40 protein-coding genes and 1 pseudogene (1 of these 41 running past the window's edge) are annotated in these 57,671 nt (G+C 59.2%); 16 read left to right on the plus strand and 25 right to left on the minus strand.

Annotation, left to right across the window (positions count from 1 at the left end; translation table 11 throughout):
- Together Q5H92_RS19020 and uxuA are read right to left on the minus strand one after the other, a co-directional pair.
- On the minus strand, window positions 1–1,599 hold a 1,599-nt coding region (locus Q5H92_RS19020), incomplete at its 3' end, for an alpha-glucuronidase family glycosyl hydrolase (protein ID WP_305013144.1).
- Window positions 1,600–1,624: 25 nt separating this feature from the next.
- A complete protein-coding gene (uxuA, locus tag Q5H92_RS19025; RefSeq protein WP_305013145.1) occupies window positions 1,625–2,872 on the minus strand; it encodes a mannonate dehydratase in 1,248 nt (415 codons plus the stop codon).
- Between the two features lie 323 nt (window positions 2,873–3,195).
- Here uxuA and Q5H92_RS19030 point away from each other — a divergent pair, with 323 nt between their 5' ends.
- Together Q5H92_RS19030 and Q5H92_RS26780 are read left to right on the plus strand one after the other, a co-directional pair.
- On the plus strand, window positions 3,196–4,374 hold the full coding sequence (locus Q5H92_RS19030) for a LacI family DNA-binding transcriptional regulator (RefSeq protein ID WP_305013146.1): 1,179 nt from the start codon (window positions 3,196–3,198) through the stop codon (window positions 4,372–4,374).
- A gap of 15 nt (window positions 4,375–4,389) precedes the next feature.
- Window positions 4,390–5,209 (plus strand): annotated as a pseudogene (locus Q5H92_RS26780) (IS982 family transposase).
- 42 nt (window positions 5,210–5,251) lie between these two features.
- On the opposite strand, the gene Q5H92_RS19045 reads toward Q5H92_RS26780, so the two are convergent.
- Together Q5H92_RS19045 and Q5H92_RS19050 are read right to left on the minus strand one after the other, a co-directional pair.
- Window positions 5,252–6,190, minus strand: a complete 939-nt coding sequence (locus Q5H92_RS19045) for a family 43 glycosylhydrolase (protein ID WP_305013149.1) — start codon at window positions 6,188–6,190, stop codon at window positions 5,252–5,254.
- Window positions 6,191–6,722: 532 nt separating this feature from the next.
- Window positions 6,723–9,917 carry an RICIN domain-containing protein gene (locus Q5H92_RS19050; RefSeq protein WP_305013150.1) on the minus strand — a complete coding sequence of 1,065 codons (3,195 nt, stop codon included), beginning with the start codon at window positions 9,915–9,917 and terminating at the stop codon, window positions 6,723–6,725.
- A gap of 103 nt (window positions 9,918–10,020) precedes the next feature.
- On the opposite strand from Q5H92_RS19050, the gene Q5H92_RS19055 reads away from it, so the two are divergent.
- On the plus strand, window positions 10,021–10,299 hold the full coding sequence (locus tag Q5H92_RS19055) for a hypothetical protein (RefSeq protein ID WP_305013151.1): 279 nt from the start codon (window positions 10,021–10,023) through the stop codon (window positions 10,297–10,299).
- Here the strand turns inward: Q5H92_RS19055 and Q5H92_RS26695 are convergent.
- From Q5H92_RS26695 to Q5H92_RS19105, 11 genes are all read right to left on the minus strand, one after another.
- The gene (locus Q5H92_RS26695; protein WP_369811167.1) at window positions 10,258–10,743 is read right to left on the minus strand and encodes a LacI family DNA-binding transcriptional regulator; all 486 of its coding nucleotides are present in this window, start codon (window positions 10,741–10,743) and stop codon (window positions 10,258–10,260) included. The two genes, Q5H92_RS19055 and Q5H92_RS26695, sit on opposite strands and share 42 nt — an antisense overlap.
- Window positions 10,629–11,321 carry a LacI family DNA-binding transcriptional regulator gene (locus Q5H92_RS19060; protein ID WP_305013152.1) on the minus strand — a complete coding sequence of 231 codons (693 nt, stop codon included), beginning with the start codon at window positions 11,319–11,321 and terminating at the stop codon, window positions 10,629–10,631. Before Q5H92_RS19060 ends, Q5H92_RS26695 begins: the two co-directional genes overlap by 115 nt.
- 189 nt (window positions 11,322–11,510) lie before the next feature.
- Window positions 11,511–13,007 (minus strand): glycoside hydrolase family 30 protein, encoded by a 1,497-nt coding sequence (locus Q5H92_RS19065; RefSeq protein WP_305013153.1) that lies wholly within the window; start codon window positions 13,005–13,007, stop codon window positions 11,511–11,513.
- A 2-nt stretch (window positions 13,008–13,009) separates the two neighbouring features.
- Window positions 13,010–14,713, minus strand: a complete 1,704-nt coding sequence (locus Q5H92_RS19070) for a sodium:solute symporter family transporter (protein WP_305013154.1) — start codon at window positions 14,711–14,713, stop codon at window positions 13,010–13,012.
- 477 nt (window positions 14,714–15,190) lie between these two features.
- On the minus strand, window positions 15,191–16,537 hold the full coding sequence (locus Q5H92_RS19075) for a vanadium-dependent haloperoxidase (RefSeq protein WP_305013155.1): 1,347 nt from the start codon (window positions 16,535–16,537) through the stop codon (window positions 15,191–15,193).
- Between the two features lie 35 nt (window positions 16,538–16,572).
- Window positions 16,573–18,621: a glycoside hydrolase family 127 protein gene (locus Q5H92_RS19080; RefSeq protein WP_305013156.1), complete on the minus strand. Its 2,049-nt coding sequence runs from the start codon at window positions 18,619–18,621 to the stop codon at window positions 16,573–16,575.
- A gap of 113 nt (window positions 18,622–18,734) precedes the next feature.
- A complete protein-coding gene (locus Q5H92_RS19085; protein WP_305013157.1) occupies window positions 18,735–22,082 on the minus strand; it encodes a VCBS repeat-containing protein in 3,348 nt (1,115 codons plus the stop codon).
- A gap of 102 nt (window positions 22,083–22,184) precedes the next feature.
- Window positions 22,185–23,813, minus strand: coding sequence for a RagB/SusD family nutrient uptake outer membrane protein (locus Q5H92_RS19090; RefSeq protein ID WP_305013158.1), 1,629 nt, complete (start codon window positions 23,811–23,813; stop codon window positions 22,185–22,187).
- A gap of 21 nt (window positions 23,814–23,834) precedes the next feature.
- Entirely contained in the window at window positions 23,835–26,846 is a 3,012-nt protein-coding gene (locus Q5H92_RS19095; protein ID WP_305013159.1) for a SusC/RagA family TonB-linked outer membrane protein, read from the minus strand.
- Window positions 26,847–27,435: 589 nt separating this feature from the next.
- On the minus strand, window positions 27,436–28,425 hold the full coding sequence (locus tag Q5H92_RS19100; RefSeq protein ID WP_305013160.1) for a glycoside hydrolase family 43 protein: 990 nt from the start codon (window positions 28,423–28,425) through the stop codon (window positions 27,436–27,438).
- Between the two features lie 188 nt (window positions 28,426–28,613).
- A complete protein-coding gene (locus tag Q5H92_RS19105; RefSeq protein ID WP_305013161.1) occupies window positions 28,614–30,491 on the minus strand; it encodes a glycoside hydrolase family 35 protein in 1,878 nt (625 codons plus the stop codon).
- Between the two features lie 283 nt (window positions 30,492–30,774).
- On the opposite strand from Q5H92_RS19105, the gene Q5H92_RS19110 reads away from it, so the two are divergent.
- Complete coding sequence (locus Q5H92_RS19110) at window positions 30,775–34,953, plus strand: hybrid sensor histidine kinase/response regulator transcription factor (RefSeq protein WP_305013162.1); 4,179 nt, start codon at window positions 30,775–30,777, stop codon at window positions 34,951–34,953.
- A gap of 254 nt (window positions 34,954–35,207) precedes the next feature.
- Here the strand turns inward: Q5H92_RS19110 and Q5H92_RS19115 are convergent, their stop codons facing one another.
- A complete protein-coding gene (locus Q5H92_RS19115; protein WP_305013163.1) occupies window positions 35,208–36,182 on the minus strand; it encodes a replication initiation protein in 975 nt (324 codons plus the stop codon).
- Window positions 36,183–37,378: 1,196 nt separating this feature from the next.
- Between Q5H92_RS19115 and Q5H92_RS19120 the strand changes: the two genes are divergently transcribed.
- The 11 genes from Q5H92_RS19120 (at window position 37,379) to Q5H92_RS19170 (ending at window position 46,354) form a co-directional block, all read left to right on the plus strand.
- Window positions 37,379–37,723, plus strand: coding sequence for a hypothetical protein (locus Q5H92_RS19120; RefSeq protein WP_305013164.1), 345 nt, complete (start codon window positions 37,379–37,381; stop codon window positions 37,721–37,723).
- A gap of 10 nt (window positions 37,724–37,733) precedes the next feature.
- Complete coding sequence (locus tag Q5H92_RS19125; protein WP_305013165.1) at window positions 37,734–38,024, plus strand: hypothetical protein; 291 nt, start codon at window positions 37,734–37,736, stop codon at window positions 38,022–38,024.
- Window positions 38,025–38,034: 10 nt separating this feature from the next.
- Window positions 38,035–38,370, plus strand: a complete 336-nt coding sequence (locus tag Q5H92_RS19130) for a hypothetical protein (RefSeq protein WP_305013166.1) — start codon at window positions 38,035–38,037, stop codon at window positions 38,368–38,370.
- 28 nt (window positions 38,371–38,398) lie between these two features.
- The gene (locus Q5H92_RS19135) at window positions 38,399–38,734 is read left to right on the plus strand and encodes a hypothetical protein (RefSeq protein ID WP_305013167.1); all 336 of its coding nucleotides are present in this window, start codon (window positions 38,399–38,401) and stop codon (window positions 38,732–38,734) included.
- A 72-nt stretch (window positions 38,735–38,806) separates the two neighbouring features.
- On the plus strand, window positions 38,807–39,301 hold the full coding sequence (locus Q5H92_RS19140; protein ID WP_305013168.1) for a hypothetical protein: 495 nt from the start codon (window positions 38,807–38,809) through the stop codon (window positions 39,299–39,301).
- 56 nt (window positions 39,302–39,357) lie between these two features.
- Window positions 39,358–39,672, plus strand: a complete 315-nt coding sequence (locus tag Q5H92_RS19145; RefSeq protein ID WP_169533877.1) for a hypothetical protein — start codon at window positions 39,358–39,360, stop codon at window positions 39,670–39,672.
- Window positions 39,673–39,725: 53 nt separating this feature from the next.
- A complete protein-coding gene (locus tag Q5H92_RS19150) occupies window positions 39,726–40,235 on the plus strand; it encodes a GNAT family N-acetyltransferase (RefSeq protein ID WP_305013169.1) in 510 nt (169 codons plus the stop codon).
- A 155-nt stretch (window positions 40,236–40,390) separates the two neighbouring features.
- Window positions 40,391–42,592, plus strand: coding sequence for a type I DNA topoisomerase (topA, locus tag Q5H92_RS19155; RefSeq protein ID WP_305013170.1), 2,202 nt, complete (start codon window positions 40,391–40,393; stop codon window positions 42,590–42,592).
- An 88-nt stretch (window positions 42,593–42,680) separates the two neighbouring features.
- Window positions 42,681–43,043: a hypothetical protein gene (locus Q5H92_RS19160; RefSeq protein ID WP_305013171.1), complete on the plus strand. Its 363-nt coding sequence runs from the start codon at window positions 42,681–42,683 to the stop codon at window positions 43,041–43,043.
- A gap of 177 nt (window positions 43,044–43,220) precedes the next feature.
- Window positions 43,221–45,467: a Piwi domain-containing protein gene (locus Q5H92_RS19165; protein WP_305013172.1), complete on the plus strand. Its 2,247-nt coding sequence runs from the start codon at window positions 43,221–43,223 to the stop codon at window positions 45,465–45,467.
- Window positions 45,455–46,354 carry a hypothetical protein gene (locus Q5H92_RS19170; RefSeq protein WP_305013174.1) on the plus strand — a complete coding sequence of 300 codons (900 nt, stop codon included), beginning with the start codon at window positions 45,455–45,457 and terminating at the stop codon, window positions 46,352–46,354. The genes Q5H92_RS19165 and Q5H92_RS19170 overlap by 13 nt, the downstream gene beginning before the upstream one ends.
- A 159-nt stretch (window positions 46,355–46,513) precedes the next feature.
- Here Q5H92_RS19170 and Q5H92_RS19175 read toward each other — a convergent pair whose 3' ends face one another.
- From Q5H92_RS19175 to Q5H92_RS19190, 4 genes are all read right to left on the minus strand, one after another.
- Window positions 46,514–49,174: a DEAD/DEAH box helicase gene (locus Q5H92_RS19175; protein WP_305013175.1), complete on the minus strand. Its 2,661-nt coding sequence runs from the start codon at window positions 49,172–49,174 to the stop codon at window positions 46,514–46,516.
- A gap of 12 nt (window positions 49,175–49,186) precedes the next feature.
- Window positions 49,187–50,251: a site-specific DNA-methyltransferase gene (locus tag Q5H92_RS19180; RefSeq protein ID WP_305013176.1), complete on the minus strand. Its 1,065-nt coding sequence runs from the start codon at window positions 50,249–50,251 to the stop codon at window positions 49,187–49,189.
- A gap of 52 nt (window positions 50,252–50,303) precedes the next feature.
- The gene (locus Q5H92_RS19185; RefSeq protein ID WP_305013177.1) at window positions 50,304–50,789 is read right to left on the minus strand and encodes a DNA methyltransferase; all 486 of its coding nucleotides are present in this window, start codon (window positions 50,787–50,789) and stop codon (window positions 50,304–50,306) included.
- Window positions 50,790–50,906: 117 nt separating this feature from the next.
- The gene (locus Q5H92_RS19190; protein ID WP_305013178.1) at window positions 50,907–52,736 is read right to left on the minus strand and encodes an ATP-binding protein; all 1,830 of its coding nucleotides are present in this window, start codon (window positions 52,734–52,736) and stop codon (window positions 50,907–50,909) included.
- 213 nt (window positions 52,737–52,949) lie between these two features.
- Between Q5H92_RS19190 and Q5H92_RS19195 the strand changes: the two genes are divergently transcribed.
- Window positions 52,950–54,950 carry an Aq_aa27 family P-loop NTPase gene (locus tag Q5H92_RS19195; protein ID WP_305013179.1) on the plus strand — a complete coding sequence of 667 codons (2,001 nt, stop codon included), beginning with the start codon at window positions 52,950–52,952 and terminating at the stop codon, window positions 54,948–54,950.
- A 275-nt stretch (window positions 54,951–55,225) separates the two neighbouring features.
- On the opposite strand, the gene Q5H92_RS19200 is transcribed toward Q5H92_RS19195, so the two are convergent.
- The 5 genes from Q5H92_RS19200 to Q5H92_RS19220 form a co-directional block, all read right to left on the minus strand.
- Window positions 55,226–55,600, minus strand: a complete 375-nt coding sequence (locus Q5H92_RS19200; protein WP_305013180.1) for a hypothetical protein — start codon at window positions 55,598–55,600, stop codon at window positions 55,226–55,228.
- Between the two features lie 19 nt (window positions 55,601–55,619).
- Window positions 55,620–56,483 carry a hypothetical protein gene (locus tag Q5H92_RS19205; protein ID WP_305013181.1) on the minus strand — a complete coding sequence of 288 codons (864 nt, stop codon included), beginning with the start codon at window positions 56,481–56,483 and terminating at the stop codon, window positions 55,620–55,622.
- 107 nt (window positions 56,484–56,590) lie between these two features.
- Window positions 56,591–56,920: a hypothetical protein gene (locus tag Q5H92_RS19210; protein ID WP_305013182.1), complete on the minus strand. Its 330-nt coding sequence runs from the start codon at window positions 56,918–56,920 to the stop codon at window positions 56,591–56,593.
- Complete coding sequence (locus Q5H92_RS19215; RefSeq protein ID WP_305013183.1) at window positions 56,920–57,192, minus strand: hypothetical protein; 273 nt, start codon at window positions 57,190–57,192, stop codon at window positions 56,920–56,922. Before Q5H92_RS19215 ends, Q5H92_RS19210 begins: the two co-directional genes overlap by 1 nt.
- Before the next feature lie 100 nt (window positions 57,193–57,292).
- Window positions 57,293–57,671 carry the end of a Y-family DNA polymerase gene (locus tag Q5H92_RS19220; protein WP_305013184.1) on the minus strand. It continues 920 nt past the right edge of the window, so the window shows 379 of its 1,299 coding nt (coding positions 921–1,299); its start codon lies beyond the right edge, outside the window — the gene reads right to left on this strand; the stop codon is at window positions 57,293–57,295.

A 57,671-nucleotide genomic window follows, 5' to 3' on the forward strand; every position in this document is an offset into this window, starting at 1 on the left:
AATGTTCTGGCCCATGATGTGGTGCAGGCCCAGCGGCGTGGTGTAGCGCACGTAGATGTCGCGCGACTTGTCCATCATGCCCACGATGGTGGCCACGGCCTGGGGCTCGCGGGTCAGCGTCATCCGGGTCCACTCCGTGGCAATGGCTTTGGACGTCAGCGTGTAATCCCAGGCCAGGCGGCCGAAGGCGTACCAGTTGGCCTGGCCCATAGGGTGGCCGGTCCAGTTGCGGTCGGAGCCGATGTTGGCCACGCCCGCGATGCCGCTGATGCGGTGCTGGTCGAGGCTGCCGTCCACTACTTTCGCCACCGTCGAGCCCGGGCCTTTCACCTGCGTATCGGCATCGAGGCACTCCTTGAAAAGCGGTGCCAGGTACACGAGGTGCGAGGCAAAGCCGAGGTACTCCTGCGTAATCTGCACTTCCAGCACCAGCGGCGTCTTGGGCATAGCCCCGAACAGCGGGTGGAAAGGCTCGCGGGCCTGAAAATCAATCGGCCCGTTTTTCACTTGCACCAATACTTTGGGAGCGAACGTGCCATCGAGCGGCTTAAACTCCTCATAAGCCTGCTTGAACCGGTCGCTGCTGCCGGCCTTGTACACGAAGGCGCGCCACATCACAATGCCGTCGTGCGAACCCAACGCGGTGGCCAGCATGTTGGCGCCGTCGGTGTGGCTGCGGCCGTAGTCCTGCGGGCCGGGCTCGCCTTCGGAGTTGGCCTTCACCAGAAAGCCGCCGAAGTCGGGAATCTCCTTGTACAGCTCGTCGGCCTTGGCCGTCCACCACTGCTTCACCTGCGCATCAAGCGGGTCGGAGGTTTTCAGGCCCCCTATCACTTTTGGCGCCGCCCAGAACACCGACAGATACACCCGAATGCCGTAGGGCCGCATCACGCCCGCCAGCGCCTTTACTTTCTGGATGTACTCGGCCGTGAGGTAGCGCGCGCTGGCGTTTACATTGTTGATGGCCACGCCATTGATGCCGATGGAGGCGTTGGCGCGGGCGTAATCGGTGTAGCGCGGGTCGAGGTGTTGCGGCAGCTCGTACCATTTCCAGATGCTGGAGCCTGCGTAGCCGCGCTCCACGGTGCCATTCGGGTTGTCCCAATGGTTGAGCAGGCGGTACTGAATGCGCGGGCTGCTGCTCACGTTCAGCCCAGCAAGCGACTGCCCGGTTTGCAGCTGGCGTAGCAGCGCAAACACGCCGTAGAGCACCCCGGCCCCGCTCCTACCCGTCACGAGCAAGTTGCGCCCCTGGGCAGAAATATGATAACCGTCTCTGCTATCGGAACTACCGGAAACGTTTGCAGATGGGTCAACAACGAGTAGAATTCCGCGTTTGGTGCTCTCTGCTTTTGCCACCATTGGCACCGGCTGGCCCAGTAGGCCCTGCAGGCCGCGCTGCAACTCCGTGGCAGCCGTCTTCAGTACCGCATCAGCGCCGTTGCTGGCAATGAACTGCGCGGCGGCGCGGTACTGGGCGCGCTGGGTGGCGTCGGCCACCAAGTCATACTTCAGCCACAGGCGGTAGCCGTCGTCGGCCCGGCAGAGGGGCGCGGCGCCAACGAGAACCAACAAAAGCAGCAGTGACCGGAGCAGCATAGGGTGGGATTTGGGAGCGGAGGTCTTAAGCAAGGGCGGCGGTTTCGGCGAGGTGAGCCGCAGGCGGCCCTACTTCGGTTTCTAAGCTGCGCCGGATACCGTACTCCAGCCCGCGCAGCTCGGCCAGGCCGCGCAGGCGGCCGATAGCCGAATAGCCGGGGTAGGTTTTCTTCTTTAAGTCGTCGAGCATCTGGTGGCCGTGGTCGGGGCGCATGGGAATGGCGATGACGCCCGCGCCGCTGGCGGCTCGCCGCTCTTCCTCCAGCACCAGCTCGCGCACCACGGCGTACATGTCCACGTCGCCGGTGAGGTGGTCGGCTTCGTGGAAGTTGCGCGGGTTTTCCTCCCGCTTGGTAGCGCGCAGGTGAATGAAGTGAATGCGCGAAGCAAAGCGCCGGGCAATGGCTGGCAAGTCGTTGTCGGCCCGCACGCCCAGCGAGCCGGTGCAGAAGGTCAGGCCATTGGCCGGCACGTCGCAGGCGGCAAATAGCTGCGCCAGGTCGTCGGCGGTGCTCACCACGCGGGGCAGGCCCAGCAGCGGGTACGGCGGGTCGTCGGGGTGAATGCACAGGCCGATGCCCAGTTCTTGGGCCACCGGCGCCACTTGCTGAATGAAGTAGTGCAGGTTTTCGCGCAGCTTCCCGGCATCAATGGCCGCATATTCATCCAGCAGCTGCTGGAAGTTGCTAAGCTCAAATGCCTCTTCCGAGCCGGGCAGGCCCAGCAGCACGGTGTTGGTGAGGGAGGCCACTTCTTCGGCGCTCATGGTAGCGAATTGCTGCCGGGCGGCCTCGGCCACGGCGAGCTCGTAGGCCGCCGCCGCGTCGGGGCGCTGCAGGATGCACAGGTCGAACACCGCGAAGTCCTGCCACACAAACCGCAGGGCCCGCGAGCCGTCCGGCATTTCGTAGTTCAGGTTGGTGCGCGACCAGTCCAGCATCGGCATGAAGTTGTAGCACACCGTGCGGATGCCGCAGGCGGCCAGGTTACGCAGCGACTCCTGATAGTTCGCTATATACAGTTCGCGCGCAGGCAAGCCTTTTTTAATGGCCTCGTGCACCGGCAGGCTTTCCACCACGGCCCAGTGCAGGGGCGTGTGCGTGGCATTGTCGGCGGAAATGAGCTGCTGCCGGGCTTGAATCTCGCTCACCGGCCATACCGCCCCCACGGGTAATTGGTGCAGCGCAGTCACCACCCCCGCGCACCCTGCCTGTCGGATGTCGAAAAGCGAAACCGGGTCGTGAGGCCCGAACCAACGCATGGTGTGCAGCATATAGTATTTCAGGTAAAATACAATTTTGACAAATTGCAGAACCACTCTCGCTTCTATCGCATGTATATGCGGTTTTGCAGCGATTTGGCTCTGTTTCTATCGAAGATAGCTAAAACCCCGGGCGATACAAGCGCAAAAAATGGCCTCAAATCGATAAAATTAACTTTTTTCTATCGGCATCGTTTCCGGAAACGATGCCGATAGAAAAAAGTGTTCTCCTCTGCGTAATATTTTTTTTAAACTGCTACATTTGAGTGAGCACTCACATTAGCGGTTACAAGAGGCGATATTCTGCCTGCTGTCTTATTTAAATTCAATCCAATATGGTCACTTGCCTCAAGTGTAATCTTTCCGAGCCAGTGTTGAAAGCAGGGTTTGTCCGCGGCAAGCAACGCTACTTATGCAAGGCCTGTGAATACCATTTCGTACAACCGAGTGCTGGTCCTATTCAGGACCGTCGTCGTCTGCAAACCACCATCGGCGACGTCGCAAAGTCCGTGGGCGTGGCTCCATCTACGGTATCCCGCGCCCTAAATGGCCATACCGACATCAGTCCCGCTACTCGGCAGGCAATCATCGAAGCGGCTCACTTACTGGACTATCGGCCCAATGTGATGGCCCAGAGCCTGAAAAGCCGCGAAACGCACACCATTGGCGTGCTCATCCCGGACCTGGAGCGCCCCTTTTTTGCCACGGCAGTGAGTGGTATTCAGGCGGTGGCTACCGAGGCCGGGTATCGGGTAATGATTTGCCAGTCCAAAGAGTCGTACGAAACCGAGGTGAGCAATGTCCGGGCGTTAGTGGCCAGCCAAGTGGATGGACTGCTCATCTGTCATTCGCGGGAAACGCGGAATTTTGACCACGTAAAGCCAAAAGCCTGCCGAGGTATTCCGGTCGTTCATTTCGACCGGGTGAGCAACGAAGTGGACAGCGCCAAGGTCATCCTTGACGATTGGAACGGGGCTTTTAGTATTACGGAACACCTCATCCAACAGGGTGCGCAGCGCATTGCCATCCTGGCCGGACCCGAGTCGCTGCTTATCAGCCGCAACCGTATGGCCGGCTATCAGCATGCCTTGAAAAGCTATGATTTGCCCCTCCGTCCGGAGTACGAGGTGCACATTGAGTTTAAGGTGGAAGAAGTCGTTGCGGCACTCGATGCTTGGCTGGCGCTGCCGGAGCCGCCCGATGCCATTTTTGCAATTAACTACGTCAATGCCTTTGACCTGCTGGTAGCCTTAAAAAAGCGCGGGGTACGCGTCCCCCAGGACGTCGCCGTGGTGGGCTTCGGTGACGACGTGATGGCCGCCATGATTGAGCCCGGCCTTACCACCGTCGACTTACATCCCTACCGCATTGGCCAGCAGGCGGCCCGCCTTTTCTTGGAGCAGATACAGCAAAAAGAGCTGTTTCAACCACACACATTTGTAATTTCTGGGGAGTTAATTATACGTCAGTCATCGCTGAAGGGCACTGGCGATTCGTTTCGGCTCAGTATATAGGGATAACTCGCAGATATACCCCTACACTCTAAGACAGAACAGACGGTAGCACTGGACTGTTTCATCGACGATTTTCTGCGACTGCCCCGCCCGCAAGCCCCGCACCAGCGTCACCTATCTGACACCCTTGCTGGGACCCGTTGTTTTGGTGGCAAAATGGCGGCCGCCCGGCGCTATATGCAGCAGCACTGGGGGATGTAAGCGCTTAATAAAAGCAGTTTTACGCGCCAAATGTACAAATTACCCGCCATGCTTAAGGCCTTGTTCCTAGACCTGGGCCACCTCCTCAATGACCTGAACACCGCCGCCCGCTACGTCATCGATTCGTTCCCCGTGGCCGTGTGCGGGAACGTACGCAGCGGCCGCAGCCGTCTGGTGCACGGGGCGGCTTACCGGGGCTATCAGGCCAGCAAGCGAAGGTATTTTTACGGCGTCAAGGTGCAACTGCTCATAACCCACGATGGCTTGTTGGTCGAGCGCTACATCCATGTCGGCAGCGAAGCCGACATTCGTGGCCTCGAGGCCCTGGGACTGCAACTGCCGGCCGGCAGTACGCTCTATGCCAACGCGGCCTACACCGATTACGATTGGAAAGACGCTTGGCGCGAAGTAGAGCATGTCGACCTAAAAGCCGACCGCCGCAGGGGGCAGCAAACGGCGGCACAAACCGTGGCAATCTTTTCTGATTCACCACTTTCGCAAAGGTGTGAAAACCGCCATTAGCCACATCACCCAGCGCTTCCACAAGCCCATTCATACCGTGACGGCGCAAGGATTTGCCCTTAAAATTCTGCTCTTCTTTTTCACCCACGCCCTCGCGGGACCAAGCATATAAGACGCAACTTGGGTTGATTAGGTACTTGCGCCCAACTGGACTCTAACGGCCGGCCGTAGCCGGGGCTAACTGTGGCCAGCCCTCGGCACTCCAGACCAATGGCTCTAAGCGTAGTTTGGACTGGCCCTGGTCATGGGCATCGTAGGCGTGAAAAATCAGGTAATCGGTGCCATCGAAGCGGGCCACGGCATTATGAACCATGCCATACCAGTTGGCATCACCGGCCAGTACCGGCGTGCCGCCGCCTTCGGCCATGGGTTTGCCAGTGGTATCGAGGTAGGGGCCGGTAAGCGCAGGGGCCCGGCCTACCATAATTTTGTAAGTACTCTCAGGCCCTTGGCAGCAGTAGTCAAACGACACAAAAAGGTAGTAGTACCCTCCATGCCAATACACAAATGGGGCTTCGATAGCCCCATTGTCGGGGCGGCTGGCCAGTGTATGCCACTGTTGCGGCTCAAGGGGGGCCGTCAGGTCGGGCCGCAGCTGCACCACTTTAATACCACCCCCGAACGAACCGAATACCAGCCAGGGTAGCCCGGCTTCATCGCGCACTAGATTGGGGTCGATGGCATTCCAATTGTCGCGGCCAGGGATTGAAGCCACCACCGGCCCATGGTCCAGCCACTTAAATTCGGGCGATTTCGCGTCCAGTGTCTTGTTGGTAGCCAATCCGATTACCGAACGGTTTTTGCCAAACGTGGAAATGCTGTAAAATAGGCTGTACTGTCCGTCGGCAAAGGAAATGTTCGGAGCCCAAATATATTCCTTAAACCCTGGCACGGCCGCCCCGGCCCAGGCGGGTGGGGTGGTAAAAACGGGAGGGGCCGCCGTCCAGGTGCGGCGGTTATGGGAAGTCCACACCGCCACCCCGTTGCCGGTAGCAAACAGGTAATAAGTGTTATCCTGCTTAATCAGCACCGGGTCGTGCACCCGGGTGCCAGCACCTGGTGCCTGAGCCCATCCTACTAAGTTATTAAGCAAAGCTAGTACCAGTCCCCATCGTTCTGTCACGTTATTGTCAGTTAAGAATTATCGGTTATAAAAATTTAGATTATCGGTTGTAAAAAAATATCGTTGAACATCTCGTTTTTTTTGAGTTTCCACCTACTTCTGAGCCGAAAGCAACCTTCCGCTCGTTCGCCTGGCACCTAGCTGGAATGGTGCTGACTGACAATGGCCAAACCAGCAAAAAAGTGTACAAGGCGAGTCTGACACTTATCTATGTCCAAGCTTTCGCAGCCGGTCCGCCCGGCTCTGTCCCAATGCCGCAGGCCAAAAGGTTGAGGCATGTTGATGCACAAAGCCTGCTCGTTCAGCTAATCGCTAATGATGCACGTGGCGCGCATCATTAGCGGCATCGCCTAGCATAATCAAATATGCGTGCACATTTAGAGTGCCGCCTAAATGTCAGACTGCTCAATGTGCTTCCCAGACTTATCATCTGCTAGTATAGGAAGCAGCCCCATTGAGCAGTCTGACATGCACACTTTTCAGGCCCGTTTTTTCGGTTTTACTACGGCTTTAAGAATCTTAAGCGAGTAGTTTCTGCAGGCGTAGTCACTTCAACCAGGTATAGGCCGGCGGATAGATTGGCTACCGGCAGTTTCGTTTCAGGGCCTGTGAGTGCCACCGTGCGGAGCACCTGGCCGGTTACGTTCAGGATGCGGGCCTGAGCAGTAATAGTGCCTTGTGTCAGGCGAATATGTAGTATATCGCTGACCGGATTGGGGTAGAGTTGTACCGGCTCAGGCTTGGTAGCCCCCTGGGTAGCCAGGGCGGTGCGGGCGGCGGAAGGGATACCAAAACTCCATTGCGCGTTTGGATGGGTGGTATTGGCATACTGGGCTACATCCGAGCCGTCGGTGGTGCGGCCTACGCCATCGAGGTACAGGTTGGTGGTACGGTTACGAAGCCGGTAATAATCACCATCGAACTGCTCGACAGCCCATTGCGCATTGGTGTTGTTCGTGCTGGCCCATTGCCCGCAAACCGAGCCGTCGGTAGTCCGGCCCATTCCATCGAGGAACATGCCCGTGTTGCGGTTCTGGAGCTGGTAGTACCCCCCGTTCATCTCGCGCAGGGCCCAGAAGGAGTTGGGATGCGTCGTGTTGGCGTATTGGCTTGCGTTGTCGCCGTTGGTGGTGCGGCCCACCCCGTCCAGGTAGAGGCCGGTATTACGGTTACGCACCTGGAGGTAGCTCCCCGGAGCGGCGAGGGTGGCCACTTCTACCGGGGCCAGGGCATAGTTATAAATCCGGAACTCATCGAGCCGGCCGTTGAGCAGCGGGTCTGGATACTGGCTGCGGCCCAAGTAGTTGAGCACTGGCTTAAAGTCGAGCGGACGGATGGTGACGGCCGTGGACTCGGCCACCTTCAGTCCGTTAACAAACAAGCGTGCTCCGGTGCTGCCCAGCGTGATGGCTACGTGCGTCCAGGTGCCGATGGCCAGGGCCGGGGCATCCAAGGTTTGCTCCGCTCCACCGTTTTTGATGGCGAAGCGCAGGCTGCCCGACCCGTTGTTCGGCGTCAGAAACATGTACTGCGACTGGTCGTTGCCAAGGTCGAAGATGCGCTGCCAGGCCCCGCCGCCGTTGAAGTACACCCACCCAGCCACGGTGATTTCCGGTTGGTTGGCCAGCGTGGCGGGCAGTTGTACGAAAGCATCCGAGCCATTAAAGGCCAGGGCGCTGCTCCCTATTCTGCCCGCCGCATACGCTGTGCCGCCGTAAGCAGCGCTGTGATTCAGGTTTTGAGAATTGTCGAGGGTGCTGTTTTCAAAGGTGAGTTGCGCTACCAGGTCCTTGATGCCGGTGGTGGTGGCCGTTACTTGGGCGGAGTACGCCGACCGATTCAGCGACTTATCCACGGCTTTGATTTTGTAGTAGTATTGCCCGCTGATGGTAACCGAATTGTCCACGAATGAGGTGCCCGGCACGTTGCGCGCAATAGTGGAGAAAGGGCCGTTGGCGGCTTCCGCCCGGAAGATGGTATAGCCGGCCAAGTCGGTATCAGGACTGGCCGTCCAGCTTAGGCGCACCGATTCGGGATTGGCCGTAGCCACAAGATTAGTTGGCGCCGCCGGGGCAACAAACTCAATGGCGGCCCCCATGGGCAGCAAGCGCCACTGCTGGCTTAGGCTGGTGGCGTTTTTGTCCTGCTGCACCACGTTCACCCCGTTCGAAGCAATGTCAAGGCACTTGGCGCTGTGACGGCTCCGGATGCGGAACCAGCCATCCTCCGCGTATTCCAGGTACCGTTGCTGGTTAACGGTCTTGTTGTCGGTGTATTGGTTGATGGTGCCGCCATTGGCCAGCGTATAGCCCAGGTCATCGATTGCCTTGCCGCTGTGCACGGCGTCAATAGAAAAATAGCTGAAATCACCTCCTACGCGCGTGTCAACCGGGGTTACGGCCCACTGTTGCGAAGTTGCGCTGGTATAGGTGCCTTGCTCAATGAGCGCGCCGTCGGCCGTCGAAGCACCCGCCACTTGCATCACCTTGCCGCTTGCCCGGTTTACCAGCACGTAGCGCCCGTTGATGGCCGGCTGAATGTCTTCGCCCCAGGTAATGTTGAGGACCCGCTCGGCATTGGGCTGGTTCTGAAAATAGCCCGTGCCGCCGGGCAGCATCAGCGAGTACTCACGTTGTGGCCCTACACCGTCGTAGTAAACGTCGCGTTCTTTGGACAGGAAGTTGTAGCGCGTAGCAACAGCTTGCCGCTCTGAGGCGCCGGCAAAAGCCTGCACCCGTCCATCGGCAGTGCGGTACACCGAAGCGGCCGTCCAGTTCGGCCGATGCTCGCTGTAGGCCAACCGAACACCGTCGCTGGCCTTGGCAAACTCGCCGCGCGCCAGCTCGGCCGTGCCCCACCAGATGCCTGCCTGCACCCCGTATTCCACGCCCACCATGGCTTCCACCACGTTGTGCATCTCATCATCGGTGGCGTAGTGGCCGTTGGCCCGCACCGTCTGGTAAAAGTTGGCAAAGCTGTCGAAGCTGCCCGCCAATTCGTGCGTGTTGCCGTCGTTTACCTTCGTTTTCAAAAAATTATACCACGGCAAAGCTGCGTCGGTGCTCAGCGTATTTCCGCCGGAGATGCGGATGTTGTTGAAGCGCGTGTTGTTGCGCAGCGCCGTAGCAATGTTGAGAAAGTCCTGCTGAGTGCCCTGCTGGGTGGAGTAGTCCGGTTCGTTGAATGGGGCCACGGACACCACCGTGCGGCCCGTGGCCTGAATGCGGCGCACGGTGGCGTCCATCAGCGCGGCCCAGTTGGTGGCGTTGCCATAATAAGAAGCATCGACGGAAGGGGCGTCGCAGTTCATGGTTACCTGCGTGCTGGCCCCGTTGAAGTTGAGCAGGCGCATGCGGTTGTTGAGGTCGTCAATCTGGGGTTGCTGCAGGTCGCCGTTTACCAGCGGGTAGGTGGGCTGGAAGGAAAGGCGCACCAGATTTATCTTGCTGGGCCCCATGAAGGCAATGCCCCGCAGCATGTTGTTGTCATCGGGCCAGGCCGTATCCAGGCCCCACAGCATGGGCTTGGCGGTGCCGGCGGCCGAGAGGCTGAAGGGCACCGTGCGGTCGGGAATCGGCTGGGCCACCAGGTTGCTACTGGTACTGGTGGTCTGGGCCTGTGCCTGCGCAACGGCCAGAACACAGCCCAGCAGGAGCGCCGGCCCGCAGCTGAAAAGCGAAGTACTGCCTCGTTTCATAGGGTAAGGTGTTTGAGTGGGAGATAGTGCGTAGCGCACGAACGAAATGCTCAAAGTATTGGCGCCTGGGAAGCCAATGGTCATCCGTCATTCCCGAGAAGCCATGAGGCAAATCTATCGCTCACCCACAGGGGGCATGCAGGATATTTTCGCAGAAGATGCAGGAAAAATTCGGTTAGAAGTCCACAGCGTGTTCTTTGCCGAATTTGTCGGCCCGCTTCGCCCACCGCCCCTGATTTTTTTCAATTCATCTGCTGTGATGCCGCTAGGCAGGCGGCCGGCAAGTTGTTTGTTTGCCTGGTTGGCCGCGATTAAAAATGCTTTCTCTGTCACGCGTTACCTAAGCAGTTTGGTCCCTCACAAGCCCTTGCCGCTGCGATGACTCCCGGACATACAAACGGGGTCGCAGCACTACTTGCCGACTTACGAAAACCCTGTCGGTGGTGCGCACCATCTCCAGAAACAACCGAACGGCTGCTGCCCCCATCTCCTCGCAACACTGGTCGACGGAGGTAAGCGGAGGGTCGACAATAGTGGTAAAGCCCTCATTGCTAAAACCGGCCAGCGCAACGTCTTGCGGCACGCGCAATCCTCGTTGCTTTAGCACCTGCAGAGCCCCTAGCACGACGGAATCGCCGGCCCCGAATACTGCATCTGGTGGGGTGGCAAGGGCCAGCAGCTGCTGCATAACCTGTGTACCAGCCGCGACCGTCATGTCGGAATAAGTGAGTAATTCCGGCAGCTCAGCCACTCCCTTTGTGGCAAGGGCATCGATATACCCCTGACGGCGCTGCGCGTAAATGCGTAGGTGCTGCGGCCCGGCCAGATGCGCAATGCGGTGACAGCCCTGCTCCAGCAGGTGGCAGGTAGCTTGGAAAGCCCCTCGTAGTCGTTGAGCACCACCGAGTTGACTGCTTCGGCTATGGGCGCGCGGTCGAAAAAAACCAGCGGAATACCACGCTTGCGCACGCGCTCGAAGTGGTGAAAATCCTGCGTGTTGCGCGCCAGCGACACTAGCACGCCAGCTACTTGCGCGTGCAGCAAGGTTTCTACGTTGCGGCGCTCAGCGTCGACGTTTTCGTGCGACTGGCACACAATGACGCTGAAACCCGCTTTGCTGGCCGCCTGCTCGATGCCCTGGATTACGGAAGGCAAGAACTGTCCTTCAATGTAGGGCACCACTACCCCCAGCAGGCGGCTATGCCCCTTGCGCAGCGCCGAGGCCAGATGGTTGGGCTGATAATTGAGTTTTTTCGCTAACTGCAGCACCCGCTGCTTAGTGGCGGCTCCAATGCTATGGTGGTTGCTCAGTGCCCGCGAGACGGTCGTCATCGACACGCCCAATGTACGCGCCAGGTCAGCCATTGCCACGGCATTGGTGGGTTGCTTTTTCCGGGTATCCATGACCGATTAGTACCTGCCAAGAAAGTTGGTTTTGACTATTTTAACTTCTGGTTCGACCAAGGCCAGCGTTGGTGCAACGGCTTGCCTGCCGCCGCCATGGCACGGTTGGCCCGTGATGCGCAGGCAAACAAGCCGGCGGCCTTCTACCCGGGTTTGCGGCTGAGCGGTTGCGCCTTTTAGGTTCCGCGCTTATTTCAATTGAAAGGTGTTGAATGAATGCGCCGGCAGCGTGGCGTTCAGGTAGCGCCCGCCGAGCTTCACGGCCACGCTCTTGCTGCCATCGTTGAAGTTACCGGCCATCACCAGCAGCTTGCCCTGGGGGGGGGCGGCCACCAGCACCGGCAGGTGGTCGTCTTTGCCCTGGCGGTAGGCCACGATGGTGGTGCCCGCGCCGATGAAATGGCTGAAGTGCCTGACAGCGTAGTATTCCGGGGTTAGGGTCGCCGTCTTGGTTTGCGAGTTCACGCGAATCAGGGCATTCTGCTTCCAGCCCCAGGGGCTAACGCCGCCATCGGCCAGAATGGCGTTCCAGAACGTGTATTCCTCGCAGCCGTTGCCGAGGTAGTGGGTCATCAGGTCGAAGGTGTGCTCCGCTGCTTTCCAATCGAAAGAGCCCCAGCCGCACTCGCTTTCCGATTGCATGTAGCGGTACTGCGGGTACTTGGCCCGCAGCGGGGGCAGTATTTGGCCGCCCTCCCACTGAAAGCCGATGCCCTTGATGGTTTGCGACATGCGCGGGTCAGCAAGCACTTGGTCGATGAAGTCGTACCGATTGGTATTGATGGTACCCAGGTACAGTTCCACGCCGGGGTGCTGCGCCTGCAGGGCCGGAGCCAGGTACTCCGTATTGAAGCTAATGATGCCCGGCACCGTCCAGGCGCAGCCCGGGTAGATGGTGTAGCTCCAGGACTCGTTCTGGAACATGGCCGTGGTAATGGGAATGCCCTGCTCCTTGTAGGCGGAAATAAACTTGCAGAAGTAGTTGGCGTACGCCTTGAGGTAGCGCGGGTCCTGAATCAGGTAGTCGTTGACGGCCAACTGGTCGGGGAAAACCTTGTTGTTCTTTTCCGTCGAGCCTTCGAAGAGGGCCCCGTCGGAGGCGGGCGCGAGTTGGTTGTATTTGTCGTTGCTGCGGACGGCGTAGTTATGGTTGATTTTCATCCAGGACGGCGGCGACCAGGGCGAAATCCAGAACGTCATGGCCGGATTGTAGCGCTGGGCCGCCTTGAGGTAGGGAATCAGCGTGGTTTTATCGTGGTCGATTGAGAAGTGCTTCAGCTCAAAGTCCCCATCCACCTCGTCGCAGCTGTACCAGCCCCGGGCGTAGTCGTTGGCATTCATCGCAAAGCGCCCCCGCGAGAAGCGCAGGTCGCCGCTGGGCGCGAAGAGCTGCGCCAGGATGTTTTCGCGCTCCTTGGCCGGCAGCAGCTGCAGGGCGTCCCAGCCCAATTCGTTGAAGCAAGTGCCCCAGGCTTTGAAGGTGATGATTTTCTCGTCGCCTTTCACCTCGAGGAGGGGCGTGGTAGTGGCCGTTTTTTGAAGCGTTACCTTCGACTGCTGCCACAAGCTGCCCTCTTTGCTGCTGAGCCAGGAGTAGGACTGGGCCTGGGCCGGGGTGATGCCCAGGGTGCTGAGCAGCAGCGCCGCCAGCTTCTTATTAAAAAACCGTTTGGGAGTACGAAGCATATTTACCAGAATTTAACATATAAAGCCATAATCAACAGTATCGTAACCACGATGAGCGCCAGCGTGCTAGGAGCCACTTTGAACAGGCCGGGCTGCACCCAGTGAGCCTTGGGGTTGATGGCGGGGCCCGCCAAACTAAGGCCCACCATCAGCACAAAAGTGAAGGCGAAGGATAAGCCCATGCAGATGAGGAACGGTATTTCGTAGCCACCGTGCCCGTTGGGGAAGGCCGTGTAGAGCAGCGTTTCGGGGCCCAGCAGGGTAGGGGCGTAGTTGTTGAAGAATACCGACAGCAGGAAGCCCGCTAAAATACCGGCGACCCCCGCCGTCGCGGTAGTGCGCTTCCAGAACAGCCCCAGCAGGAACACCGCCACAATGCCGGGCGAGATAAAGCCGGTATACTTCTGAATGTAGGTGAAGCCGCCTGCGCCGCCAATGCCCAGCAGGTCCTGCCAGGTGAGCACGATGGCCAGCAGCATGGCGGCCAGTACCGTGAGCCGCCCCACCCACACCAGCTGCGTCTCATTTGAGTCGGGCTGGATGTAGCGCCGGTAGATATCGAGAGTGAAGATGGTCGAAATGGAGTTGGCCTTGCCCGCCAGCGAGGCCACGATGGCCGCCGTGAGGGCCGCCAGCGACAAGCCTTTCAGACCATTGGGCAAGAAGGTGAGAATGGCCGAGTAGGCATTATCCGAGTTGAAAACACCCCCCGGCGACATCTGGGGCTGGAGGCTGCCGTTTTTGTGCAGCACGTAGGCCGCAATGCCGGGCAGCATCACAATCACGGGCATCAGCAGCTTGAGCATGGCCGCGAACAGGATGCCGGTGCGGGCCGTCTTGAGGTCGGCGCCCAGCGCCCGCTGCGTAATGTACTGGTTGCAGCCCCAGTAGTTCAGGTTCACAATCCACTGGCCGGCCGCGTACATGGCCAGGCCGGGCACCATGAGGTATTTGTTGATATCGACCTGCGGCGTGGCCGCGGTTGGCTTCGGAAAAATAAGATGAAAGTGGTCGTCTGCGTCCCGCATCATGGCGTTGAAGCCCGCAACGGCACTGCTACCCAGCCCAAATTTCTCGCTGACCAACGTGAGCGCCAGGTAAGTAGTGGCCAGCCCTCCGATGATGAGCACCGTTACCTGAATAACGTCGGTGTAGCCCACCACTTTCATCCCCCCCAGCGTGATAAGCAGCGCAAACACAGCCAGCGCCACCATAATGAGGTGGAACGCCTCGCCCCCGCCCACTAGGCTGCTGATGGCCAGCGCCCCGAGGTACAGTATCGAGGTGAGATTTACCAGCACATAGAGGAACAGCCAGAAAATACTCATTATCAGGCTTAGGGCCGCGTTGTAGCGCTGCTCCAGAAACTGCGGCATGGTGTAGATGCGCTGCTTCAGGTAGATGGGCATGAAGAACACGGCCACCACAATGAGCACAATGGCCGCTACCCATTCGTAGGCCGCCACCGCCACGCCCACCTGAAACCCGTTGCCGCTCATGCCGATGAACTGCTCGGCCGAGATATTGGAGGCAATCATGCTGGCCCCGATGGCCCACCACGTCAGCGAGCCTTCGGCCAGGAAGTAGTCGCGGGTGTTCATCTGCTCCTTGTGCTTGCTGCGGTACACGTAGTAGCCGTAAGCCGAAACGCCGATGAGGTAAAAGAGAAAAACCCCTAGGTCGAGGGCATTAAAGGCGCTTTGCATGAAGAGGCAGGGTGGGAGATACTTCTTTTGAGTAGTGACTTGAATGCTGCCTTTTGCAGTGAGCAATGCGGTACTCGCTAACTAGATGATGAGTTCGCCTAAAACCTGGCCGGTTCTTCGAAGCCTTGCTCCGTGCGACGCCTGCGTTTGCGTAATAGATGTGTCCCGGCTACGCAAAATACCCTGGCCGGCAACTGCCCGCCCGCGGGTCCCACCCCATCCGGCCAGGGTATTTTGCTTGCCTGACGCGCAACTTGCGCGCCGCAGCCTGGGGTCCCCTCTGCGCTTAGCCTGCGTAGCCTGGCGCCGGGGGCATAGCCACCCGTATACCTTGAGGGAATCTGTTAAAAGCAGGCGGGCCGTAGCTGGCTGTCTCACCAGTAGTCCAGCTAAAGCCAGTGCAATATTACTCTCCTCAACGCTCAGCCAGCCGGGACATTTTCGGAATAAAATCAGGTTGTTTTCGGCTCACTAGCCTTAAAACGTAGTTGCAATGGTTTTCGGGACGGCTAGGCGCCGTATTGCCTCCCGGCCCACCTGCTGGCCCAGTGCTTGGCCCTCCTGCACTGCATCCAAAAAATGAATGCCTCCGTAGAGGCGCGAGATAGCAGCCTCCTGCGCTGCCTGCTCAAAAGAGGCAAAGCGCCGGGGCCTGAGGCCAAACTCCTTTTCGGTGTTATCGGTGTAAGAATAGACCGCGCCAAAGTAATGCCCCAGCAGCGCCGCCGCCGCCATGGAGATAACCGAGTGCCCGCTGACATACTCCGGGAAGGGCGGAGTCTGGAGCAGGGGCTGCCACTGCGGGGCCAGGTAGTGGCGAATGGCCGTTTCGGGGCGGATGCGGTTGCTGAGGTATTTCTCTCTCCAGCAGCAGATGAAGGCATCGGTGAGCGTCATAGCCAGCACGGTGTGAATTTGCAGTGCCCGTCCGAAGGGCACTTTGCTTTGCCGGCAGGCCACGCCCGCAATCTTCATCCAATGGGCGCCCGGCGACATTTTTTTGAGGCCTACCTGCAGGTGGCCCACGTCACGGACGGCAAAGGGATTGCAGTCCCAGAAGCCCGCAATTTGCCGCTGCTCCTCGGTAAGGCGGTCGCCGGTTTGACGCACCTGCTGCATGAGCTGGTGGAATCCAGAGCCGGGGCGCGGGTCAAATGCCTGGGGCGGACGAGCCACCAATTGCGCGGCTGAATCCAGCATCAACGGCCGTAGCGAACCGAAATAGGGCTCTACGGCGGGCAGGTAGGCGGGCGGGGTGGGGTACCAGTAGCCCGGCCCTATACTGGGCGTGTAGCGGGGCCGGTCGCTGATGCGGTAGTAGCCGTCCTGCTTGGCGTAGGCCAGCACGGCCTGGACCATTTGCTGAGCGTACTGCTGCGAGGCAGCAATCAACTCCTCTGGCATCCCCCGCCGCTGGCAATCGGCGACAAGGGCCTGCTCGCGGGCCGCCAAATCCTTGCCCGAAGGCTGCAGCTTGCCAGCGGTGCGCAGCACTGCCAGCAGCGCCGCCAGCCGGGGCGAATAGCCTGCACTGGCGGGTGCCGGCGGCCGAAACCGCACGTGCAGCCGTCCCGCCAGCGAGGGGCAAGCCGGGTCGTGGCGGGCCAGTACCTCATTGCCAGCCAGCAGCGAATACGCGAAAAACCGGGCGGCCAGCGGCGGATTGGTCACGTCGTGCATCATCAGCTCGTTCATACCGTCCACCACCCACCCGATGCGGTCAGCGGCGGGCTCGTAAGCCGTGGGGTGGTGCGGCTGGCAGGCGGGCGCCAGCGCGCCCACTCCGAGCATCAGCAGCAGGATATGCTTTATTACGGGCGTCATTCGAAGGGCAGCGGGGTTGACTAAATCAGTGCGGGCTACTTCTTCTGCTCGGCCTGCAGGGCCGGGCGCGTCACGAGGTCTACATCCAGCACGCGGGCCGGAAACCAGACGGTCATCTCGCCCTTGCCGCGGTTGGCCCAGGCGTAGTAGGGAATGGCCGTCAGGGTCTGCGGCACGGTCTGGATGGAGTTGGTGGCCTCGTCTACCTGCACGGTGGGCACCGTGGTGGTGAGGGTGGTCACGCCGTTCAGCAGCTCGGGGTGGTAGGCAACGGTGAAGCGGGCCGTGGATGGCACGATGACGTTGGTAACCTTGCCGTTGTTGTCGGCCCATTCGGCGCAGTACACGATGGGGCCGCGCTGCAAAGCAACTTTGCCGATGTCGTCCTTCACGCGGGGATTGGCCACCACGCGGCGCACGTCCATGGGCAGGGTCATCTCCACCACATCGCCCTTTTTCCACTTGCGGGCCAGCATGGCGTAGCCATTGCGCAGCTTGACGGCCACCGGCTGGCCATTGACTTTGAGGGTCACCCCCGGTGCGGCTGCCGGGTCCGCGAAAGTGTAGAGGTCCGAAGGCAGGGCTTGGCTTTGCGCCCATCCCGGCACGCGCAACAGCAGGCTGAAGTCGGTAGCCGTGGCCGGGTTGACTATAAATTTCAGGCCGCCCTCCCAGGGGTAATTGTTCTGCTGGGTCAGGCTTACCTTCTTGTTGTTCACCAGCAAGTCGGCGGTGCTGCTCACAAACAGGTTCACGTACACGTCGTTCGCATGCTGGCCGTACACGTAACCAGGCAGGCTGGGGAAGAGCCGGGCCAGGTTGGTGGGGCAGCACGAGCAGTCAAACCAACCGGCACGCGCCGGCTCAGTTTGCGGGAAGCTGGCGGAGTTCTTCACCAGCATAGCGTTGGAGTAAAAGAAGGATTTGCCGTCGAGCCCCACGCCCGAAATCAGGCCGTTATAGAGCACCTTCTCCATCACATCGGCGTACTTCGAGTCGCCGTGCAGCTGAAACATGCGCTGCTGCCAGTACACGTCGGCCACCGAGGCGCAGGTCTCATTATAAGCCGTGGCGTTGGGCAGCTCGTAGTTGTTGCCGAACCGCTCGCCGCTGGGTACCGCGCCGGTGCCGCCCGTCACGTACAGCTTCTTGGAAACCATGTTCTGCCAGATGCTGTCCACGGCCGTCAGCAAGGGCTTGTCGCCGGTGAGGGCCGCCACGTCGGCCATCGCCGAGTACAGGTATTCGGCGCGCACGGCGTGGCCTTCAGCCTCCATCTGGGCCACTACGGGCTTGTCGTCTTGCCAGTACTGGCCGTTGCGCCACTCATCCGGGCTTTTGGGGTCGTAGCCGTTGTAGTGCCCGCGCTGGTCAAGGAAGAACTTGGCCGTTTGCAGATACTTCGGTTGGCCGGTCACGCGGTAGAGCTTTACCAGGCCCATTTCCACAATCTCGTGGCCCGGCGCCACGGCCCGCTTGCCGGGGCCGAAGGTGGCGCACACGAGGTCGGCATTTTTGAGGGCGATGTTGAGGAAGTTCTTCTGGCCGGTGGCCTGGTAGTGGGCCACGGCCGCTTCGTAGAGGTGCCCGGAGTTGTAGAGCTCGTGGCTTAGCTCGCGCTCTTTCTCCCAGCGCGCCATGCCGGCCCACGGGTGTGGGTGGGCGGGGTCAATAGTACGGGCGGTATAAAGGTAGCCGTCGGGCTCCTGAGCGGCGGCCACCTTGGCAATCAGCAGGTCCACGTACTCCTTCAAATGCTCGTCGGGGTACAGGCTCAGCGAGTATGAGGCACCCTCGATGGTCTTGTAGATGTCGGTATCGTCGAAGGGAAACGTGGTGGCAAACTTGCCCGACTTCGCCGCTGCCATCTCGAAGTTCTTCACCCGGTTCGTGGCCTCGCAGCGCTGAAACGAGGCCGGAATGGTGACGTCGGTATTGGTTTTAAGGCGCGGCAGCCAGAAGTTGTCGGCCAGCTTCACTTTAGTAAAGCTCACTGCCTGAATCGGATAATCGGCCACGGCCTGCTGGGCCAGGGCCGGACCCGCCGCCCCGAGCAGGCAAGCGGCTAAGACATGTTTTTTCACGGAATGAAAACGGGGAAACGTACCTAATTTAGCTTGCTGACGCATGATTAACTTCTAATTAAGGCCGACGCCTCGGGGCGTACGGGCAGGATTGGAGTGAAAACAGCAGGAGGTCAGGGATGGTGCAGTTGGTAGGCCTGCACCGGCAGGTTGTTGCGACCCACGAGCAGCGTGCGGCCCACTTGGGCAAAGCTGCGGATGTCGCCCGCCACGCGCAGACCCGACTGGCGCTGCGGCACCGTGGCGAAGCCGCCCCGGCCATCGCCGCGCAGCAGCAGCCCCTGGCCGGCATCGCTGTTGCCGAAGCGGATGCGGCTGTGGGTGATGTTGCCGCCCAGCAGCAGGTCGGGGTGGCCGTCGTGGTCATAGTCGAGCGTGGCCAGGGCGTAGATGGGCGTATATTGGGCTTCGGCGGGTAAGGGCGCCAGCCGGTAGCGGGTTTGCGGCGTGCTGAGGAAACAGGTAGTCTGCAGGCAGCTGGCGCGCAGTACGTGCGCGTCTTTCAGCTCCTCGGGGCTGAAGATGTCGGGCAGGCGGGCCTCGGAGTAGCTCGCGTAACTGGGAAAGCGCGAGCGGGTCATGCTGATTTGGTCCAGCAGCTCATCCCGCGAAACGAAGGGGTAGCTCTGGTCCTGTGCGTACATGCACAGGATGGGGTCGATGGCCCCGTTGTCGTCAAAATCCTTGTAAACTAGTTCGGCGGGTTGCTGCGCGCTGGCCCGGCACTGCGTATTCAGGCCCATGTTGCCCACCACCAGGTCGGGCTTGTGGTCGCCGTTCAAATCATGCACGAGCAAGGTATTCCACCAACCTCGCAGCCGGGCGGGCAGGTAGGTGGCCGTGCGGTCGACGAGGCGGCCGGGCTCGTTGAGCCACACCTGCACCGGCAGCCACTCGCCCACGGTGATGAGGTCGGGCCGCTGGTCGCCGTTCAGGTCCACCCAGGCGGCATCGGTCACCATGCCCAGCTGTCGCAGCGCCGGGGCGTAGCGGGCGGTCTGGTCCGCAAAGTGCCCGTGGCCGTCGCCCACCAGCAGGTAGCTGGCGGGCGCTTCGGGGTAGCGGCCCGGCACCACGCGCCCCCCCACGAAGAGGTCGGGGTGGCCGTCGCTGTTCACATCGGCGGCGCGCACGCAGCCGGTGCTGGTGCGCATGGGCGGCAGGCTGCCGGGAGGGCTCGCGCTGAAATGCCCGCGCCCGTCGTTGAGGTACAGCCGGTCCTGCAGTAGCGGGTCCTCCGGCAGGAAATTGTCGTAGCCGCCCGTGCCCACGTACAGGTCCTGGTCACCGTCGCCGTCTACATCCAAAAATGCGGCGGCGCTGGCCTCCTGCAAAGAGTCGGCATGCAGGGCGGGCTGCGGCACCTCGGCAAAAACTCCGCCGGCTCGTTGCACAAACACGCGGCTGGGGTGGCCCACCGTCCCGCCCATAAACAAGTCGGCGCGGCCGTCGTTGTTCACATCGCCTTGCACCAGGTACGGCCCGCCATATGATAAACTGTTAACCATCAGGGGCTGTCGCTTAAAATCATTGACATCGTTTTCCGTAGCCACGGCCCTAATCGGGGAGGTGGCAGCCGTGAATACTGGAGAGAATGATTGGCTGGTCGGGCCAGCTGGCTGGCCGTTGGCTTCGCGCAGCACGAGCAGTTGCTGCCCGGCCGCGGGGCGCACCACCTGACGCCGGCCGCCGGGCCACACCACCAGCACCGAATCGATGGGGCGCTGCCCCAGCCCAAAGTGCAGCACCGGCGACACACTCGACTCATAGCCCCGGCCCACCAACTGCTCCTGGGTCTGGAGGTGGCCCCCGCTGAAGAGCGTCACCTTGGTGCCCAAGCCCAGCCGGTTCTGGCCTTCGCCCTGCAGCTTCACCCGGAGGGTTTTATTTTTCAGCAGCTTGCTGGCGTCGTTGCGGTAAATAAAGGCCTCCGCGTTGATGTTATTGACCACCAAGTCCAAGTCGCCGTCGTTGTCGAGGTCGGCGTAGGCGGCCCCGTTGCTGTTGGCGGGCGTGGTGATGCCCCAGGCCATGCTTACGTTTGCGAACCGGGCCCCGCCGATGTTGCGGAAGGCGTAGCCGACTACGTTGGACGACGGCATTTTGCGCACCAACTCCAGCAGGTTGTTGCGCTGCACGTTGCCCTGGCGGTCGTGGAGGAAGTCGCCCATGTACTTGAGGAAATCCAGGTTGGTGTAGTCGTGCAGAAAGCCGTTGGTCACGAACAGGTCCTTCCACCCGTCGTTGTCGAAGTCGGCCAGCAGGGGGGCCCAGCTCCAGTCGGTGGCGGCGATGCCCGCCAGCTGCCCCACTTCGCTGAACGAGCCGTTGCCGTTGTTAAGCTGCAGCATGTTGCGCATGTACTGCTTGTGCAGGCCCGCGTTTTCGCGCGTCCGGAACTGCTCAAAATTGTCGCTGGCAAACAGCAGCTTCTGCCGCCGGTTGCCCTCGGGTAGCATGTCCAAGGTGCAGATATCGGCGTAGCCGTCGTTGTTCAGGTCGGCCGCGTCGTTGCCCATCGATGAGAGCGAGGTATGGCCAATCTGCTGGCTGAGCTGGTCGGTAAAGGTGCCGTTCTTATTGTTGATGTATAGGCAGTCCGGCGTCAGGTAGTCGTTGGACACGTAGATATCCGGCCAGCCGTCGTTGTTCACGTCGGCCACCGACGCGCCCAGTCCGAACGAGAGGCGCGCGTTTAGCAGGCCCGCCGCCGTGGCCACTTCCCGAAACTGCGGCAGGCGGCCCGGCGCCCCGCCCTCGTTGCGGTACAGCTTGAGGCCCGTCAGGGCATCGGGCGTGGCCATCAGCTGCCTGATGTAGAATTCGTCTAGGCCCTCAAACCGGCGCGGGCTGTGGTTGAGCAGCAGCATGTCGAGGTCCCGGTCCTGGTCGTAATCGAAAAAGACGGCCTGGGTGCTGAAAGCCGAATCGGCCAGCCCGCAGGCGGCGGCCTGCTCAGTAAAGTGCGGCACACCCCGCGCATCCGCGCCTTGGTTGATAAAGAGCTGGTTCTGGCGCAGCCGGCCTGGCCGGTCGCCCGAGCGGCACACGTACATGTCAAGGCGCCCGTCGGCGTTGAGGTCGACCATTGTCACCCCGGTCTTCCAGCCTTCCGCCAGGCCCACGCCCGCTGCTGCGGTCACGTCCTGGAATTGCAGGTGGCCCTGGTTGAGGTACAGTCTGTTGCTGCCCTTATTGGCCGTGAAGTAGATGTCGTCCAGGCCGTCGCCGTTCACGTCGCCCAGGGCTACTCCGCCGCCGTTGTAGGTATACTCATACACCAGCACGTTGGTAAACTCATCCTCCTGCAGGTCGTTGCGGAAGGTGACGTGACTTTTGGCCGGAGCCACCAACTGAAACAGGGTAGGCAGCCCCGCCTCCGGCTGCTTGGCTTGGCAGCCAGCCAGCAACAGCCCGGCCAGGCACCATAGTGGCAGCAGATATAAACAACTCTTTAACATGAGCTTGGGTGGGAAGAAAGAACCGCAAAAGCAAGGGCCGGGTGGCTTTGGCAGGCACGCTGCTAAAACCACCCGGCCGGTTAAACCAGTTCGGCGTTGCGCTTAGTAGCCGGGGTTTTGTCTCAGATTGCTGTTCGTGTTCAGCGCGCTCTGCGGCAGGGGCATCAGGATGCGGTACGCGCCGTTGGGCGTGTGAGAAAGCCACGACTTGGTAGTATACATACCAAAGCGAATCATATCCTGCCGGCGGTGGCCTTCGGCGGCGAATTCCCAACCCAGTTCGTCCAGCATGCGGCCGTAGACAATGTCAGAGCCGCCCTGCAGGGGGCTGATGATGTTGTTGTTGGAAGGACCGTAGGGGTAGCTGCTGCCCAGGGCCAGGTCGGCACCCGTGACGGTGGCCAGGGCCGGGTTGGCCGTGAAGTTGCGCTGGCGCACCTGCGTGACCAGGGTGGCGGCTTGTGCCGCCTGGCCGGTGCGCAGTAGGGCCTCGGCCTTCATCATCAGCACGTCGGCGTAGCGCAGCAGCGGGAAGTCGTTGCTCAAATCCTGCAGGGCCCCCTGCTTAATCTCAAACTTGCCCACCCGGAAGCCGTCCTGCTCGGTGCCGAAGACCACGCTCGACAGCGTGTTGGTGAATACCAACGGCTGGCCAGCCGTGGGCGCGAAGCCACCCACCAGCGGCGTACCCGAAGCCGAATACTGCTGCCCCTGAATCCAGTTGGAGCGCAGGCGGCCGTCGTTGGGGTTATAAGAATTGATAAACTGCGGAATGGCGCAGATGCCCCCGCCCCACATCGTGGCTTGGGCGCTGTAGGTCTGCTGGTTCTGCGGCTGCAGGGTCTGCATGTGGATGCGGAAACCCGTCGCGTACACCTCGTCGAAAGGAATGGCGAACACAATCTCCTTCGAGCCTTCGTTCTGGGTTTTGAACACGTTGGCCTGCACCGACTCCAACTGGTATTTGTTGGAGCCGATGATGGCATCGCACGAGGCAATGCATCCGGCCCAGTCGGGGGTGCCCCGGTACACGCCGGCGTTCAACTGCACCTTGGCCAGCAGGGTGTACGCCGCCCATTTGTTGTTGAAGCGGCCGTAGGTGGAGGCATCCACCACGGTACCTAGTTGGGGAATCGATTGGGTGATTTCGCTCACGATGAAATCGTAGACCTGCGTCCGGGTGCTCTGCGTGGGCAGAAAACCGTCCGGCACGTCGAATTTATCCACAATGGGCACGTTGCCGAAAATGTCGCACAGCATGTAGTAGTACGAGGCCCGCAACACCCGAAGCTCGGCAATCAGGGCTTCCTTGCCACTGGTGATGGGAATCTGGCCGGCCTGCAGCTGGTAGAGAATGCGGTTGCAGTTCGTGACGCCGCTGTAGGCCTGGTTCCACACAAAGTCGGGGGTGGGGTCGTTGGCCGTCCAGGTGTGCTGGTGCAGGCGGCGGAACGAGCCGTCGTCGACCCAGCCATTGGGGCGGCCGGGAGTCACGGTTTCATCGCTCGACGTTTCCTGGATGCGGTAGGCGCCCTGAAATTCCAGGAACAAGGGCCGCCACTTGGTGTAGGCCGGCCCCAGCAGCGAGGGCAAGTCGCCGGTGGTGGGGTTGAACTTGTTGGCGACAATCTGGTCGTAGCTATCGTCGTAGAGCTTGGTGCAGGAGCCGAACAGCCCCAGAGCGGACACCGCCAGCCAACTCAGGCCGGCCAAGTACGGGAATTTTTTCATGGGTACGAGAGGGGGTGGGAATTAAAAGGTGACGTTCAGGCCGGCCGTGAAGGTGCGCACCGTCGGAAACTTGTCGCGGTCGTCGACGCCGGGGGCCAGGCCCAGGCGGTTCACTTCGGGGTCGATGCCCTTGTACTTGGTGATGGTGAAGGTGTTAAGCGTCGACACGTACACCCGCAGGTTCTTCACATACTTTACCACCTCGGGCTTAAAGTTGTAGCCCAGCGTGATGTTGTCAATCTTCCAGTAGTCGCCGTTTTCCACGTAGTAGCTGTTGTATTCCAGCGGCATGGCGGTGTTGAGCACCGCCTTGCCGAATACCGGCTCGTAGGCCGAGCGCAGACGGTTGTACTGCGTGATGCCGGTGTTTTCGTAGTACATGCGCTGCACGTTCAGAATCTGGAAGCCGAAGGCCCCGCGCATGGTCACGCTCAGGTCCAGCGGACCGTAGCGGAATGAGTTGTTCCAGCCGCCGTAGTACCGGGGCAGGCCGTTGCCGAGCACCTGCTTGTCTTCGTCTTTGTGGGCAAACTGGTCGTAGGCCACCCGCTCGCCGGACTTGGTCTCGTAAATCCACTTGCCATCGTTGGTCACGTCCACCACCTTAAAGCCGTAGAGGTTGCCCAACTTGTCGCCTACCTGCACCCGGCTGGTGTAGGTTTGAATGGGCTCGCCGGTGTAGCCGGTGTTGAAGTAGTTATTGGTGAGCGTATATAGGTCGTTGGTGAGCGAGAGCAGGCGGTTGTTGTTAGTGGAGAAGTTGAAGGTCGAGTTCCAGGCGAATTTCGACGTTTGCACCGGCACCACGTTCAGCTGCACCTCCAGGCCTTTATTCTCAATTGAGCCCACGTTGGCCGTGATGCTGCCGTAGAGGTTAGGCGGCGAGGGCACAGGGTAGTCGTAGAGCAGGCCGTTGGTGCGGCGACGGTAGTAGTCCACCGTACCGCTGACGCGGCCTTTATACAGCGAGAAATCCAGCCCGATGTTCACTTCCTGCTTTTCCTCCCAGCGCAGGTTGGGGTTGGGGTTGCTGCTCGGCGCCAGCACCGGCACCCAGGTTCCGTTCGAGAGGAAGTTATCGTAGGAATAAAACGCCAGGCGCGACACGCCCAGAAACGACCCGCCCGGGGCGGTACCCGTCACGCCGTAGCCCGCCCGCAGCTTCAAATCATCGAGGAAGGAAGCATCAGCCAGGAAGTTCTCCTTGTTGATTCGCCAGCCCACCGACACGGCCGGGAAGGTGCCCCAGGGCTGCTTGGCCCCGAGCAGGCGTGAATGAGCCTCGCGGCGCACGCTGGCCATCAGCAGGTATTTCTCCTTGTAGTTGTAGTTGAGGCGACCGAAAAAGCCAATCAGGTTGTAGGAGCCTTTGCCGCTGCCCACGCCCCCCAGCCCGCGCTTGATACCCGTGCCGCTGCCCAGGTTGTTGTAGGAAAACAGGTCGGTGGGAAAGTCCCGGTTCTGAACGTAGAAACCCTGACCGACATTATCTTGGAAGCTGTAGCCGCCCAGTACCGAAATGCGGTGCTCACCGAAGCTGCGGCTGTAGGTAGCCGTCAACTCCAACAGTCGGTCAATGTATTCCTGGTCGCCGCGCGAGGCGTAGCCGTTCAGCTTGTCGCGCAGGGTGGAGGGGTGCAGCTTGTCTTCGGCATAGCCGCGCACCTCGTTGTAGCGGGTGTATGAACCCAGGGCCTTGAGCTGCAAATCATTAATCGGCTCCCACAGCACGCTGCCGTTGAGGCGGGTGTTCTGCGAGGCATTCTCGCCGTCAGAATGGTAGATGCGCGAGAGCGGGTTCTCATAGTTGAATAATCCGAAATCCTGGGCATAGTTGCCGTCGGGGCCGTACACCGGCGAGGTGGGGTTGCGGATGATGGCCTGCCGGTAGGTGTAGCCATTGTAGCTGAAGCCGTCACCGGTGGTGGTGAAACGGTTGTTGGTGTTCAGTACGCCCGCGTTGAATTTCACGCGGCCGTCGAACATGCTGTGGTTCACGTCGGCGCGGCCCGTGAAGGAACGGTTGTCCGACTTCTGGAAGATGCCCTCGAAGTAGCGGTAGTTGCCTTCAATCAGGTAGCTGGTCTGGGCGTTGCCGCCACGTAGCGTCACGTTGTGCACGTGGCTGAGGGGGGTGCGGCTGATTTCCTTCAGCCAGTCGGTGCTGGCGCCTTCATCATTGAATTTTACGCCGTCGGCAATCTTCTGGCGGTAGTCAGCAGCGGTGAGCATGTCGGGCCGGCGCGCAATGCGCTGGGTGCTGGCGTAGCCACTGTAGTCGAGGGTGGGCGCCAAGTTGCCCTTGGGCCGGCGCGTGGTGATGAGGATAACCCCGTTGGTGCCGCGCGTGCCGTAAATGGCAGCGGCCGAGCCGTCCTTCAGCACGTCAACGCTTTCGATGTCCTCCGGCGGCACCGTATTCAGGGTGCCCGGAATACCGTCAATCAGAATCAGCGGCTGCGTGTCGGAGTTGAGGGTCGCTGAGCCGCGCAGCAGAATCTGGCTGTTGGCCGTGGGGTCACCGCTGGCCGTCACCACGGTCAGGCCGGCTACCTTGCCCTGGATGAGCTGGGCTGCGTCGCGGGTTGCGCCTTTCACGAAGCTTTCCTCTTTGACGCTCGCCACGGCGCTGGTGAGCTCGGCCTTGCGCTGGGTGCCGTAGCCCACCACCACCACGTCGCCGAGGGCCCGGGTTTCGGGCTTAAGGGAAATGTCAATAGTGCTGCGCCCACCCACCGCTACTTCCTGCGCGGCCGAGCCCACGAAGCTGAACACCAGCACCGCATCGGCCGGCGCTTTAATGGAGTAGCGCCCTTCCGCGTCGGTTTGCGTGCCAATGTTGGTACCTTTCACAATGACGTTGACGCCCGGTAGGGCCGCGCCTTTCTCGTCCAGGACCTGGCCTTTAATGGGGTCAGCCGCTTGCTGCACGCTGCGCACGTTGCTCCAGCTTTTAAACGGCGGCGTTAGCAGCGCCCCGCAAAGGGAGGCAGCCAGCACCAGCCGGCTGGGATGGGGTAAAGGAAATCTCATGGGGTGGGAGTTGGTGATGAAAAAAGAGATTTTTAAAAGACCGTGCCTATCTTCAGACAATCGATTGTGTAGCTTAGGGGCTTAGCCAAGTATCTGCTTATTCCTTCCGATGAAAAGCAATTGTTACCAGCGTATTTACCCAAATAAATACCGCGCGGTGCAGGGGTTTAGCGATGGTAAAATTACCAAACCAGCCACCAGCAGCCCGGGAGTTTTTCAGCAAAAAACCGGTCAAAATTCGGCACTATGCTGCAGTTCAGTTAGTAAAAAAAGTGTGTGTTATTATGTAATTTATTTGTAATCAATGGATTGATAATGTCGTAACGTCTGGCTATTAAGTCCAGTGCTGCATGGCATTCAGCAGCGATTCTTGCAGATGACAAGCGTCGTAAACCACTAAAAAACGCCTAACACTAATCAGAATTTTACTAACAACTAAATGGTTAGGTTGACCGCTGGATTACGTTGGTGTAACCGGTTTCCATCGTTGAACGGAAAGGGGAAACGTCGCTTTGAATGGACGCCCGTTGCACCCAACAATAAGTAATTTTCCATGACAGCAGGTTGCCTTTCCGGTTATATGGAGCGGCTAGTTGGCAGCTGGAAGGCGCCCATACCGCGCCGTGAGGCGGGTCGCTTCAGCAGTGGTGATGGGTAGCACCGTGCCGTGCCGGGGGTGGAAGTTCATGGTTATGGCGCTGTCGACCACGGCGAAATGTTCCAAGTCGTGGGTGCGGGTAAACTGGTAGCGTCCCTTGGTGTACACGTCGTACATCAGAATGTAGTCGTCCGAATGGTTGAGTTTGAAGGTGCCGGCGCCTTCCACGGGGTCGCTGGTTTGCTGCACATACTTGTCGCGCAGCACGTACCCACCGGTCAAGTGGTCTGACACGGCGACTTTGATACCGTTGCCCTGGCCCTCCGTCTTGAAGAACAGGTAGTATCGACCATCTTTCGCCACAATGTCGCCATCGATGCACGAGCCGTTCGTAGGGCTGACGAATAGTTGCTTCGGCTCGCCTTCCAGGTCGGTAAAGTCTTTGTTGGCGTAAGCGTAATAGATTTTATCGGGCTCCGTACCGTATTGCAGCGAGAAGTATACCAGGTACTTGCCCGCTTGGGCATCGTAGATGGTTTGAGGGGCCCACACCCGCTGCAACTGCTCTTGGCCGGCGTACCGCTTCGGAAAGTGAAGGGCGCTGGATTTCCAGTGCACCAGGTCGGAGGAGCGCAGCAGCACGATGCCGCGGTTGGAGTTCCAACCGCGGGCCGACACCATGTCGGTGGCTACCATGTAAAAGGCCTTGCCATCGGCTCCGCGCAAAATGTGCGGGTCGCGCACGCCTCCGCTGGCGCTGATGGTGGCCGAACTGAGAACTGGCTGGTCATCATTGAGGGCTTTAAAGTGGTAGCCGTCGGGGCTCAGGGCGAAGCGAATAGCCTCCTCGGCCTGCGTGTTGCCGGTGAAATACACAAACAAGTAACCAGTATAAGCGGCCGGGCGTTTGGTCGCCGGAGGCGACGAGGCCACCAGTAGCCAGCTGCCTAAAAACAAGGAAAGGATGCGTAGGTAGTTCATGGAGAAAAGAACATGAGGCGGCCTATATCTGAGGGCGACCCACGTGTTAATGTGCGGAAACCGTCCTTAATCAAATGGTAATACAAGAGGTATTCCGGCACTTATACTTTGCCGCAGTCGCCCGCTGTTGCCCAATCTGGGAAGGCTAAGTAGTCTAGAGGATGAGACGGAATTTGATTAACGCGTTGCTAGTCAAGAGTGCTGATAGATTGCGGCGCAATGGACTTGTCCGGGTGCAACTCATTTAGAATAGCGTGGTTGAGCGACGGCAGTATAGTCTGCTGCGGCTTGAGCAGTTCCAGGACCGTGATGTCGTTCTGGCCTTTGCGCAGCCATTCAACCGGCACATAGAGTGTTTGCTGCGGGCCAATGGCCCAGTAGCGGCCCAAGTTGTGGCCGTTCACCCACACTACGCCTTTGCCCCACTGGCGCATGTCCAGGTACGTATCGGCCGGCTGGGCCAGAGTGAAAGTGGCGGCGCGCAGTACCGGGCCGCTGCTGGCGGTGGGGGCAGCCGGGCCGGCTTTGACCAGGGTTGGGGCCTTATCGAAGGGCAAACCATACATTTGCCAGCCGTTCAGCTGCTTGCCATTGAGCGCCACGCTTCGGGTAATGCCCTTATTGTTTTGCAGGAGGTACTCGCCAAAATTTACCCGGCCCATGTTCTCCACCAGAATATCCAGCTGCACCGGACCAGCCGGGAGCGCCACCCGCAGACTATCCTGCCGCAGCCGACGGTCGAGCGTCCCCATGCACTTGCCATTGACCATTACCACCGCGTAGTCGCGCAGTTCCTTTATTTTCAATAGTTTCTGCCCACCTCCGGCCACGGTCGTGCGGTACAGTACAAAGCCGTAGTCCTGCTTGAGCGCTTCGAAGGTGAGGGGCCCGGCGCTGGCCACGGGAGTAGGCAGATGGTCGAGCAGGCGAATACTCTTTGTTAATTGCAGCACCGGCAGGGCCACGCTGGGCTTGGTAGCCGGCACCGGCGGCAGGGGTTGACCGGCGGGCCGGTACCGGGCAATGACCTCGCGGAAGGCCCGAAACTTGGCCGTGGCATTGCCGGCTTCGTCGAGGGGCGCGTCGTAGTCGTAGCTACTGATTTGGGGCTCGTAGTGAGAGCTGTCGCCTTTAAAGTTGGCCCCGTTCATGAAGCCGCGGGTGGTGCCGCCGTGAAACATGTACATGTTGATGGACATGCCCGCTTTCAGGACCGAATCGAGGCCGGGCGTGTACTTGCTGGCCGGTACGGTGTGGTGCTCGGTGCCCCACCAGTCAAACCAAGCCGGGTACCACTCGGCCACGTAGTAGGGCCCTTTCCCCTGGTGGTTGGCATTCACCAACTGGCGGATTTGGCGAGGCTGGTCGGTGCCGTTCACGGCGGGCAGCAGGCCATCGAGGTGGCCGGCGGCCACGTCCTTCACCGGGTCGCAGGTGTAGAGCAGGCCATCGAAGCCGGCTTGCTCAAACATTTTTTTGTTCTGCGCCAAGTATGCCTTGTCGCTGCCGTAGGAGCCGTATTCGTTCTCGACCTGCACCATGAGGATGGGGCCGCCGTGGTTGACTTGCAGCGGAGCCAGCTGCCGGCCCACAGCCTGCAGGTAGCGCTGATAGGCGGCTAGGTACTGCGGCTCCTGGCTGCGCACTTTCAGCCCGGCAATGTTCTGGAGCCAGTAGGGGTAGCCGCCGAATTCCCACTCGGCGCACACGTAGGGGCTGGGGCGCAAAATCACCCACAGGCCTTCTTCCTGGGCCATGCGCACGAAGGCGGCCACGTCGTTGTTGCCCGTGAAATCGTACTGGCCCGGCTGGGGCTCGTGCGCGTTCCAGAACACGTAGGTGCCGATGGTATTCAGACCCATGGCCTTGGCCATTTTCAGGCGGGCGCGCCAGGCCTCGCGCGGAATGCGCGGGTAGTGCAGCTCACCCGAAATCATTTGCAAGGGCTGGCCATCGAGCAGAAATTGATTGGCGCCGAGGGTGAAGGTGTGCGGCGGCGTGGGAGCCGACTTCAGGCCCAGGCTCAGGCAAACGGCTGCTAGCAGGAGAGGAAAAATGCCACGCATAGTAGGGGGATGGAAAGCCGCAAAAGCAAGCTCAGCGCTATACTGGTTGCTACTGCAGGGGAGATAGTGGTACAAAGCTAGTTGCCTGTTTCAGGGCTCATACAGGACATTTTCGTAGAAGATGCAAGACAAATTCGGCAATTGTGAGGCCCTAGGTTTTGCGGGCAGAAACTAGCAACCGGCTTGCTACATTTACTATCCATCCCACCTGACTTCTCCCTTGTTGACCATAGTACAACCGTGGCTCCGGGCCCCATGGGCTGGCCTGCTTAGCCTATTACCCTTGCTAATCAGCCTGTCGGGCGTCGCTCAAAATGTGCGGCCCGCTGACTTTCGCTTTGAGCACCTGACCGTGGACCAGGGGCTGTCGCACAGCGATGCCATGGCCGTGACGCAGGACCGGGATGGGTTTATCTGGGTGGGTACCAACCGGGGCATCAACCGCTACGACGGCTACCAGCTAAAATCCTACAAGCTGCCGATTAACCCCCGGAACGGCTTGCCCAGCAATCGCATCAAGGTGCTCTTCACCGCGCCCAATGGCCAGCTTTGGGTAGGGGCCGAGCGGGCCGGCTTGATGCGCTACGACCCCGACCACGACCGCTTCAGCAGCCTGGGCGAGCAGCAGGTGCCCGGCCCCGACCGGAACCGGGCCCGCGAGCTGGCGCAGTGCGACGTAACCGCCCTGGCCACCGATAGCCAGCACCGGCTGTGGGTGGGCACCCAGCAGCGGGGGCTGTTCGTGCTGACGTTCGGCCCGCAGGGCCGGGTACTCCGCCTGCAGCAGCTGCCTTCACCGCTCGCTACCGAAATAAACAGCTTGGTCATCGATGGCGAAGACCAGGTGTGGGTGGGAACGCCCACAGCGGGCTTATTGGTTGTGCGCGCCAACAACCCGGCGCTGTTGATACAAACCACCGACTTCGGCCCCCGTCTGGTGCGCTCCCTCTGCCTCGACCCGCGGGGCGACCTCTGGGTGGGCACAGCCCACCAGGTGCTGTGGGTGCCGGCAGCCAACCGACGAGCCCGCCACCAGCTGGATGAACACCCACTGCCCCAGGCTTTGCCGCTCGTCCTTACGCTGCACCTCGACTCGTTTGGGCGGCTGTGGGCCGGCACCATCAACGGCCTTTACGTCTGGGAAGCCGGAGCGATAACCGGCGCGGCCCCGCCTGTACTGCCCAACCCAACGCTGATACTGCCCCAGGACAACGTGCCCTACAGCCTCAACTCGGAGCGCGTCCATCAGCTCTATGAAGACCGCAACCAGGTGCTGTGGCTGTGCGCCTCGGCCGGGGGGCTCAACAAGGTGGACCTGCGGCAGAAGAACTTTGGCAGCCTGCGCCGGCAACTAGCCGGACCGGTGACGCCGGCCAACAACTACATCAACACTATCTACAAGGAAGAGGCCACCAATACGCTCTGGCTGGGCACCCGCAACGGCTTGGCCGCCTACGACCTGACCCACCATACCTTCCGGAACTACCTTACCCAGTCCACCGACGCCACGCGCAGCATCGACGTGTCGGCCATTTTCCAGGCGACTGACGGCACGCTGTGGTTTGGCACGCGCAGCGGGAGCCTGGCCACGCTGCGGCGGCCGGCCGGCGGCGGCCCCGCCCAGCTGAAGCGCACCGAGCGGCTGGCGCGTGGGTTCGACCTGGCAGGCACCGGCATTGAGCACATTGCCCAGGATGGACAAGGCACTATCTGGCTGGCGACCTTCGAGCGCGGCCTGTTGCGCCTGAGCCCCGACGGCCGCCTGCTGGGCCAGTACGGCCGTAAGCACGGCGGCCTGCCATCCGACCAGTTCACGTATCTGCTCTACGACGCGGACCGGAATGTGCTATGGGCCAGCACCCACGACGCGGGCTTGCTGAAGCTGCGCCCCACCGCCGACTCGCTGCAGCTGCTGGCGCGCTATTACTATGCCCCCGGCCAGCCCAACAGCCTGCAGGTCAACTACGTGTGGCCGCTGTTGCTTGACCCAACCGGCGCCCTCTGGATTGGCACCATTGGCGGCGGCCTGTACCAGCTCACGACTGATGCGCAGGGCCACGAGCAGGTGCGCAGCTTTATCGGCGCCCTGCCCGAAACGGATGTGGAAAGCCTGCTGGTCGACGACGCGGGCAACCTCTGGCTGGGCGGCACCGGCCTTTACCGCTACTCGCCCCGTACTCGCCAGTACCTGCGCTTCGACGTAGCCGATGGCCTGCAAAGCAACGCTTTCAAGATTAGCTCGGCCGCCCGCGGCCAGGACGGCATGCTGTATTTTGGGGGCATTAACGGCCTCAACTATTTTCAGCCGGCCGCTATTCAAGCCAACCCTCGCCCGCCGGTGGTGCAGCTTACCGAGCTGCGGGTGCTGAACCGGCCAGTGACCGTGGGCGAGCCGTTCAACGGCCGGGTGCTGCTGCCGCATCCGCTCACCCACTCACCGCCGCTCACCATTCAGGCTTCGGAAAACGATTTTTCCGTTGAGTTCGTGGCTCTCAACTACGTCAACTCCCAGCGGACCCAGTATGCCTACCGTCTGTTGGGCTACCAGAACGAGTGGGTGAGCCCGGGGCCCGGCCAGCGCCTGGCCAGCTTCACCAACCTGCCTTCCGGCCACTATACCTTGCAGGTGAAGGCCAGCAATGGGGAAGGCGTATGGTCGCGCACGCCCGCCACCCTCCAGCTCGACGTGCTGGCTCCCTGGTACAAAACCGGGTGGGCCTACCTACTCTATGCCTTAGCCGTAGCGGGCGCGGTAGCGCTATACCGGCGCGTGGAAATGACCCAGCAGCAGCTGAAAAGCAAGCTGGTGCTGGAGCAGTTTCAGGCTGAAAAGGATAAGGAGCTGATTAACCTGAAGCTGGGCTTTTTCACCAACGTCAGTCACGAGTTTCGCACGCCGCTCACGCTGATACTGGGCCCCATCGAAGACCTGATGCGTGGCGGCCCCGTAACGGATTTGCGCGGCAAGCTGCAGCTCATGCAGCAGCAAGCCAGCAAGCTGCTGGAGCTGGCCAACCAGCTTCTCGATTTCCGCAAGGTGGAAAGCGGCCACGTACCGCTCCGCGCCAGCTACGGCGACGCCACCCGCTTTCTCACCGACCTCTACGCCGTATTTGCACTGAAAGCCCGCGAACGGGAGGTCGATTATGTGCTCGATGCGCCCACCGAGCCGGTGATGCTCTACTTCGACCGCAGTAAGCTGGAAATCATTCTAACGAATCTGCTGGCCAATGCTTTTAAATACACGCGCACTAAGGGCCGGGTCACCTTCGATGTCAGCGTAGTGGGCAGCCCCGCCGGGGAGGCAAAATTTGAGGACGCGCAATTGGTAGGCAACTATCTAAAAGTCAGCATATCTGACACAGGGGTGGGTATTGCCAAACAGGAACAGGAGCGAATCTTTGACCCTTACTACCAAGCCTCCCATACCAGCAAGCTACGCATCGGGGGCACGGGCATCGGTCTCGCGCTGGCCCGGCAGTTTACTCGCCGGCACGGGGGCCAGTTAACGGTCGCCAGCATCCAAGGCGTGGGCACCACGTTCGAGCTTCGGTTGCCCTTTGGCCGCCAGCACCTGCAGCCCGAGGATGTACAGGCAATTAGCGATGGGGAAACCACAGCCGAGGTCGAGCTACCAGCGCTTGACGAACTGGCGCTGCCCCTGTCGGAGACTACCGCGCAGTCCGTGCGGTCCCGCCTGCTGGTAGTAGAAGATAACGATGAGCTGCGCGAATACCTGCGTCAACTCTTCGCGGCCGACTACCAGGTGACCGTGGCCGAAGACGGCGTGGTTGGTTGGGAGCAGGCCCTGTCGCAGCTTCCCGACCTCATCATTTCGGATGTGATGATGCCGCGCTCTGATGGACTGGAATTGTGCCAGCGCCTCAAGCAAAACCCCAAAACCAGCCATATTCCGGTGGTGCTGCTCACGGCCCGCACCGCCGAAACCCACGAGTTGGAAGGCTTGGGGGTCGGGGCGGATGATTACGTGAGCAAGCCCTTCAGCCCCATGCTGCTCCATGCCAAGGCGGAAACCCTGCTGCGCAACCGCCGCAAGCTGCATGAATACTACGACCGCCAGATACTGCTGCAACCCACTGAGCTGGTAGTGCCCGACGCGGACCGCCAGTTCCTGGAAGCTGCCATGGCCGCCGTGGAACAGCACCTCGGTGATGCCGACTTTGGCGTGATTGAACTGAGTAGCGCCATGGCCATGAGCCAGTCGGCCTTCTACCGTCGCCTCAAAAGCCTGACGGGCCAGACCGCCGTGGAGTTTATCCGCGATGTGCGCCTCAAGCGCGCGGCCCAACTGCTGGCGCAAAGCCAACTGCGAATAGCAGAAATTGCCTTCGAGGTGGGTATTACCGACACGAACTACTTCCGCAAAATTTTTCAAAAGCGCTTTGGCCAAACCCCTTCGGATTATGCCAGCCAGCACCGTGCTAGTCCGGCGGCTACCTGACACCTTTATAGATAATCCATCCCTAGCCTGATGAGTATCTGAAGTTGTTCTAAAGCCACTAGCAGCCATAGGTGAATTCAGGCAAAAAGGAATATAAATAAGCTGCGCAGTAAAAAGTCTTTAATCAATTGATTAATAGTAAAAAATGGTACAAAAAGCATTAACATTTTATACTCTTTTTTACTATTAACCACTTCGGATGTGAGCTTTTGCCAGACCTGATGCCATTTGTACTTGCCTTTATACTGTCGCGGTTACTTTTTGGCGGGAGCCGCTTGAGCTTTGCGCAGCCCCACCACTGTTAAAAACAGTCCCCCAGGATTAGTGGATGCTTTCATTTTACCCGTTTTAAGCTTGTAGCAGAAGGAAAAAAGCTCATCTACCATGCGCGCTTCGCTGAGAATCTGCTCAATCAACCGAGTGTCTCGGATATCGAGCTCCGCCAGCCGCTGCCGTGCCATCTGCAGCCGGGAGTCATCCAGGGGCTGCTCGAACGGCAGGGGCAGCTGATGAGGCTCCTGCTGCTTGATTTGGAAGCGGATGCTCTCGAAGGAGCGGCCCTTTTTGACGAGCTCGTAGCCGATGTGCAGGTCCGTATTCTGATTGATTTGAGTAACCGCCACGTCGAGTACATACTTCTGAAACATGGACACCTTGGTGTACTGCTCCGGCTCAACCCCCTTGGGGTCTTTCAGCGCCAGCATCACCTTAAGGTCGTGCAGGGTGAAGGTGCGGGTTTCGGATTTGTCTTTCCACTGCGAGGCAATCTGGTAGATGCGCTTGGCGTACTTGCTGCTCAGGCTAAAAGCCGCCTGCAAACGGAAGGACGTAAAGTTGCGCTTTAAGTCGATGAGATATGGGCGAATCTTCTCTGAGATTTCCAACTCGATGACGCCCTCACCCTTCAGGTACTCCGCCGAGGCCAGCAGGCCCACCTGCAGAATACGCTTGTTGTCTTCAATCACGTACTCCCGGGTGCGCAAGGCAGACGTAGCTTCCAGAAACTGTTGATAGTTCCACTGCCGGCCGGTGAGGTGCTGCAGGTCCAGCACTTTCACCCGGTAGAAGGTGCCAATGCGGTCTTCCTTCTTTAGGAGCGAGAGGAGGTAGAACACGATGTCCATCTCGCAGGCGGTCATCTCGTAGCGCGCCGTCGTGATGGCGTTGTGCTGTCGAATTTCGAGCCCGGTGGAATTGGCTATAGCAGCCGCAGTATCAAGACCTTGCATGGGGGTGGGAAAGTGGTAGTATAGGCGAAGATAGCAACGAGATGCCAAAAGGAAAGACTAAAAGAAAGTTTTCCCTTAAGGTTCTTTCTTTTCACTTATAAAACCTTTCCACTGGACTTATAAAACCTTTCCCTTCGCTTATAATCCCTTCCCTTTAGACTTATAAAACCTTTCTTTTCACTTATAAAACCTTTCCTAAGCACCTTGCTAGGCCATGAAAATCAACACGTTACAAGCCCTACAAATAAGACAAATAATTAACAAATCTCACAAGCTTGTGATGAGGACAAAAAAAGGCTTTTAGAAGGTCTGACGGCGGGTGGGCCGGGGACCAAAACAGAAAACAACAAAATTGGATGCCCACCCAATAAAAAACATTGATTGTACTTTATTTATATTAAACATAACATAAGTAAAACGTGGACCTCTTTCACCCTTTGAACAGCCCTTCTGCAGCAGCTTTAAACCCTGCCGTAAAGATATCAGCTGCCTGAGAGCAGGAACTGATAATGACGAAAGGAAAGGTTTCATAAGTCTACCACCGGCTCATTGATGGCTTGCTAACGGGCGGCAATTCCCCCGCAACCGGGGCACTAGGCCCGATTCATCTTCGAAAGGAAAGGTTTTATAAGCCTACCAATAGGTTTTCACTAACCTTTGAGTAAGCTAAAAGAAAGGTTTTATAAGCCGATTGCAAACATTTACCCAGCTTTTTGCCCTGCTTATACTGTGCTAAGGGAAAGGTTTTATAAGCCGAAAGTGTGGTTTAAGCGCCAGAAACGAAGATATTCCGGACTTTACTCCCCACCTGCTTTCCTTGAACGAATGGACCACTTCTTCCTGGGCCCATATTGAACCGCCAGGACGAACATGAGCCGCATGGATATACTTGCGAGGCGGCAACCGGGCTGTTACACCAGGGCGAAGACAAATAGCTAGCCACCAAAGCCCTGTGCAGGGTAGCATAGACCAGCAGATTAAAACGGCGAGACCGGCCCGACTGAACGCGTAAGCACCCGGCCGGTGGCCAGTACCGGGCTGGATTTCCAAAAAAACGAGATGGAAAAAGTTATCTAGGGCACCCTGTCACGCCTCATAATCATTCAATAATTGATAATTTAATTTAAATAAAATTGAAACATTATTGCTTGATTTGACGTTTAATATGGAGCAGCAACGCACTAAAAAAGCCGTTTATGAGCGCCAAACCCGAAGTTGTCGAAGAAGCTTACACCATTTTATCGCAATTAGGGGGGCGTCGCTTCCTCGTGATGACCGGGGCCGACAAGCTCATGGCTGCCGGCCGGACGGCCAGCAACCCCAACCCCTGGCTGCGTATGGACCTGCGCGACAATCAGGCCCAGGTGAACCGCCTGAAAATTACGCTCATGCCCACCGACACCTACAAGGTGGAATTTTACCACCAGAAGCTGGTCGACTGGGAGCCGGTCATTACCAATCAGCAGACGTTTGAAATGGTGTACGGGGAGGACTTGCTGGCCCTCTTTACCTCGGTCACGGGCTACGATACTCACCTTTAGCCCCTGCCGGATGCGAGCCAGCGAAGCCCCCACCATCATCGACCCGGGCTGGAATCAGTACCGCAGCCGGGTTATCGCCGTCATTACCGACGTGGAAATGCTGATGCAGCAGTTGGGCAAAGGCCTCGACTGCGACGGCCTGACCGCCGAAGTGGCCCTACGGCTCGGCCTCTGCATCGATACCCAGCCCGATTTCGATGTGCTCAGTGCCCTGGTGCGGGCCGTGCGCCCCATCGGCCGTGAGGCGCTACGGGCCACCCGCGAGGACCAGGGTGGCCTGTTTTCCCTCCTGCTGCTTTAACCCCGATACCATGCCCCATCCCCAGGATTTAGTTATTGGCGATGCCGTGTATTACGCCCGAGAGCGGGCCGTCGGCCTGATTTACACCACCTACGAGCGGGGCCGCCACGAGTGCCCCGGCGTGCAGCTGCTGCTCAGTGACGGCCGCGACCTTAGCGGCTTCAGCGCCGAGGAGACCGACCAGTTTCTGCAACTGCTGGGTGAAACGGGCCTGCGCTACGAGTTTGCCAACGTGGGCCAGTTGGCCCTCGACTACCAGCGCGGTGTGTTCGGCCAGGCTTTCCACGACGCCCGGGTGCTGCTGCTCGCGCGGGAGTTGGCCAGCCCCGAGCCGCCCGTTCAGTAGCCATTTTCTCCCTTTTGTTCTTTTTGCAATGTCTCCGACCAGTCAGCACCCCCTGAATACCCCCGTTTTAGCGCTGCAGCTGGCTTATCTGGCTGTCGAGCAGCAACCGGTCGACGACGCCGAAGCGCAGCGCCTGGAGCAGCTGCGGCAGCTTATCGAGGCCGCGCCGGATACGACCGACCTGCGCGGGTTTGCCGAGGCCGCCCGCCAGCTGCTGGGCCCCGGCTATCAGGTGCACTGCGGCAGCTCGCACGTCTGGATAAAGCGGGAGGACCAGCCCGAGCGTCTGGCCATCGTGGCCGACCGCTACACCACCGCCTACCGCGAGTGGAACAGTCCACTACCCACTTCGGGGCCGGAATAGCCGCTTATAAAAAGTGGTTTTTCAGTTCCGGCTTTGCCTTAACTTGCTTCTCCAACCCTGACCATGCCCCCCATGTACAACTTTCAGAGCCTCACGAAAAAGGACTGGGTCACCGACTACGGCTTCCGCAAGGCGCTCGCAGCCGACCCCGGCACAATGAAGTTTGGCGGGCAGACCGTGGGAACCGGTCGCCGCGACATCGTGGAATACTGGCAGCGGGAGAAAAGCCACTACCGGCTCTGGGAGCTGCTGCTTTACATGGGCAGCCACACCGTACCGCAGACGGTGGCCTACTTCGACCTGCCACCCGACACGGATGAGTTCCTGCGCTGGGTGTACAACGACGTTTCCCACGAGCAGCGCGAGCAGGTGGAGGAAATGGTACAGGGCTTCGCTAGCGGCTTTGACCAGATGAATTTTTTCCCCTACGCCGAGTTGTACGCTGTCTGGCAGCGGGCCGACGAGCGCCAGGCCCGCGACGGCAACGTGCTCGTCTACCTCGACCGCATCACCGAGCCGGATGGGGCGGAGATACTCCGCTACCCGGCACCCACCTTCTTTGAATAGCCGAACTACGGGGCGGCGGGGGCCGTAATGTTGCAAAAATTGACTAATCTTTGCTCGTGTTAGACCTCTTTGCGGCCCCGGCTATGCTCAAACCAAGTTCCTACAATTCGCTGGCCGAACTGATTCACGCCCTGGGTATGCGTAGCGACACCGCCCGGCACATCGGCATCTCGCACAACACCCTGAACGTGCGCATGGCCAAGCCCGGCAGCTTCACGCTCGATGAGCTGGTGAAAGTGGCCGAGCTGGCTAAGTCCGACCTGCTCACTATGACTAAGCTGGCCCAGAAGCAGATGGACAATCCTGTGGAGCCGCCCGCCCCGGCGCTGGGCCGCCCGCGATTCAAGAAGAACCAGCCCGACGCCAGCTAGTTCCACCCCAGCTTATCTAGCTGGCATAGCGGCCCTGCGGCCACCTTCCCCTGATGGAATCCCTCCTTATTCGTCCTGAGCAGCCCGCCGACGAACCGGCTATTTCCCGGCTCACCCAGGCAGCCTTTGCGTCCGAGTCGCATTCGTCACACACCGAGCAGTTTATCATCGATGCTTTGCGCAGGCACCAGCAGCTCACAGTATCGCTCGTGGCCGTGGCGGCTGGCCAGGTGGTAGGCCACGTGGCGATTTCCCCGGTAGTCATTTCTTCCGGGGCAGTCGGGTGGTATGGCCTGGGTCCCGTTGCGGTTGAGCCTGCCCGTCAGCAGCAGGGCATCGGCTCGCGGCTCATTCACGCGGCGCTCACCGAACTACGTCAGCGGGGCGCGATGGGCTGCGTCGTGCTGGGTGAGCCGGGCTATTACGGCCGGTTCGGATTCCTGGCGGTGCCGACCCTCGTCTTACCCGACGTGCCCCCACCGTATTTTCAGGCCCTTACTTTCCAGGGAAACATTCCCGTGGGTACGGTGCGCTATCACGAGGCGTTTGAAGCAACGGCATAGCTAGCTTTTAGTCAACAAACACTTAGCTTAGACATTAGCTGGACTACCACTCGTAGCCAGTTTCTGCACTTCACCGCCGACTTTTTACCACTCGTCCTTTTTTCCCCGCAGGGCTAATTGGGCTTGGTAGTTTCGCTGCGTACTAGCTACCCAGCATGAAGCTTATCATCGTCGAAAGCCCCAACAAGATTAAAAAAATCAAGGGCTACGCGGGCCCCGACTACGAGGTGGCGGCCTCGGTGGGCCATATCTGCGACCTGCCTGTGGGCAGGGGCGACATTGGCATCGACCGCGAGCACGGCCACGCCCTGAACTACGTCGTCAGCGACAACAAAAAGGCCGTGGTGGCCAACCTGCGCCGCCTGGCCAAAGCCGCGGGCCCCCAGGGCGTGTATCTGGCCACCGACCCCGACCGGGAGGGCGAGGCCATTGCGTTTCACCTCTGCGAGGTGCTGGGCCTGGACCCACGCACAACCAAGCGGATTGCCTTCCAGGAAATCACCGAGAAGGCCATCAAGGCCGCGCTGGCCGCGCCCACCACGGTGGACCTGCACCTGGTGCACGCTCAGGAGGGCCGCCGGGCCGTGGACCGGCTGGTAGGCTTCACCATTAGTCCGGTGCTCAACCGCAAGCTGGCGGCCGGCCTCTCGGCCGGCCGGGTGCAGTCGGTGGCCGTGCGCCTGGTGGTGGAGCGGGAGCGGCAGATTCAGCAGTTCACTGACACGTTCACCGTGCCGGTGGTGGCCACGCTGCAGACCGGCCACGGCGAGCAACTGCGCGCCCGGCGCACGGCCCCGCCCTTCGCCGCGCTCGACCAGGCGCAGGCCTACCTGCCGCAGGTCGGCCGCGGCGCGGGCTTTGGCGTGCTGGGCGTGGAGAAAAAGCCGGTGGAACGCCAGCCCGCGCCGGCCTTCTCCACCTCAACGCTGCAGCAGGAAGGCGTGAAAAAGCTCCGGTTTACCGTGCAGAAGGTTTCGGACCTGGCCCAGAAGCTGTTCGAGGGCGGCCACATCACCTATATCCGCACCGACAGTGTGAATCTGGGTGAGGAAGCCACCCTGCAGGCCCGGGCCCAGATTACCGCGCAGTTCGGCGCTGACCAGTTCCAGGCCCGCCAGACCAAAAACAAGGACGGCGCGCAGGAGGCCCACGAGGCCATTCGCCCCACCCACTGGGAGCAGGCCCACGCCGGCGATACGCCCGACGAGCAGGCGCTCTACCGGCTGATTTATACCCGCGCCCTGGCCTCGCAGATGCTGGCCGCGCAGTACGACCAGACCACCATCACCCTTACGCCGGCAGCCGATGCCGCCGACACCTACACCAGCTCCACCCGCGTACTCACCCGCACCGGCTACCTGGCCGTGTACCAGGAGGCTGAGGAAGAAGGGGAGGAGCCCGATGATGAGGCCGAAACGACGCTAAAACACCCGGTGCAGGAGGGCGAGGCGCTGACGCTGGTAAAGCTGGAGGCGCGCCAGAGCTTTGCTCGCCCCGCCAGGCGCTATAATGAGGCCACCCTGGTCGCGGACCTGGAAAAGCAGGGTATTGGCCGGCCGAGCACCTACGCGTCCATCCTGCGCACCATTTTCGCTAGGAAGTACATCGGCACCGGTAGCGTGGTGGGCAAGAAGCTCACCGCGCAGGTCCTAACCTGGCACGGCGGGCAGCTGACCACCAGCCAGCGTAGCGAGACGCTGGGCGCGGATAGGGACAAGCTGATGCCCACGGCCACCGGCACCGAGGTCACGGAGTTTCTGGAGCGCCACTTCCCCAAGGTGATGGACTACAAGTTCACCGCCGGCTGCGAGGCCATGTTCGACAAGATTGGCCGGGGTCAGCAGACCTACCAGCAGTTCGTGCCCATGTTCGATAAGAACCTGCTGGGCTGGGTGGCCGCCGCCGACCAGCTCACCCCGGACCGGGCTGAGTTGCAAAAGCGCCTCGTCGGCCACTTTGAGGGCGCGGAAATGCTGCTGGGAACCGGCAAAAACGGTCCCTACATCCTGCACGCCGAGAAATACTACAACCTTCCCGAGGACATCAGCCCCGCGCAGCTGAGCGAGGCGCAGGCGCAAAACCTGATTGTCCAGCGCCGGGCGTCAGCTCCCCGCGAGGTGGGCCTGCACGAGGGCAAGCCGGTGGTCGTGGGGCAGGGGCCGAAAGGCGTTTACCTGAAGTGGCGCGAGCAGTATTTCAACGTGCCAGCCGGCATATCTGCCGCGGCTGTTACTCCGGCACTGGCTGTCAATTACCTCATCAAAGCCCAGGCGGAGGCCGCCAAAAACGTGCCACCGTGGGCAAGTACACCATCGGCCGCAACGAATGGGGCTTCTATGTCACTGATGGGGAGGTAAAAGCTAAGTTTAAGCCCGACTGTACGGAGGAGCAGGCCCGGGCCACCACGGCCGAGCAGGCCGCCGAAATGATTAAAAGCTACAAAGCATGGAAGAAGAAAAACGCGGGCCGGAAGTAGCGCCCCTGAGCTTTCCCGACCTGAGCCTGGCCCTGCCCTATCAGGACGCGCTGCTCTACGCCCAGAACCGGTTAAAGATGATTGCCCGGGGTGGACTGCTGCCTTTTTGCGAGGCCCACAAGTTTCCCTACACCACTATCATCAACCTGAAAAATGGCAACCTGAAGAAGGAAGAGCCCCGGCTGCTGCACCGCCTGCTGCGCAGCCTCGATGTGCAGAACGAGTTGTTGCAGTTCCCACCGGATAGCCCGAGTCAGCGGTTTCTGCTGCCGGACGGGGCGGCGCTGGCTACATTTCAAATGCAGATGACATTTTTAAAATCTGGCGGGTAACAGAAATCCCCTTCTGCATGACAGAACGAAGCTTTCAGGTAGAAACGGCGTCTGCCTACTAACTGATTTCATGGTCTTCTACTAAAATTATTTGCAAGGTGAGTAGCTTTAGTATTCTGATTGATTAAGAACTTCATTTGTTGAGTTCTTAGCGTCAGTTCTACTTGTCTACTTCGCATGAAATCCAATTTCTTTCCGCTCCACTTCGATTTTGACGAGTTCCATATTCAGCGTCTGCCGTATCAGAAAGAGGTACTAGACCGCTTGCGTCAGCAGTATAATGCGACTCATTCTTTTTTCCGGCGTGACGACTTTATTTATATCTCGCCTGGCACTGAAGCAGCAGCTACACTAGGTGATGTAGTGCGCCTCAGCATTAACGAGCACCCTGAAGTGGTGGCATCCTTAATTCGGCACATCTTCTTTCGGGCCATCAAAGACAAGGTGCCAGGGCTATTGCCATCATTTCATCCATTCACGTTCCCCGCAAAGCAGGATAAGTACGATTTAGCCTTAGCTATGCTGCCTGAACGGCTGCAAAATATCATTACCTACAAGCGGATTACCGAAGTTCAACTTCGCTATAATGAAGCAGAAGGTCAGCCGCAGTTCGTGGCTGTGGTCAATCACCGCTACCAATGGACTATAGACCGCACCTGCGAACAATTAGTGAACGAGGGGCTTGACATTCTGGGCCTCGAAGTGAATAGCTCTACCTCACCTGACTACTCAGATGGAGTAGTTGCTCCCGAATTAACCTTACTTGGGCGCGTAATGGCCGTAGATGGCGACCACGCTACGGTGGGAACCAACCAAGGCCCTACTGAATATGTCCTGGCTGACCTGACACTTTTTAAGTCCAAAGAAAATATTATTCACTACCTCGGTTCTTTTGTTGGAGAAGGGAGAGCCGAACAGATTGTAAATCACATTAAGCAGGACGAGTCCAGACGCTTGCAGCCCGATGTGGTAATGCGCGAAATTGAGGAGATAGGCGGTTGGTTGAGCCGGCTAACGTACCGCAATTTCGATTCATTTTGTTTTTCCATCGGAACGGAAAATGCAGTGCCCGCGCAGGCTGGCATCCGATTAGAAGAGCCCAAACTCATTTTCGATGTTAGTGGCACCAATGTGCATGCTACACCTACAACCGGGCTTAATACCTTCGGACCTTATAGTCGTTCCACGTCCTTCGATGTAAACTCGCCCAAGGTGCTTGTTGTGTTTCACCAGCGTAATACTGGTCACTTCACGGAGTTTCTGGCCCAGCTAAAAGGCGGCATTGCACAGCATGCGTACTTCGCCAACGGCATGGTGCGCAAGTATGGTCTGACGACGATGGAGTACCGTATTGCCGAAATCACGGACTACACTGTGCCGCAGTACTTGGCTGCTATCAACAAGCTGCTACGCGCCGAAACCTGCACGTTTGATATTGCTATTATCGAAACGTGTGAGAATTTTCGTCAATTGCTGCCAGTAGACAATCCCTATTTTCAGGTGAAGTCTTTGCTGTACTCGCACGGTATTTCAACGCAATTCATTCGGGCCGAAACGGCTCAGAAACCTACCTATAGCATCGATAGTATTGCCTTACAGATGTATGCCAAGTTAGGTGGTACCCCTTGGACAGTGCCCACCGGCCCAAGTGTTGACCACGAATTAGTGATTGGCATTGGCAGCTCCATTCTGCGTAGCAATCAATATGCGGGTGCCACACAAGCCCGTATTGTGGGTATCAGTACTTTCTTCTCGGCTGATGGCAAGTATATCTCTAACCGCAAAACCCAGGATGTACCCTACGACCAGTATTTTGACGAACTGCTGCAAAATCTGAAAGTATCCATTAACGAAATTTCCAACAATTATAGCTGGAGCTCTGGTGACCGTATCCGCATTATCTTCCACATTTTCAAACCGATTAAGCATATTGAGGCCGACGTCGTGGCCAGTCTAATGGAACAGTATCAGGAGTTCGATATCAAGTTTGCCTTCGTAACCTTCTCCGAATTTCATCCCTATGTGCTGTTCAATGAAAATGAGCGGGGAGAATTTGATAACTACCGCAAGATTTATAAAGGCACATACGTCCCCTGGCGAGGCTATAATGTGCTACTGGACCCACGTTCCTGCTTGGTGCAGATGCTGGGACCTCACGAGATGAAAACTTCGCGCCATGCGGCGTCGCGGCCGGTGCTGGTGCGCATTCACCGCAGTTCTACCTTCGTCGACCTGACCTATGTGGTGCAGCAAGCATTCAAGTTTACGCGGCTTTCCTTCCGCACATTTTATCCCGCACACTCGCCAGTTACGTTGCTATACTCCAACATGCTGGCGCGGCAGTTGAAGGACTTGCGAGGCATTTCTAGTTGGAACTACGACGTAGCTAGCCGCCAACTGCGGCATAAGAAATGGTTTCTCTAGAGGCAAAATCAACCTATCTGGCCCCATTGCTGGAAAGTCCTATGCCTCAATTTTTTGTGGGCATTCTTTACGAACAGTCAGATTTGCTGCCGCCAAAGCTGCAGATGGCCGATTCTAATAGCTTGGCGTGCAACATGCTGCACTTTGTGCGCTGTGCTGAGGAAGCGCAATGCCGGGAACTGTACCAGCAGTTGCAAGAGCGCAAACCGAACAAGGAATCGGAATGGATTTACAACGACTATCTGGTTTTCTCACTGGTATGTGCGGTGAAAAGATTCGCCTTGCCGAGCACTTGGGTGCGTCAACTACTAACTCTACGCATATCGCAGGATGAGGAAAAGCAGCGGCTGAATGTTACGCTGGGCAATATTTTAGCGGGTAATCTTAACAGTCGGGAAGACTACCATCAAGTGTCGCTAGTATACCAGATGCTTACCGGTGAGCAAGTTCCAGATGAAATCCGCCTCAATAAGATGTTTAAATTCCTGTGGCGGCGGCCATTCCCATTTTTCACTTCCCCTTTTCTCAATCTAATTTCGCTTAAAGCACTGGAGCTGGCCTTCAACAGTAAGGGGCTATTAAATCCTGAGCAGTTCTTCGCAACTGAGCACTTCACGGGGCGCTTTCTACGCCGTACGCAGCGCTTGGCCGCCTTTGTTGTAACGGTGCCAGTGGTGGCCTTAGTGTTGGTGCTAGCCGTCGCTACTGTATGCTACCCGGATAATGGGTGGGTAAAGCTTGGTTTAGCACTAACGTCTGCCTTCGGCGTGGACGTTATAGGGTCTTTCTCAGGACTGCGCGACAAGTTACAAACTCCCGTCACCACCGCTATTCGTCGCGCTTTTGGCTATTCACCGCCTCCAGCTAACCCGCCACTGTATACATAGCTTGCCATAGGTGAGCTTATAGGATTGAAATAATAATTTGTGCTATAGAGACTTATTGCCAAATACTGGGACATCTCCTAATCTAAGAGCAGTCCCAGTATTTGGCACTCGGTTCACACTTCGCTTAGAAAGCGATAGTATCAGATTAACAGCCTTGCATCATATCTTCCGCAGCGTCTCCAAAAAGTCGTCCAGTTTATAAGCCCCGTCCACCACGCGGCGCTCGTACACCATGAAGTAGCGGAATGCGTTGCCGGCTTTCTGGGCCCAAGTGGCGCCCAGCTTAATCTTCTGCTCTGCGTCGAGGTGGTCGCCTTTGGTTTCGACTACCAGCGTTTTGCCGCTTTTGGTTTGGATAATGAAGTCAGGGTAGTGGTTCAGGAAACCGTTGATGCGGAAACCTTTACCGCGCTCCGGGTTGCGGGTCCAGAAGGCAATGTTGGGCAGGTTAGCAATTTCGTTGATGACCTTCTCCTCGAAGCCGTTGATTTTTCCCTCTTGTTCATAGAGCGACTTGGTGATGTCCTTGCTGGTTTCGCCGGGCGAAATTTGGGTGGGGAAGACGTAGGCGGGCTGAATAAAAGCCTTGTCCTGGTCGAGGAAGTTTCGGAACTGCTTGTAAGCGTACTCCTCCGATAGCAGCTTAATCTTGTCCTTGATTTTGCCGGTGTAGGTGTACTCGTGGTTGGCGAAGTCGGTGAACTGCTCGTCGGTGAAGTCTTCCAGAATGCGCTTCACGTAGCGCTCAATCTCCTTGTCGGCAATGGGGTAGAGGTTGCCGATGAGGTCGAGGATACGGCGCGTGAAGTTCTTCACCCGGCTGTCCTTGCGGCTAGGGTCCAGAATGAAGGCCATGATGCGCTCCTTGGCGTCGCCGTCGATACGGGTGAAGGTGGGCGTGGCTTCCTGCTTGGTATCGTCGAGGTCCACGCGGTAGAGCTCGGCTGACACGCCGTCGAACTTGATGTTGGTATCGGCCTTGCCCAGCGGGAAGCCTTCGAGCAGGTATTCCTTTTCCAGCAGCACGGCCTGACTGCCCTCGCCGCTATCGAAAAGGCTGGCGGCGGGCTTTTTCCAGAAGAACTGCGGCAAAACCAGGGCGGCGGCCTGCTCGCGGAATATTTCCTTGATGGGGTAGGTCTTCACGAGCGATTGGAGCACGGTGGGCAGGGGTGTGGCCCCGCCAGCGGTGCTGGCAGCCACGGTTATCTCAAACTCGGCCTGTTGGGCCAGGGCGGCTTCGGCAATGGCCTGCACCGAGCCCCCGGCGGCCGGCAGGCTGGCCAGCGGGTCGGCGACCGACACGGCCGCGGCGGCTTCGTCGGTGGCGGGCGCGAGCGGCGCGATGCGGCTGGTATCGATGTCGGCCAGGTCGTCGGCGGCCTGGGTGGGGGCGGGCGCGTCGAAGTTCAGCGGAGCCTGCACGAAGGTGGCCAGCGGGTCGGGCGTGGCCAGGGTAGCGGCGTCGGCTACCTTGTAGTCGCGGGCGCTGAAACCAGCTTTGTTGAGGCCCACCACGATTCTGTCGAGCGTTTCCAGAAACTTGCCGGAGGCCGTCAGCACGTAGCTCATGTTGAGCATGGGCGCGGCGTGCGGGGCCACGTAGGGCTGGCGCAGCACCCGGCCTAGAATCTGCTCCACGTCCACGGCCGACGACTTGTCGGCCAGCGAGGCCAGGATATAGGCAAACGGCGCGTCCCAGCCTTCTTTCAGGGCATTCACCGTGATGATGTAGCGCACTTCGCACTTGGGCGAAGCCAGGTCCTCATTTTTCAACTCGTTGAGCCCAGCCGTTTTGATGCGGATGTGGCTTTCCGGGATTTTTAGGTCGAGCAGCTTCTTTTTCAGCAGCTCGAAGGTGGTGTTGTCGTCGGCCGTTTTGGGCTGGGCCTGAAACAGCACGATGGGCCGGATGTAGCGCCCGCCGGCTTTCTGCTCCTGCTTGGCCTGCAGTTCCAGGTTGCGCTGCAGCTGCAAGGCCGAGTTGATGACTTCCGTCCGGTCGTTGTGGTTGTAGACGATGACGGGCAGCTTCACCATGTGCTCCTTTTTGAGCGCCAGCGCGTCCACGAAGCTGATGATGTTGCTGTTTTTGCGGGGCGTGGCCGTCAGGTCGAGGATGAACGAGGGGTTGAGGTTCTTGAGCATGTCCACGCTCAGGTCGCTTTCCGCGTTGTGGCTTTCGTCCACCACTACCACCGGGTTCAGGGCCTGAATCACGCGCATGAGCGTAATGTCCTCGTCATCGCCCAGTAGGGTGCCGAAGGATTGCAGGTTGCCGTTTTCCTGGTACACCTTGCGGTCTTCCTTGTTTTTGGCCCGCAGGCTGTCGAAGCTCAGCACCACCAGGCTCAGCTGCTCCTGCACGCTGCTGGCCGAAAAGCCGCTGCCTTGCAGCAGGGCCGCTTTGTCATACACCTCCACGCGGCCGGCGAAGTGGGTGTTGATTTTCTGGCGATAGGGGTGGCCGGGGTATTTCAGGTTGCGCAGTGTCTGGTCGAGGATGGTAATGGAAGGCACCAGCCACACCACGGCCCTGGGTCGGCCCACCGGGAAGGCCGCGAAAACGGTGCGCAGCGCGTTGGCCGCCAGAAATGTTTTGCCGCCGGCCGTGGGCACCTTGATGGTGACGTGCGGCACGCCCGGCACCGTGTTTTTGTAGGGCTCGATGGCCGTGCCCGGAAACGGCTGCAAGGGCGTGCGCGGGTGTGCGGCCCAGAAGTCGTGGAAGGCATCGGGCAGGTTTTTGGTGGCCTGCACGCAGTCGAGAAAACGGGCGAGGTCCGTGATAACCTCTTGCTGGTAGGGTTTGAGCTCCATGTCGGCCGGGGACTAAAAGCGCGAAATGTCGCGGGGAATTTTCTTGAAAATGATGCCGTGCTGGGTCAGGAACTCGGACGGCAGTAAGCAGTTATCGGCGTAGATGATGTACTGCCCGGCGCGGGTGCGCATGGTGGCCAGGAAGCCGTGACCCAGCGTGGTCACGGCGTCGGGCTCGTAGTGGAAGTAGTAGGCCGTATCGTCGTGCCGGGCCAGAAACGCCGCGTTGTCGGCTTCGGCCTCGGCCAGGGGGGGTAGGGCCTGCTTGGTTTCGGCATAGTAGATGTACTGGCGCAGGCCCGCTAGCCCAGCCCGCTCGTTCAACTCGCCCGAGTCGGTAAACACCGGCTCGCCCAGCGTCAGGTAGTCGAAGCTGCCGCCGGTGCCGGGCTGGCCGGCGTAGCCCTGCATCACGCGCTTCACCCGCTCCGCCGTGATGTGCTCGGCGTAGTCTTCCATCTCTGTGAGGATGAACGTGCGGTTACCGCCGTCCTGCTGGTTGAGCTTGAGCACGGCGTGGGCCGTGGTGCCGCTGCCGGCAAAGCTGTCGAGGACGATAGAGTCTTTATCGGTCGCAAGTTGTAAAACTCGCTCAATCAGCCGGGTCGGCTTTGGCGTAGAGAAAACGGTTTCCGCTTTATCCAAAATCGCTAAAATCTCTCTCTTTGCTTCTTGCGTGTGGCCTACTTCTTCGTAGGACCAAAAAGTCTGCGGTACAACACCTTGTTTTACTTCGGTTAGGAAGATTTTAGGTGCCGGAACATTGCTGCCATCTTTGCCCCACCAAATTCTTCCCTCCTTGTCCATCTCCCAGAATTTTTCTTCTGAGACGCGCCAGTAAGAGCCTGGAGGAGGACCTTCGATAATTCTGCCGCTCGGAGTTTTTATCTGATAAGTGCCTTTGCTATAGAAGTTGCGGGCAGCTAGGTTATTGGGGCGCCAAAGTCCACGGGGGTCTTTATCTGGATTTTTGTATGCCTTGTCCTGCTTCTCCGTGCGAGGCATCAAATTCACCCGCCACAGGGCTGCATTCTTGGCATAAACGAGGAGGTATTCATGGTCCCCCGAGAAGTACATAGCACTGGACTTTGGCGCATAGTTTTTACGCCAAACAATAGAGGTTATGAAATTACCCCCCCCCCCCCCCCATTATTTCGTCACATATTGACTTTAAATTATACAATTCAGTATCGTCAATAGAGATGAAAATAGCCCCATCTTCTGCCAGTAGCTTGTGCAGCAGTTTGAGGCGCGGGTACATCATGCACAGCCATTTATCGTGGCGGGACAGGTCTTCGCCTTCCTTGCCCACTACCTGGCTCAGCCACTTCTTGATTTTGGGGTCGTTTACGTTGTCGTTGTACACCCAGCCTTCGTTGCCGGTGTTGTAGGGCGGGTCGATGTAGATGCACTTCACCCGGCCCTCGTACTGGGGCAACAGGGCTTTCAGGGCTTCGAGGTTGTCGCCGTGGATAATCTGGTTGCCGCTGCCGGTGGGCTCGGTGGTTTGGGTGCCGTCGGCCAGGGTCCCGTACTGGTGGTTGAGGAGGCGAAACGGAACGTCCTGGTGGTGGTTGATGACTTTGTCTTTACCAATCCAGTGGAGGGTGGGCATGCGGGGGTAGCAATAGGTGTGAGGACGAAGGTACGGAAGGCAAAAACCCCGAACTAACTCCCAACCCGTTTGCCGGATGTTGATTTTGTGCTACTCTTTCGCTACCAATGCCTCCGCCTAATTCAGGCGGTCGGCAATGTGGCGCAGCCAAGTTTCAATCTCGTTGTCATCGTCCATTGCCCGGACGCGTTCGAGCGTCATGTTCTGCGTGGCGCGCTCATGCATTAGCTTTTTGGCCCGGTCAGAACCAACTAATCCGAAACGGGCGCAGGCTCCCGCATCGGCCTTTAAATCTTCTGATAAGCGTTGCGACACATTACAGGCACTTGTGAAAGCGCAGCTGACCCCGAAGGCCTCGTACAGCGCATCGTGGTGCAGATAATTTTCGATTTCGCGCTTATTAGTCAGGCCCGCCCACGACCCATTGCCCCGCGCATTCACCCGGTCTACGGCCACCTGGTATGTTGGCGGCGTGGCAATATCCCGGTCATATACGTGCACTTCGGGCAGGCCCAGGTTCTGCGAGTAGAATTTCTCGGCCCACTGCTTGAGCGTGCTCCCGCCAAGCGGCAGAATGGCGACGCGCTTATCATGCAGCAGATTGGGCAGCGACGAATCATGGCCGTGAAATACGCTGGAAATGTGCAGAAAGAAGTCGACATCCGTCGGTCCTTCCACGCAGAACAGGACCTGAATCCGCTTATCCGGCAACACGCCCAGCTGCAGCGCTATTTCCTGCAGCGTTTCATCGTCGCAGGTGTTGTTCACCACCTTACCGGCGGCTGTTTTGGTGATGTACCGCAGGTGTTGGGTCGGAATCAGCCCCGCCAAGTTGGGCGTGTGCGTGGTCAGCAACACTTGGCAGCCCGGCTGGCCCGATAGTGCCATCAAGGCTTCTATCAGCAGCTTCTGATTGGATGGGTGTTGAGACGTTTCGGGCTCTTCGATGGCGTAAATCACGCCCCGCGCATTCTTCTCTTTCTGCTTGCGCTCCGCCTCGGCCCGAAAGAAATTGATGAGAATAAGCCGGCGTGTCCCGCTCCCGCGCTTGTTTATGGGAATTTGCTGGTCATCGGTCAGGCTAAGCTTGAAAAGCCCGTCCCACTTGGGTTCCGACTTAAACTTGGGCGTCAGCTCATTCGCCAGTTCGGGGCTCATCTCCCGCAGCTTTTCCAGCGTCCGCTGCGCCACTTCCTGCACCTTCCGCTGCACAATATCCTTAATCTCGTCGAGCTGCTGCTGCACCGTGCCCAGAGCCTCCTGCACGGCCAGCTTCATGGGGTCTTGCACTTCGCTATCGTCATCGGTCGAAGCCCGGTCCGATTGAAAAAGCGCATACAGCGGCAGCTCTTCCTTTAGCTTGGTCCATACCTTTTTACCGTCTTCCTCATCCAGCGAAACCGCCGACGGCAGTAAGGCCAAATCGGCCTGATTTGCCCAAATGGCCTGCCTGATTTTCACGTTCGACCGTTGGTCGATGCCATCGGTTGCGATGCCCAGCGCCGCCAGCCGCAGTTTCAAATCGGCGTTTTTCAGTTTGTGCAGGTCCGCGCAGTTCGCGGCCGTCGGATAGTTGGCCCGGACGGAAGTGGTGCAAGTTGGCGTTTTGAGGCTGCAGTTGTACCCCTTCGTAATCTCCAGATAGCCGTCCTCGTTCAGCAGGAACTCGTCGGCCAACGTGGTTTCCGCGCGGCTGTCGATGGTCAGAATTCCGGGTAAATCCTCAAATAGGCAGCTGATGCGAACATCTGCCGCATTGCCTCCCTGAGCCGCGTCTGCCGACTCAATCTTAATCAGCGTGTTGTTAAAGAAAATTTCCAGCGCCTCCAGCACCGTGGATTTGCCCGCGTCATTTTGGCCAACTAACGCCGTCAAATCATCGATGCAAACGACAACCTCATCCCGGTAGCTTCGGAAGTTTTGCAGCTTAACAGTTTTGAGTTTCATACGAAAGGGATAGATGCCGGAATGAGGAAAGGCAATTTCCACGCAAGATGCGGCATATATTCTCTCCCGCAGCCTTTTGCATCTAGGATTCAATATTTTTTAGAATAGATAATCAAGTCATAGTACCGTATTTTGGAAGGCGCGGCCACGTGGTCATATCTACCCAAAACCATACACCGGCTGTCGAACCAGCCGACTCCTAACCATAACCCGGTGAGTTCATCCAAAGCCCCCGCCAAATCTGCCAAAACAGCGGCTCCCAGCCTGTTCGAGCGCGCCCCCGAGCCGGGCCTGGAAGTAGTGCACGCCCGCGCCGAACACGCCGCCACGAGTACCGCCGCGCAGCTGTTCAGCGGCTACGACCGGGTGCGGGTGCTGACCTATTCCAACAGCATCTCAATGATAGCCCGCCTGGCCGCCTGGTGTCCCGACGTGGAAATCATCTTCGGCCGCGAAGACATCATTAACGACGCCACCAAGCTGCTGCACTTCCAGACGCTATTGCTCAGCGAGATTCGGGAGGAACTCACCGGTGCCCCGCGCCAGCCCGACGGTCCGGCCCCTGACCTGCACGCCCGCATTGCGGCCGGCACACTACGCTTCTTCGTGGTGCAGCAGCTGGTATCGCACGAAAAGCTTTTTCTGCTCGAAAACACCACTACCGGCGACACCCGAGTGTTGGCCGGCAGCGCTAACCTGTCGGAGCGCGGCTTTGGCGGTGTGCAGAACGAGAGCTTCTACGTATTCGACAACGACCCCGTGGCCTGGGAAGCCAAGCAGGCCAAATACCTGGCCATCCGGGAGCAGTCGGCCGCGCCCGTCGCCGAAGAGGCCTTCACCGACGAGCGACTCGACACCTCGCACCTGCCGCTGTTCAACCCCGCCCGCGCCACTTCCAGCAACGGCCTGCCCACCATCTACGTCATCGAGCAGGGTCCGCCGGGGCCGGTTGTCATCGAGAAGTTCCTGGCCCAGCGCCCGCCCAAGGTGCTGACCGAACTGGCCGCCCAGCTCGTCACCAGCAAAAACGCGGTGCGCGTTGACCGCAAGATTGCCACCGAAGGCATTCGCTACGTCAAATCCAACCAGCGCACAGCCGAGGCCAACGACGAGGAGACCGTAACCGTGGACTGGCGCACGGCCCGCGTCACGCGCGGCGGCCAGCCCTGGCCGCTGGAAGTAGCCGACGCCGACGTGGCCGCCGATGCTGCCCTGCTGGTGGAGTATTTCGCCGGTTACCAGCAGTTTCACGGCAACACCGCCAAGTTGGCCCGCGACTATTTTACCTTCCAATGCTGGCTGTATCTGAGCCCATTTCTCTGCGACTTGCGCAACGACGCCGCCCGCAACGGCTTCATCTACGACTATCCCATCTTCGGCATTCTCTACGGCCGCAGCAACTGCGGCAAGTCGGAGTTGATTCGGCTGCTGCTCAAGTCCATGTTCGGGCTCGATGGCTTTCTGGAAAAGGATTGGTTCACCAAGTCGAAGGTGGCCGGCCTGCGCGAGCAGAACCAGCGCTACCCGCTGGCCTTCGATGACCTCGATGCCACCCGCTTCAACTCCCACGCCGTGGCCCTCATTAAGGAAGACCACCTGGTGGGTCAGTACCCCGCCGTGGTGCTCTCCATGAACCAGGAGAAGGACAGCTTCGAAACCGAGATACGCAAGCGCTGCCTTGTGCTCTACACTGATGCCTCGTTGCCCGACCACACCGGCGTGAGCCGCACGCTGGCCCGCCAGGTCAAGCGCCTCAAGTCGCAGCTTGGCACTGCGTTCTACCGGCGCTACTTGCTGCGCGTGTGCGAGAAGCTGCAAACGGAGGGCTTCCCGCTGGATATTCTCACGTTTTCCAGTGAAATTTTGGTGGCACTGTTCCGGGAGTCCTTGCCCCCGCAAATGGAACTGCCTGCGTGGTGCACCGTAGTTTCGCTTGATGGCTACACCCGCGGCAAGCATGATAAAGTCCGAACGGAACTACTCGAAATCCTTCAACACAACCCCACCGCTTGGCAAATCAGCGGCACCCGCGCCGTACTCATCATGGAACCGATGACGCTGCGCAAACTGCGCAAGGACATTCCGGACTACCTGCTGAGCAGCAGCCGGCAGGGTGACCGGCTGGTTTTCAAAAAGGATGAATTAGAGGCGTTTTTGGAAGTGCAGATGGGCAAGAAGCCCAGTTGGTGGCGGCGCGTTTTGGGTGAACAGTAGCAACTAGGTTTCTAAATTACCCCGAGGGCTTCGCGCTCATGTTGCTGCTGGCAATGGAAGCAGTGGTTGAGGCCTTCTTGTCCTGAGTAGGGCGCAGGTGAACTGTGCGCGAAGCGCACTGCGCTACATTGGTCATTGTCGTGATACACACGAGCACCTTCATTCGATACGGCCGGCTCTAGGATGCTTTTAAAATGAGTGTCAGGAAACCATACTGGGGAAATGCGCATGAGAAATAAAGTGGGTATGCATAAATGTGCAACGGAAAATCGAATTCACACTACAGCAGTAGATACACTTTTCTGATAATCCCAGTCTTCGGGCGAAAGGATGGCTTGCATGAAGGAGGAATAGCCCTGGTCGCGCCGTTCCAGCGCGTGTCGCCGCAACGCTAGGCTGCCTTTGCTTAGCTCAAAGCCTTCCTGCTCAACCACGCGGCGCATCTTAGCCGACAAGCCTTCGAGCCAGTCCAGGTAGTCGGCTTTGGTAATTACACCCACGGCCTGCTGCTGGTAGCGGTAGCTGGCATTACCCAACCGAAACAGGCGGGCGTGCTCGGCGCGCTGCTCTTCCGGTAGCGCGGCTAGAAATTCCAGTTGCGACTGGTGGTACTTATCCAGGGGATGTCGGGGGCGGAGGAGTTCATCCATCAGAGAGGCAGCGAATAAATTAAGCCATTCGCCCCGGCCGAGCGTAGGCACTCAATACCTCGGGGGCATCGTAGAGGAGGCCGCCGGCTTCTTCGACTTCTTCCAGGTCTACTTGGGGACTATCGCTCAGCAGCACTTGCCAGACCTGAGCAAACGCCACGCGTACGGTTGACCACGCTCGCCGGTCGTACGGGTCCAGCCGCACGGAACAGGTGAAGGAATTCGCTTCAATGACCAAGTCTTGGGTGGTATGGGCCTGTAGATGAAGCATGCCCAGTAGCACGGGGCCCTCCGGGCCCTCGAACGAGGTAGTATTCACTAGGTAGTGATTGGCGGGGTCCGCCAGGCCCGCCTCCACTGCCGTCAGGACGGCTACCAGCGGGTGTTCTCCGGAAGGGGGAGCCGCCGCATAGGCATGGTTTATATCGGCTGGCGTGGGGTACCGTTTATAAGCCGTCTCATTATAATAGAGGAGGGTATCGGGTCCATAGCCTACTTCCCCGGCCGTTTGCTCCGCCGGGGTGAGCACCTTGCGGCAGATTTGGTAGAGTTGAGCGAAGGGCACGGTGGCGCGGAAGTGGTCGGCCCATGGGCCCGGGTAGTGGGGCTCACCTCGTTCAGGGTAACGGATAAACTCGGTGTCGAAGGCCACAAAATCCGGTCCCACCGCCACGTTCGCTGTTTCATCTTGCCGCAGGGCAAACACGGCGGGAAAGTGGCGAGTGCGCGGGTGATTCGTGCGTTCGTAGTAGTGCCCGCCTAGTAAATAGACAACGGTGGGGTCCGCCAGGTCTGCAACGAGTTGCTGCAACAGCACCGGTAGTTGGGCAGGGTCGGTGATATAAGCCGGCTGGTCGGAGCTGTCGGAAGGAGTAGGGTACATAACGGAGAGGCTAGCGCAAGCAAGATAAGGTACTTACTTTTCCCCGGCGAATGCTGGCTAAATTTCCCTGGCGGGGCTTTCCGTTCCTGCGCTAGCGCGACCCCGAACTACGCCCCGCCCCGGCGGTGCCATTCGGCCTGGGCCTCGAGCCCGTACCACACGGCGCAGCGCGTGAGCAACTGCGGATTGCCCGGCTCGGCGAAGACTTCCAGCGGCCCGAGGCCCAGCAGCGGCACCCGGTTCCGGCTCACGTAGCGGTAGCCGTCGGGCACCATATCGATGTCAATGGAATCGGCATACTGCTGGAGCTGGGTTTCTTCCTCCGGCGGGACGTATTCTCCCGCTGCCGCCAGCGCGCGCCGGATAGCCACGGGGAGGGAGAACGGGCGGTGGCGCAGGATGGCCTCGGCCAGCACCTGCTGTTCTGCGGTAGGCATTACTCCGCCGCCGGCAGCCAGCCTGGCAACTGCACAAACATCGCGTAGTCCCCGAGGCGGTCGTCCTCGCCGCCCGCCTCGAACGGGAACAGGTACTGCACCTCGTTGGTGTCGACGTGATAGGTCAGCTCCACGAAGAAGCGGCCCGGCATTTCGTAGAGCAGCACCGCTTCGTAGACTTCCTGCCAACGACGGGCCACGTAGGTGCCGGTCGCGTACACCGCCGCAAGCTGCTGGTCCTCGGGCAGGGCATTGAACTGATTCAGGGTCATGGACGGGAAAGGTAAAGCCTGCCGGACGAATTGCCGGCTCCTCGGACGAGGTTTTAAGAGACGAGGGATTGGATACGGGACAGCAGATGAAAACCATGATTCACCCCACGAGGAGCAAATCCTCCAGCCGGGTGGTATACTGGGGCGTGCGCCACTGGGCCTGCCCTTCCCAAGGCGCTACGGATTGCCCGGGGGCCAGAACCGTGGCCGCCAGTCGCACCGTGCCCTTGCCAAAGCGGCGGTTCAGCGCGTCGAGCTCGGCCATGAGGCGGGCGCGCTTTTCCGAAACCGGTGCCGCTTCAAACAAACCGAGCTGGGCCTGGCCGGCCGGCTCCAGCCCGTCGAACACCACCCCGGCGTTCGTGTACCGCTTCCCCGGCTGCCAGAGCTTTTTCAGGGCGGCCCGGGCGTAGCGCACCAGCTCGACGGTGTCGCTGGTGGCCACCGGCAGCGTGAGGGTGGTCGAGCACGAGTAGGGT

It is taken from the genome of Hymenobacter mellowenesis, assembly GCF_030581005.1.
Lineage (GTDB): Bacteria > Bacteroidota > Bacteroidia > Cytophagales > Hymenobacteraceae > Hymenobacter > Hymenobacter mellowenesis.

Bases quoted from the DNA above. Each gene is read 5' to 3' on its own strand.
- Q5H92_RS19075 (WP_305013155.1), bottom strand. From the start codon at position 16,537: ATGACGCCCGTAATAAAGCATATCCTGCTGCTGATGCTCGGAGTGGGC.
- Q5H92_RS19090 (WP_305013158.1), bottom strand. From the start codon at position 23,813: ATGAAAAAATTCCCGTACTTGGCCGGCCTGAGTTGGCTGGCGGTGTCC.
- uxuA (WP_305013145.1), bottom strand. From the start codon at position 2,872: ATGCTGCACACCATGCGTTGGTTCGGGCCTCACGACCCGGTTTCGCTT.
- Q5H92_RS19140 (WP_305013168.1), top strand. From the start codon at position 38,807: ATGTACAACTTTCAGAGCCTCACGAAAAAGGACTGGGTCACCGACTAC.
- Q5H92_RS19215 (WP_305013183.1), bottom strand. From the start codon at position 57,192: ATGACCCTGAATCAGTTCAATGCCCTGCCCGAGGACCAGCAGCTTGCG.
- Q5H92_RS19095 (WP_305013159.1), bottom strand. From the start codon at position 26,846: ATGAGATTTCCTTTACCCCATCCCAGCCGGCTGGTGCTGGCTGCCTCC.
- Q5H92_RS19200 (WP_305013180.1), bottom strand. From the start codon at position 55,600: ATGGATGAACTCCTCCGCCCCCGACATCCCCTGGATAAGTACCACCAG.
- Q5H92_RS19125 (WP_305013165.1), top strand. From the start codon at position 37,734: ATGCGAGCCAGCGAAGCCCCCACCATCATCGACCCGGGCTGGAATCAG.
- Q5H92_RS19150 (WP_305013169.1), top strand. From the start codon at position 39,726: ATGGAATCCCTCCTTATTCGTCCTGAGCAGCCCGCCGACGAACCGGCT.
- Q5H92_RS19105 (WP_305013161.1), bottom strand. From the start codon at position 30,491: ATGCGTGGCATTTTTCCTCTCCTGCTAGCAGCCGTTTGCCTGAGCCTG.
- Q5H92_RS19170 (WP_305013174.1), top strand. From the start codon at position 45,455: ATGGTTTCTCTAGAGGCAAAATCAACCTATCTGGCCCCATTGCTGGAA.
- Q5H92_RS19180 (WP_305013176.1), bottom strand. From the start codon at position 50,251: ATGTACTTCTCGGGGGACCATGAATACCTCCTCGTTTATGCCAAGAAT.
- Q5H92_RS19100 (WP_305013160.1), bottom strand. From the start codon at position 28,425: ATGAACTACCTACGCATCCTTTCCTTGTTTTTAGGCAGCTGGCTACTG.
- Q5H92_RS19210 (WP_305013182.1), bottom strand. From the start codon at position 56,920: ATGCCTACCGCAGAACAGCAGGTGCTGGCCGAGGCCATCCTGCGCCAC.
- Q5H92_RS19055 (WP_305013151.1), top strand. From the start codon at position 10,021: ATGAGGCAAATCTATCGCTCACCCACAGGGGGCATGCAGGATATTTTC.
- Q5H92_RS19065 (WP_305013153.1), bottom strand. From the start codon at position 13,007: ATGCTTCGTACTCCCAAACGGTTTTTTAATAAGAAGCTGGCGGCGCTG.
- Q5H92_RS19030 (WP_305013146.1), top strand. From the start codon at position 3,196: ATGGTCACTTGCCTCAAGTGTAATCTTTCCGAGCCAGTGTTGAAAGCA.
- Q5H92_RS19115 (WP_305013163.1), bottom strand. From the start codon at position 36,182: ATGCAAGGTCTTGATACTGCGGCTGCTATAGCCAATTCCACCGGGCTC.
- Q5H92_RS19160 (WP_305013171.1), top strand. From the start codon at position 42,681: ATGGAAGAAGAAAAACGCGGGCCGGAAGTAGCGCCCCTGAGCTTTCCC.
- Q5H92_RS19120 (WP_305013164.1), top strand. From the start codon at position 37,379: ATGAGCGCCAAACCCGAAGTTGTCGAAGAAGCTTACACCATTTTATCG.
- Q5H92_RS19165 (WP_305013172.1), top strand. From the start codon at position 43,221: ATGAAATCCAATTTCTTTCCGCTCCACTTCGATTTTGACGAGTTCCAT.
- Q5H92_RS19060 (WP_305013152.1), bottom strand. From the start codon at position 11,321: ATGGATACCCGGAAAAAGCAACCCACCAATGCCGTGGCAATGGCTGAC.
- Q5H92_RS19175 (WP_305013175.1), bottom strand. From the start codon at position 49,174: ATGGAGCTCAAACCCTACCAGCAAGAGGTTATCACGGACCTCGCCCGT.
- Q5H92_RS19190 (WP_305013178.1), bottom strand. From the start codon at position 52,736: ATGAAACTCAAAACTGTTAAGCTGCAAAACTTCCGAAGCTACCGGGAT.
- topA (WP_305013170.1), top strand. From the start codon at position 40,391: ATGAAGCTTATCATCGTCGAAAGCCCCAACAAGATTAAAAAAATCAAG.
- Q5H92_RS19050 (WP_305013150.1), bottom strand. From the start codon at position 9,917: ATGAAACGAGGCAGTACTTCGCTTTTCAGCTGCGGGCCGGCGCTCCTG.
- Q5H92_RS19130 (WP_305013166.1), top strand. From the start codon at position 38,035: ATGCCCCATCCCCAGGATTTAGTTATTGGCGATGCCGTGTATTACGCC.
- Q5H92_RS19085 (WP_305013157.1), bottom strand. From the start codon at position 22,082: ATGTTAAAGAGTTGTTTATATCTGCTGCCACTATGGTGCCTGGCCGGG.
- Q5H92_RS19205 (WP_305013181.1), bottom strand. From the start codon at position 56,483: ATGTACCCTACTCCTTCCGACAGCTCCGACCAGCCGGCTTATATCACC.
- Q5H92_RS19070 (WP_305013154.1), bottom strand. From the start codon at position 14,713: ATGCAAAGCGCCTTTAATGCCCTCGACCTAGGGGTTTTTCTCTTTTAC.
- Q5H92_RS19185 (WP_305013177.1), bottom strand. From the start codon at position 50,789: ATGCCCACCCTCCACTGGATTGGTAAAGACAAAGTCATCAACCACCAC.
- Q5H92_RS19135 (WP_305013167.1), top strand. From the start codon at position 38,399: ATGTCTCCGACCAGTCAGCACCCCCTGAATACCCCCGTTTTAGCGCTG.